The organism is Tetragenococcus solitarius NBRC 100494 (assembly GCF_001544195.1).
Lineage (GTDB): Bacteria > Bacillota > Bacilli > Lactobacillales > Enterococcaceae > Tetragenococcus > Tetragenococcus solitarius.
Map to the genome: position 1 here is coordinate 1 of NZ_BCPY01000011.1, position 56,024 is coordinate 56,024.

The following is a 56,024-nucleotide window of genomic DNA, read 5'->3' on the forward strand; positions in this document are numbered from 1 at the left end:
CATTAAAAGGACAGTGAGCTATTTTCATTGATAGCTCACTGTCCTTTTTGCGCAAATAAGATGCTTCTTGTTAATACTTCACTTCTTTTAAATATAATCCTTCTGGATGAGCAGTAGGACCGGCTGCATTGCGATCACGCGCTGCAATAATTTGTGGTATTGCGTCTTCAGAAATACGTCCATTGCCAATTTTTAACAACGTCCCTACCATAATTCGAACCATATTATATAAAAAACCATCTCCGCAAAAAGTAAACAATAATTCATCTTCAGTATCGCTGACTAACATGTCAGCTTTATAGATGGTCCGTGTTTTATTTTTCACTTCGCTTTTTCCTGAACAAAAAGAAGTAAAATCATGAGTGCCTAAAAAATCAGGGAGTGCTCTTTTGATTTTCTCTAAGTCTAATTCATAAGGATAATAACTCATATAAAAACGGCGAAAGGGACTGCGAGGTTTACCAATATCCACTCGAAATTCATATGTTTTTTCTTTGGCTTGATAGCGAGAATGAAAATCATCAGCAACAAGTTCTACTTGTTTAACTGCAATATCTGCAGGAGTTTGTGTATCTAAAGCAAAACGTAACTTTTCTAAGGGAAGCTTAGTAGGCCAAGCAAAATCAATGACTTGTCCCAAGGCATGTACTCCTGCATCTGTTCGTCCTGATCCGTTAATTTTAACAGTCTGATTCGCAATTTTAGAAAGCGTTTTTTCTATTTCGTCTTGCACTGTACGTCCATTGATTTGACTTTGAAAGCCACTAAAATTTGTTCCATCATAGGCGATGATTGCTTTATATCGAACCATTTTTTCTCCTCTTTCATAAAAAAAGAGACAATAAGCAAAAAACTACTTTTTGTCTCTTACATTTTAATCTCTTAAATAAATTAATGCGAACGTTAAAAACGCATAAACACAAATTGCAATCGTGTCTTTTTGATGCCAATGCAAAACTCGATACTTGGTGCGTCCTTCTCCACCTTGGTAACCGCGAGCTTCCATCGCTGTCGCCAGATCATCTGCACGATTAAAACTTGAGACAAATAAAGGGATGAGCAAAGGAATGACAGCTTTCATTTTCTGAATCAAATTTCCTTCACTAAAGTCAACTCCACGAGCACGTTGTGCATTCATAATTTTTTCAGTTTCATCCATTAATGTTGGGACAAAACGTAAAGCAATAGAAAGCATCAAAGAAATTTCATGTACTGGAAAATGAATAGCATTTAACGGACGTAAAATAAACTCGATGGCATCTGACAGCTCTAACGGAGGAGTTGTTAGCGTTAGTAAGGTCGACATAAATATAATTAACACAAAGCGGCAGAAAATAAAAATTCCATTCTGTACGCCAAATTCCGTAACTTGAAAGACGCCCCACTCCCAATAAACTCGTCCACCAGAAGTAAACAAGATCTGTAAAGCCACCGTAAATAAGATCAACCAAAGCAACGGTCTGACACCGCGTAGAAAAAAGCCAAAGTCAACTTTTGATAAGTACACACAAAACAGTGTAAATACTCCTAAAAGCAAGTAACTTTGCCAATTATTTGCAAAAAAGATAATGCCGATAAAGTAAAAACTTGTCAGCAACTTTGCCCGCGGATCTAAACGATGGATAAGCGAATCTCCGGGGATGTATCGACCTAAAATCAGCTTATTCATCATAACGATTGACCTCCTCTTGCCACTAACGCATCCGCTAACTCGTCGGCCGTAAGTGGCAACTTTTTAAAGGACATTCCTTTTTCTTCTAAACGTTTAGCAAAAGCAGCTGCAGTGGGCACACCTAATTGTTTTTCTTCTAACCAACGAATATCCTGAAAGACTGCTTCCGGAGTTCCATCTTTTACCAGCTTTCCTTTTTCTAGAACATAGACATAATCCGCATAATCTGCAACGTCGTCCATTAAATGAGTAACTAAAACGATGGTCATCTTTCGAACTTGATGTAAATGTTCAAAAATAGCCATCATTTCTTTACGACCTTGAGGATCAAGACCAGCTGTTGGTTCATCTAGTACTAACACTTCTGGTTCCATAGCTAATACTCCAGCAATAGCCACTCTACGCATTTGACCACCAGATAAATCAAAAGGTGAACGTTCAAGATATGATTCATCTAGTCCTACTAATGCCAGGTATTCTTTCGCTAATTCTAAAGCCTCTTCTTCTGAAACTCCAAAATTTTTCGGCCCAAAAGCAATATCCTTACCTACAGTCTCTTCAAAAAGTTGGGATTCAGGGAATTGAAAAACAATGCCTACTTTCTTTCGAATCGGTTTTAAGTTTTTATTGTTGGTTTCAGGAGTAATTGTTCGCTCACCAATTTTTACATGACCAGAAGTTGGTTTTAACAAAGCATTTAAATGTTGCAAAATCGTGGACTTCCCGCTTCCCGTATGACCGACTAATGCATTATAAGAGCCTTCTTTAACCGTCATATTAATATCATATAAAACACGCTGTTCAAAAGGGGAATCAGGTTGATAGGTAAAGTTTACTTGTTCAAAAACGATGTCCATAACCAATCCACCATCCCTTCTTCTGATAAATATTTTTCGGGTACTAAAACGCCACGTTCTTTTAATGCTTGCTTTAATTTTTCCGGAAAGGGTAGATCTAAGCCTTTTTCGACTAACTCAGGACCTTCGGAAAAAATTTGTGCCGGTGTTCCTTCATCTACTAATTTCCCTTCTCTCATAACGAGTACACGATTTGCGTTCGCTGCTTCATCAATATCATGAGTAATAGATAAGACTGTCAAATGATACTTTTCTTTAATTTCCTTAAGTATCGAGATGACTTCTTGCCGTCCTTCAGGATCTAGCATGCTTGTCGCTTCGTCAAGAATAATAATGTCTGGACGCAATGCAAGAACCCCAGCAATCGCTACACGCTGCTTTTGCCCACCAGACAAACGAGCTGGTTCTTTATCCGCAAAATCAGTTAATCTGACTTGTTCTAAAGCTTCCTCAACTCGTGGAATCATCTCTTTTCTAGGAACTCCTTGATTTTCCATGCCAAAAGCCACATCATCTTCAACCGTAGCGCCCACAAATTGGTTATCAGGATTTTGGAAAACCATACCAACCATCTTACGAATTGCCCAAATATTTTCTTCATTTAAGTCAAGCTGTCCTACTGAAATACTTCCAGTCTCCGGTAAAAGTAACCCATTTATTGTCTTAGCTAAGGTAGATTTTCCTGAGCCATTATGACCAATAATAGCTACCCACTCACCTTTATTAACAGTTAACGACAAATCAGACAACGCAGGCCGTGTTTCATCGTCTTGATAGCGAAATGTAATATTTTTTAAATTTATAATCGATTCCATGGTTGCTCCTTTATGTAAAATAAACTAAAAAACATTTAAGCCAATTCTTTTTTTGTTAATACATAAAAAAATGTATTTTGATTCTTATTAACACTACCAAAAAAAGCTTCATATTTCAATTATTCAAGAAAGCGAGAAATGAAGGATTCAGTTCTTTTTTCACTTTCCATTATCTATAATAAATAGGTAATCGAAACTAAAAAAAAACACTTTATGATGAATGCCTGCTTCCTGAAATTTCAGGAAGCAGTGCTGAGCTAGACTCGGAAAAAATATTTCCACCATCATAACACTCTTAAAATCATCGACAAAGTGACGCTAGATATTAGTAAACTACTAATATTACTTCTTTAGATTTTAGACAAGTTCTAGGATAACCATTTTTGCAGCATCTCCGCGTCTTGGTTCAGTCTTCAAGATACGAGTATAACCGCCTTGTCGTTGTTCATAGCGAGGCGCAACGTCATTAAAAAGCTTTTGTAAAGCTGAATCAATAACGATTTCTTCATCTTCTTCACGTACGCTTGCTACTTCATTACGTACAAATGCAGCTGCTTGGCGACGTGCATGTAAATCACCGCGTTTTCCTAGAGTGATCATTTTTTCTGCTGTTGAACGAACTTCTTTTGCACGAGCTTCTGTCGTAACAATTCGTTCGTTAATAATTAAGTCAGTTGTTAAATCACGCAACATCGCTTTACGTTGATTAGATGTGCGTCCTAATTTACGATAACTCACGTGGTTTCCCTCCTTCGTAAAAATTAATCGTCTTTACGCAATCCTAGGCCAAGATCGCTTAATTTTGATTTTACTTCTTCAAGTGATTTGCGTCCTAAATTACGTACTTTGATCATTTCCGGTTCAGATTTATTGGTTAATTCTTGTACAGTATTAATGCCAGCCCGTTTTAGACAATTATAAGAACGAACAGATAAGTCTAATTCTTCGATTGTCATTTCTAACATTTTTTCTTTTTGTGTCTCTTCTTTTTCGACCATGATTTCAGTGTTTTTCGCTTCATCCGTCATGTTCACAAAAATTTCTAAATGTTCAGTAAGGATTTTCGCTGATAGGCTTAACGCGTCAAGCGGTTCAATCGAACCATCTGTCCAAAGTTCCATGGTCAGTTTATCATAATCATCCCGACGGCCAACACGTGTATTTTCTACTTGATAGTTCACTCGGCGAACGGGGGTATAGATCGAATCAACAGGAAGCACACCAATTGGCATATCTTCTTTTTTGTTTTCATCAGCTTGGTCGTACCCGCGGCCAGGTTGTACCGATAGGCGAGCATGAAATCTTGTTCCTTCTGCTACAGTACAGATGTACATATCTTTGTTAAGAATTTCTACATCGCTATCAACGATAATATCGCCAGCCGTTATCGTAGCCGGACCGGTAATATCGATTTCAAGTTTTTTTTCTTCTTCACTGTAAAGTTTTAATGCAAGACCCTTGATATTCAAAATGATTTGCGCAACATCTTCTCTAACGCCTTTGATCGTCGAAAATTCATGTAATACACCATCGATTTGGATATTCGTGATTGCTGCTCCTGGTAAAGAAGATAACAAAATACGACGCAGGGAATTTCCTAATGTAGTTCCATAGCCTCTTTCAAGAGGTTCTACAATGAACTTGCCATAATCTTTCTCTTCATCAATCTTTGCAATTCTTGGTTTTTCGAATTCAATCATTCTTATCTCTTACCCCTTTCAAAACGAAAAGTGTCTTGTTCAATGACATAAATTTTGAAACTCAAAATGAGCAGCACTCATTAAACACGACGGCGTTTTGGAGGGCGGCATCCATTATGAGGAACTGGTGTTACGTCACGAATCGCAGCCACTTCCAATCCTGCTGCTTGTAATGAACGAATTGCTGCTTCACGTCCTGAACCTGGGCCTTTTACAGTTACCTCTACATTTTTCAATCCGTGTTCCATTCCTGCTTTTGCCGCAGTTTCTGCTGCTAGTTGAGCGGCAAATGGTGTTGATTTTCTGCTACCTCTAAATCCTAGTGCACCAGCTGAAGACCATGATAATGCATTCCCATGTTGATCAGTGATCATCACAATTGTATTATTAAATGTTGAATGAATATGTGCAATACCGGATTCAATATTTTTCTTCACACGGCGTTTACGATTCACTTTTTTTTGTGCCATGAAGTTTTAACCTCCTTCATTAGGAATTATTTTTTCTTGCCTGCGATAGTTGTTGCGGGTCCTTTACGAGTGCGGGCATTATTTTTAGTATGTTGTCCACGAACAGGCAAACCACGACGATGACGCATGCCGCGATAAGAACCAATTTCCATCAAACGTTTAACATCTAGATTGATTTCACGACGAAGATCGCCTTCAACTTTTAGTTTGTCTACTTCAGCACGGATCGCATCTGTTTGTTCATTCGTTAGATCACGAACACGAATGTCTTCAGAAACGCCTGCTTTTTCTAAAACGCTTTTGGCAGTCGTATCTCCAATACCAAAAATATAAGTAAGAGAAACAACTACACGTTTTTCACGAGGAATATCTACTCCTGCAATACGAGCCATATCTTGTTACACCTCCAATTATCCTTGACGTTGTTTATGTTTTGGATTTGCTGGGCAAATCACCATAACGCGTCCTTTACGACGAACGATTTTACAATGTTCACACATTGGTTTTACTGATGGTCTTACTTTCATAATACTTACCTCCTGTGGTTATACGTAAGTACAATTATTTAAAACGATACGTAATGCGACCACGACTCAAGTCATAAGGTGAAAGCTCCACAGTCACCTTATCGCCTGGTAATATACGAATATAGTGCATCCGAATTTTACCAGAAACAGTCGCAAGAATTTCATGGCCGTTTTCAAGTTCGACTTTAAACATTGCATTGGGTAAAGTTTCGACGACTGTACCTTCGATTTCAATCATGTCTTCTTTTGCCACGCACAGTACCTCCTTGTACTTGTTTCGCAACTTTACGCGATAAAACGGCGGAAACCTGTGTCGTGTTCCCACCTTAACTTCACTACAATAATTCTTCATTACCTAGAAGTCGGACTGATACATTTTAGCATAGAGACTCACTAATTACAAGAAAAAGTTACTAGAACACGAAAAAGAGCAAGAATTACTTCGCTAGAATTTGTTGTATTTCTGTAAAGACTTCATCGATTTCACGATTCCCATCAATAGAACGTAGTAAACCTTTTTTATCGTAATGAGTTAAAATAGGTTCACTATTTTTTACATTGACTTTGATTCGATTTCTCACTGTTTCTGGCTTGTCATCATCTCGTTGATAAAAATCATGCCCGCCACAACGATCACAAGTTCCTTCAACCTTTGGTGGGTTAAATATCTTATGATAAGTTGCACCGCAATTACGACAAATAAAGCGTCCAGATAAACGATCAACCAGTACTTCTTCTGGTACTTGTATCTCGATGACAGCGTCAAGTTTTTTATCTAAATCTTGCAACATATCATCCAGTGCTTTTGCTTGATCTAAAGTCCGAGGAAATCCGTCCAATAAGAAGCCATCTTTCGTATCAGATTCAGCCAAGCGTTCTTTGACAATTCCGTTTGTTACTTCATCAGGGACAAGTTCCCCTTCATCCATATAAGACTTTGCTTTTAAACCAAGGCTTGTCTTATTTGCAATTGCTTGCCTGAACATATCTCCAGTTGAAATTTGCGGAATATTATATTCAGCAATAATTTTTTCTGCTTGAGTTCCTTTTCCAGCGCCAGGCAATCCCATTAAAACGAGGTTCATTTCTATTCCTCCTAAAAGTTTTTGCCAGTGTTGAGGAAAAAACCTCAACACTACATAAAACTCTAATTTATGAAACCTGTATATTGACGTTTCAACATTAAACCTTCTATTTGTTTGGCAGTTTCAAGTGCTACACTGATTACAATTAACAAACTTGTTCCGCCCAAACCAATCGATTGTGGAAGATCCCACACCATGGATGCGATAATTGGCAGTAATGCTACTGCACCTAAAAAGATCGAACCCACTGTGCTTAAACGCATCAATAATTTTGAGACGAACTCTTCTGTCCCTTTTCCCGGACGCACACTTGGAATATAACTTCCTTGTTTTTGCAAGTTTTCCGACAATTTTTCAGGGTTTACTTGAACAAAAGCATAAAAGAAAGTAAAACCGACGATCAATACCGCATATAAAATAGCGCCAGGCACTGTATTATAATTGAAAAGCGTTTGGATGACATCAAACCAAGTTTCTCCTCTGGCTGATCCAAAAGCTTGAATGATCGCATTAGGTGTTGTGATCAAGGAACTAGCAAAGATAACTGGAATAACACCGGCAGCATTGACTTTTAACGGTAGATAACTACTTGTTGGAGCACCTGCTATTCGTTTTGTATATTGAATAGGAATTTTTCTTTCTGCTTGTTGGAAAAAAGTAACAATTGTTACCACTAACAATGCAGCAATAACCAGAATAACTACGAATAAAACTGATTTCCAAAGATCGTCTTGGTTGATGTTAATAAAATAATCATCCACTATTTCTTTAATTGAAACAGGTAAACGAGAAATAATTCCCGCAAAGATGATCATTGATACACCATTGCCCACTCCTTTTTCAGTAATCAGTTCGCCCAACCAAGTAATAAACATCGTACCTGTTGTTAAAATAATGCCAATAACAGCGTATGTCGTAATGGAAGGATCAGGAACAAAGCCAAATTGCGTGAAAACTTGAAACCCAGCTGTTAGCGCGATAGATTGTAAAAAGCCTAGCACTAAAGTGATATATCGCGTTGCCTGATTTAACTTTTTACGTCCCACTTCACCTTGTTTAGCCCACTCAGTGAATTTAGGAACGATATCCATCTGCATCAATTGAACGATAATCGAAGCAGTAATATAGGGCGAAACGCCCATCGAAAAGACGGAAAAACGCTGCATCGCACTACCGCTGACTAAGTCCAACATGTTCATAAAAGGTAGTTCAGAAATAGTTTGTAATTCTGCCGCATCTACTCCTGGAACCGTAATATGGGTCCCAATACGGAATATAAACAGAATAAACACTGTAAATAAAATCCTTGACCTAATATCCTTGACTTTAAAAGCGTCCTTTAAAAGTTTTAACATCAGATCACCTCAATTGACCCACCAGCGGCTTCAATAGCTTCTTGAGCTGATTTAGAAAACTTCGCTGCTTTAACAGTTAATTTTTTGGTTAATTCACCGTTACCCAACACTTTAACGCCAGCTTTTTGTTTTTTTACAAACCCAGCTTCAGCTAATACAGTGGGAGTAACTTCAGTTCCATCTTCAAAGTTGTTTAAAACGTCAAGATTAATAATCGCATAGTCTTTACGATTAACATTAGTAAAACCACGTTTTGGCAAACGGCGGAATAATTCTGTTTGTCCACCTTCAAAACCAAGACGAGTTCCACCACCTGAACGAGCTTTTTGTCCTTTTTGTCCGCGTCCTGAAGTTTTACCGTTACCAGAAGATGAACCACGACCAACGCGGTTACGTACGCGACGTGAACCTTTTGCAGATTCTAGTTCATGAAGTTTCATGTGTTTGGCACCTCCTTAGTCAAAATCATTCTATCAAATTTTTCTATACTTCTTCTACGTCCACTAAGTGTGCAATAGTTGCAACCATGCCTTTGATCGCCTCATTAGCTGGTCGTACAACAGTGCTGTTCACTTTTTTTAATCCTAACGCTTTTACTGTATCGCGTTGATTTTGAGGACGTCCAATAACACTGCGTTTTAATGTAATCTTTAATTCAGCCATTAGATTTGTCCTCCTAACCAATAATTTCTTCTACAGATTTGCCACGAAGTTTTGCAACTTCTTCAGCGCGTTTTAATTCTTCTAAGCCTTTGATTGTTGCGCGAACGACATTGATCGGCGTATTTGAACCTAAGGATTTAGATGTTACATCGGCTACACCGCTAAGTTCTAACACCGCACGAACTGGTCCACCTGCAGCAACTCCAGCACCTGCTTCAGCCGGTTTCATTAAGATAGTTCCGCCACTAAATGAGCCGATAACTTCATGTGGAATTGTTGAGCCAACCATTGGTACTTCAATCAAATTTTTCTTACCGTCTTCAACAGCTTTACGAATTGCTTCTGGTACTTCTTGTGCTTTACCAGTACCAAAACCTACATGTCCGTTTTTATCGCCGACAACGACTAAAGCTGCAAAGCGTAAACGACGACCGCCTTTTACGACCTTTGTTACTCGGTTGATCGCAACGACACGGTCTTCTATTTCCAAATTACTTGGGTCAATATGAGCCATGAATGGTGTTCCTCCTTTTTTTAAAATTCTAGTCCATTTTCGCGAGCGCCTGTTGCTAAAGCTGCCACGCGGCCATGGTAAAGGTATCCACCACGGTCAAAGACTACTTTTTTAATACCTTTTTCTGATGCACGTTCGGCAACCATTTTGCCGACAGCTTGTGCTTGTTCAGCTTTTGTTCCACCTGAAATATTTTTATCCAAGGTAGAGGCACTTGCTAGCGTCACACCCGCTACGTCATCAATTACTTGCGCGTAGATGTTTTTATTCGAACGAAAAACGTTCAAGCGTGGGCACTCAGCAGTACCAGAGATTTTATTTCTCACACGTTGATGTCTTTTTTGACGTGTTTTATTCTTGTCTGGTTTTGTAATCACAATTGTCACCTCTTTATTTATATTCGTCTATGCCGCGAACCGTTCTAGTTTTTTGCGGACTTGATTATTTCCCTGTTTTACCTTCTTTGCGGCGTACTTGTTCGCCTGCATAACGGATACCCTTACCTTTATAAGGTTCTGGTGAACGAATGCTTCGAATTTTAGCAGCTACTTTACCAACAAGTTCTTTGTTAGAGCCTTTAATTGTAATTTGATTATTGGCTGGAACTTCGATAGTGATTCCTTCTGGAGTTGGTACTTCCACTGGTTGTGAGTAACCAACATTTAAGATAAGTTTTGTACCTTGTAGTTGCGCACGGTAACCAACACCAACAAGTTCTAATGTTTTTTGAAAACCTTCAGATACGCCGACAACCATATTATTGAAGTTTGCACGAGTAGTTCCATGAATAGTTCTCATTTTTTGGCTTTCATTTGGACGGGTGAATGTTACTTCATTGCCATCGATATTAAATTTAATATCTGGTGAAAATGTACGAGTCAATTCACCGTTGGGTCCTTTAACTGTTACATCATTGCCATCAATTTTTACCTCAACGTTTTCAGGCAAAACGACGATTTTATTCCCAATACGACTCACGAAAAGACACCTCCTTGTGTATTTATTAAATTACCATACATAAGCGACAACTTCGCCGCCAACATTTTTTGCTCTAGCTTCTTTATCAGTGATCACACCGTCAGAAGTTGAGACGACTGCAATTCCTAAACCGTTCAAGACTTTTGGTACTTCGTCAGCTTTGACATAAGCACGCAAGCCTGGTCTAGAGATACGTTTCAAGTTGGTGATCACACGTTCACCGTTTTTCCCATATTTAAGGAATACACGAATTACGCCTTGTTTGTCATCTTCGATATATTCAACATTGCGAATAAAGCCTTCATTTTTAAGGATTTCAGCAATATCGTGTTTGATTTTTGAAGCAGGAACTTCTAAAACATCATGCTTTGCCATATTGGCATTGCGGATACGTGTTAGAAAATCTGCAATTGGATCTGTCATGACCATTAGATGATTTACCTCCTTTTTGCGAGTTTACTTTTTTACCAGCTAGCTTTCTTCACGCCGGGAATTTGACCTTTGTAGGCCAGTTCGCGGAAGCAAATACGGCAAAGGTGAAATTTACGATAAACAGAACGTGGACGTCCGCAACGTTCACAGCGAGTATATTCTTGTACTGGATACTTGGCGGTTTGTTTGTTTTTAGCAATTTGTGACTTTTTAGCCAATTTCTTCGCCTCCTTTTATTTTTGGAATGGTACTCCTAATTGTGTAAGCAATTCAAGTGATTCTTCATCAGTATTTGCTGTTGTAACAATAACGATATCCATTCCGCGTACTTTGTCAACTAAATCATAGTCAACTTCAGGGAAGATCAATTGTTCTTTGATACCTAAAGTATAATTTCCACGACCATCGAAAGCTTTTTTACTTACGCCATGGAAGTCACGAACACGTGGTAAGGAAACATTTACTAATTTATCTAAGAAGTCATACATTCTGTCTCCACGTAAAGTAACTTTTGCGCCGATTGGCATTCCTTCACGCAGACGGAAACCTGCAACAGATTTTTTAGCTTTTGTAACTAAAGGTTTTTGTCCTGAAATTAACTGTAATTCTTCGACTGCTTTATCTAAATTTTTAGCATTAGATACTGCATCGCCTACACCCATGTTGATAACAATTTTTTCAACTTTTGGTGTTTGCATAACAGAACTATAGTCAAACTTTTGTACTAATGATGGAACGATATCTTGTGTATATTTTTCTTTAAGGCGGTTCATTCAGTTGCCCCTCCTTCCTTGATTTGATTATTTATCAATAACTTCACCGGTTTTTTTAGAAACACGGACTTTTTTTCCGTCAACTACTTGATAGCCGACGCGAGTTGCTTCTCCACTAGAAGGATCAATCAACATAACGTTAGATACATGGATTGGTGCTTCTTGCTCAACAATCCCGCCTTGCGGTGCAGCTTGAGAAGGTTTTTGATGTTTTTTTACAACATTGACGCCCTCAACAATGACTTTATCGTTTTTAGGTTGAGCTTCTAAAACAACGCCCTCTTTATTTTTATCTTTACCAGTAATAACTTTTACCTTATCGCCTTTTTTAACAAACATTCCGGTTTCGCACCTCCTTTGATATTAAATAACATTATAGTACTTCTGGTGCTAGCGAAACGATCTTCATGAAGTTGTTTTCGCGTAATTCACGAGCAACTGGTCCAAAAATACGAGTTCCACGCGGGCTTTTATCATCACGAATAATCACCGCAGCATTTTCGTCAAATTTAATATAAGAACCGTCAGTGCGATGTGCCCCTGATCTTGTGCGAACGATAACTGCTTTTACAACTTCGCCCTTTTTGACAACCCCACCTGGCGTTGCTTGTTTGACCGTAGCAACAATGACGTCGCCAATATTCGCAGTTTTACGACCCGAGCCACCTAGGACTTTTACCGTTAAGATTTCTCGCGCTCCTGAATTATCAGCAACTTTCAAACGACTTTCTTGTTGGATCACGACGTGTATCCTCCTTTCAAATATAGCAATTTAATCTATATAGGAAAATCTCGTGTAATTAAATAATCACTGCTTTTTCAACGATTTCTACTAAACGAAAACGTTTTGTAGCTGATAATGGACGAGTTTCCATAATTCTCACGATATCACCAGTTTTGGCTTCATTATTTTCATCGTGTACTTTGTATTTTTTTGAATATTTAATCCGTTTGCCGTAGATCGGATGGTTTTTCTTCGTTTCAACGACAACAGAGATTGTTTTATCCATTTTGTCAGATACCACGCGACCTTGATAAACCTTACGGTGATTTCTTTCTTCAGTCATACGATTCATGGCCTCCTTCCATTATTACTTTGCTTGTTCACGCAGCACTGTTTTGATGCGTGCAATCGATTTGCGTACTTCTTTAATACGCGCTGTATTTTCTAGTTGTCCGGTAGCTAATTGGAAACGAAGATTAAACAATTCTTCTTTAAATTGTTTTTCTTGGTCCAGCATTTCGGCAGTGGTTAACTCTCTGATATCTTTAACCTTCATTCGATTCACCACCCATTTCTTCACGTTTTACAATCTTGGTTCTAATTGGCAATTTATGAGAAGCAAGACGTAAAGCTTCTTTAGCAACTTCATCTGAAACTCCGGCGATTTCAAATAGGATTTTACCACGTTTTACAGGAGCAACCCAGCCTTCTGGAGCCCCTTTACCTGAACCCATACGTACGCCGATAGCTTTTGCCGTATAAGATTTGTGAGGGAAAATTTTGATCCATACTTTCCCGCCGCGCTTCATATAACGGTTCATCGCAATACGAGAAGCTTCAATTTGACGGTTTGTAATCCAAGAAGATTCAAGAGCTTGCAAACCATATTCACCAAAAGCAATTTCTTTTCCGCCTTTAGCTTCTCCCCGCATTTTTCCGCGGAACTCACGACGGTGTTTTACACGTTTAGGTACTAACATGTTTATTCCCCTCCCTTCTCAGTGTTTTTTTTAGTTGGAAGAATTTCTCCACGATAGATCCACACTTTAACTCCTAGTTTTCCGTATGTTGTGTCTGCTTCTTCCCATGCATAGTCGATATCAGCGCGAAGTGTGTGCAAAGGAACGGTTCCTTCTGCATAACCTTCTACACGAGCAATATCTGCGCCATTCAAACGACCAGAAACTTGGGTTTTGATTCCTTTGGCTCCTGCACGCATTGTACGTTGGATTGCTTGTTTTTGGGCACGACGGAAAGCAACCCGGTTTTCAAGTTGACGGGCAATTCCTTCGCCGACTAATTTTGCATCTAAATCAGACTTTTTAACTTCCACAATATTAATGTGAACTCGTTTACCCGTTAATTTATTTAATTGTTTTCTCAAGTTTTCAACTTCAGAACCGCCTTTACCGATAACCATGCCTGGTCTTGCTGTATGAATTGAGATATTCACACGTTTTGCAGCTCGTTCGATTTCAACAGTCGATACAGCCGCTTCAGCAAGTTTTTCTTCGATAAATTTGCGGATTCGTAAATCTTCGTGTAATAAATCTGCGTATTCTTTTTCAGCATACCATTTTGCATCCCAGTCACGGATAACGCCAATACGCATTCCAATTGGATTTATTTTTTGACCCACTGATTATCCCTCCTTATTTTTCTGATACAACAACCGTGATATGACTTGTACGTTTGTTGATTGGAGATGCTGAACCTTTTGCCCGAGGACGGAAACGTTTCATGGTTGGTCCTTCGTCTACAAATGCTTCAGCTACAACTAAGTTTTCAACTTCTAAGTCATAATTATTTTCGGCATTACTTACAGCTGACATTAATACTTTTTCAATCGCTTCAGCTGGTTTATTTGACGTAAATTTTAAAGCAGCAATTGCTTCACTAACGCTTTTCCCTCTAATCAAATCAATAACCAAACGTGATTTGCGAGGAGAAACACGAACAGTTTTAGCAGTAGCTTTTGCTGATGTAATTTGTTCTGCCATTTCTCTTTCCTCCTCTCAGATTAGCGAGCTGACGTTCTTCGGTCATCTTTAGCATGTCCGCGAAAGCTTCTTGTTGGTGCAAACTCACCTAATTTGTGTCCTACCATGTCTTCTTGGATATAAACAGGTACGTGTTTACGTCCATCATACACGGCGATGGTATATCCGATAAAACTTGGGAAAATCGTTGAACGACGAGACCAAGTCTTAATTACTTTTTTCTTTTCAACACCTTGTTGTGCTTCGATTTTTTTCATCAAATGGTCATCACAAAAAGGTCCTTTTTTAACACTACGACTCATGGTGAACCTCCTTTTTAAAATGCGTTACACACGGTCTTTAAATTATTTTGTTTTACGACGACGAACAATATGCTTGTTAGATGGTTTGTTTTTCTTGCGTGTTTTCAAACCAACAGCTTTTTGTCCCCATGGTGAAAGTGGTGCGACACGCCCTACTGGCGCTCTTCCTTCCCCACCACCATGCGGGTGATCGTTAGGGTTCATAACACTACCACGAACGGTTGGACGTTTGTGCATCCAACGTGAACGTCCAGCTTTTCCGACGTTAATCAATTCATGTTGTTCATTACCTACTGAACCAACTGTTGCTCGGCAAGTAGCTAAAATCATGCGAACTTCGCCTGAACTCAAGCGAACAAGTGCATATTTACCTTCTTTACCAAGAACTTGTCCGTTAGTTCCTGCAGAACGAACTAATTGTCCGCCTTTTCCTGGTTTTAATTCAACGTTGTGGACAATAGTACCTACTGGAATATCTTTCAAAGGCAAGCTGTTACCATCTTTAATATCAGCATTGCTACCTGAAACAACTGTAGCTCCAACTTTTAAGCCTTTTGGTGCTAAAATATATGATTTTACCCCATCTTCATAATGGATTAACGCAATATTTGCGGAGCGGTTTGGATCATATTCAATCGACTTAACTGTTGCGACAACATCATCTTTGTTGCGCTTGAAATCGACGAAACGGTATTGGCGCTTATGTCCGCCGCCTTGATGACGTACAGTAATGCGTCCGTTGTTATTACGGCCAGCATTATTTTTTAATGGGGCCATTAATGATTTTTCTGGTTTTGTTGAAGTAATTTCAGCGAAATCAGAAGTTGTCATATTACGGCGACCATTTGTAATAGGTTTATACTTTTTAAGTGCCACGTCATTTCCCTCCTATTTTAATTTTTTGAACGGTTCAGCTTATTCAGCTGAGAAAATTTCAATTTCTTTTGAGTCTTCTGTTAAAGCTACGACTGCTTTACGACGTTTTTTGGTATATCCTTGATATTGACCCATACGTTTTGGCTTAGGGTGTACATTGAGGATGTTAACATTTGCAACCTTTACATCAAAAGCTGCTTCAACAGCTTGTTTTACTAACGTTTTGTTTGCCCGAGTATCCACTTCAAAAGTATATTTTTTTTCGTCCATATCTAACATTGATTTTTCAGTGACTATAGGGCGTTTAATGACATCTAGTAAATTCATTATGCAAGCACCTCCTCAATTTGAGTAAGAGCAGTTTGAGTAATCAATACCTTATCACTTTTTACAACATCCAACACTGTGACATTGTCAGAAGTAACTACCTCTACATTTGACAAGTTGCGAGCAGATAATGCTGCAAATTCATTTTCTGATTCTACAACGACCAATACTTTTGAATCGATCGACAAATTATCTAATACAGTTTTGAATTCTTTTGTTTTTGGTGCATCAAAGTTTAATGCATCTACAACAACAAAATTGTTCGAAGCAACTTTTTCTGATAATACAGATTTAATTGCTAAGCGACGAACTTTTTTAGGAAGTTTGTAGCTATAAGAACGCGGAGTTGGTCCAAAGACTGTACCACCACCACGCCATTGTGGTGCGCGAATAGAACCTTGACGTGCACGTCCAGTTCCTTTTTGGCGCCATGGTTTTCTACCGCCGCCTGATACTGCACTACGATTTTTAACAGCATGTGTTCCTTGTCTCAACGAAGCACGTTGCATCGTAACGGCATCAAAAACAACTGATTCATTCGGTTCAATCCCGAAAATTTCTTCATTTAATGTGACTTCACCATTTTGGTTACCATCTTGTTTGAATAATGCTACATTTGGCATTCCTTAGTTCCTCCTTTCTTCCTATCTAATTATTGTGCTTTTACAGCAGATTTAATAGTAATCAATGATTTTTTCGCGCCAGGAATGTTTCCTTTGATTAAAATGACATTACGATCGGCATCTACCCGTACAATTTCCAAATTTTGGATAGTTACTCGGTTGCCGCCCATACGTCCTGGAAGACGTTTGCCTTTTAATACATGGTTTGGATCAATTGGCCCCATCGTACCTGGACGACGATGATAACGAGAACCGTGTCCCATCGGACCACGAGATTGTCCATGGCGCTTGATCGCACCTTGGAACCCTTTACCCTTGCTTGTTCCTGTTACATCAACGATGTCTCCAGCTTCAAATGTATCAACTTTAATTTCTGATCCTACTTCTAAGCCCTCAAGCTCCACATTCTTGAACTCGCGAATGAAGCGCTTAGGAGCCGTGTTTGCTTTTGCAACATGACCTTTAGCAGGTTTGTTACTCAAAATTTCACGTTTGTCTTGGTAGCCAACTTGGACAGCTTCATAGCCGTCATTTTCAACTGTTTTAAGTTGTAAAACAACGTTAGGTTCTGCTTCAATAGCCGTTACCGGAATTAGTTCGCCAGATTCAGTGAAGATTTGAGTCATTCCCACTTTTCTTCCTAAGATTCCTTTAGTCATGATTACACCTCCAATGATTAATTATAATTTAATTTCAATATTTACACCTGATGGTAAGTCTAGCTTCATTAAAGCATCAACTGTTTTAGGTGTTGGATTTACAATGTCGATTAGACGTTTATGTGTGCGCATTTCGAATTGTTCGCGTGAATCTTTAAATTTATGTGGTGAACGAATAACAGTGTATACGCTGCGTTGTGTTGGTAATGGGATTGGACCTGAAATAGTCGCTCCCGTTCTTTGTGCAGTTTCTACGATTTTATCCGCTGATTGGTCTAAAGTGCGATGTTCATACGCTTTTAAACGAATACGAATTTGTTGTTTTGCCATTATTTTCCCTCCTTCGCCTATTTTTAAAAGTAGACATAGCTCCACGAAAATTTTCCGTCACACACGGTCGTGGCAAAGCGCCCGGGCGTGTCGCAACCTCTCGCTTCCTAGCCGATGGATCCCATTTTCAATAAGGGGAAACTTTCCCTCTTTAGAAAAAAGCACCTTTTACATTATATTATGCCAAAGCTTGAATAGCAAGCCTTTTTTATTATAAATTTCATTTTCAGAAAAAGTTTTCGTCCTATTTTCAAAAAAATTCGAAGAACAATATTTGCTCTCCGAATTTTTTTCAAATAATAGGCGAAATAGCCTTTTTTAATGGGAAATATAAAAACGAGACTAAAATTACAGTCAAAATCACATTGATAACAGTGGCTGGTAAAGAAAGAGCTGCGGTCGTAAAAGCAGTTGGAAAGTCCATCCCTAAATAAAGTTGTCGTACTAAATTTTTAATTTGCGTCATCACTAATTTGGCTACACCAGTACCAGAAGCAATAAGAATAATTTGCCAAACATGCTTCGGATTTTTTTTAAAAGCTAAAAACAAACCATAAGCAGCAGCACCTACAATAAAACTTTCTACTATAAAGTAAGGTGCTTCTACTGCAAAACCATTCAAAACATCAAAAATTGCAAATCCTAGTCCTCCTGCTAATGAGCCTTTGACATAACCTAACAATAAAACTGCCAAAAGTAATACCGCATTTCCTAAATGGACAAAGGCTCCGGTTGGTAGAGGTATTTTAATCATAGTACCAATCACCGTTAATGCTGCAAACAGAGCGACCATCACGACATTTCTAGTTGTTATTTGCATGTTTAGGCACCATCCTTTTTTCCGCTTGGTTATAGGCCCCATGCCAAATATGTCCGACATAAGGGTTAATCGATACACCATGCTCAATTCCAGCAGCTACGAATGTCTTAGCGGTTTTACAAGCGTCAAATACCGAATAGCCCTTAGCAATTCCGGCAGCAATAGCTGCCGCAAATGTACAACCTGCCCCATGGTTAAAATCAGTCGAAAATAAACGTCCTTCAAGCACTTGATAATCTTTGCCATCATAAAACAAATCGATTGCTCTATCAGAAGCTAGACGATGCCCTCCTTTAACGATGACATTTTGAGCGCCCATTTGATGAATGATCTCTGCGGCTTTTTTCATATCATTTAAGTTCTCCAAATCACCTAAACCAGATAAAATTCCCGCTTCTTCTAAGTTTGGTGTAGTTATTAACGCTTGTGGTAGTAAATATTTCTTTATTCCTGCAACACTTTTAGGTTGTAAGATTTGGGCCGTTCCCTTACAAGCAATCACCGGATCAATTACGACGTTTTTTAATCCATATTCTTCAATAAATTGACTCGCTACAGCAATATTTTTTTCATTGCCCATCATACCTGTTTTTAAAACATCCACTGGACCTCCAGCAAAGACCGAAACGAGCTGCTTTTGTAACAACTCTTCAGAAATTGAAGTTACGTCGTGGCTCCAACCATTATTCGGATCCATTGTTACAATAGAAGTTAAACTTGAAAAACCGAATACACCATATTCTTCAAAGGTCTTTAAGTCGGCCTGTATCCCTGCTCCTCCAGTTGAATCAGAACCCGCAATCGTTAATACTTTTTCCATAAGCTCACATCCTTATATCAATTTCGCTTAAAATTGAGTATAGCATGTTTTCACTTGACGAAAACAGCCAATTGGACTATTTTTAACTCATCCAATTGAAGAGGTGATTATTATTTGGTCCATTGATAAAACAAAAAAAGAACCTATCTATCAACAACTAATAAGGCAAATCATCACTAGTGTCCAGCATGGCGAGCTAGCTCCAGGAGAACATCTGCCAGCCGAACGAAAATTAGCAGAAGATTTGCAAATTAATCGCTCCACCGTTGTACATGCGTTTGAAGAATTAGCTAGCCTTGGATGGGTAGAACGTAAACAAGGCAGTGGAACTCAAGTAACACAAGCTCAATGGGGTAACCGACAACCCGCGATTTACCAATGGCGTTCATTATTTTCCAGTCCATTATTAAAAGAAGATCCTTATGTGACCCAACTTAAAGAACAAAAAAATACTAAAAATAATTTGGACCTTTATACTGGGGATTTAAGTGAGGACTTAATTCCAGATTTTAATTTTTCTGCTATGACCTGGGAACAAATGATGCATGAGGAAAAATATAATACAGCTACCGGTTATCTTCCATTAAAGGAACAAATTTTTCGCCATTTTTTTCAAAATGTTTCTCATAAAGGTCAAGATATATTAATCACATCTGGTTCTACCCAAGGAATTTCTTTTTTAATCCAAACTTTACTCAGTCCGGGGGATATCATCGCTACAGAAGATCCTTCATTCTTGTTTTCTTTACCCCTATTTGCTGCAAGAGGGGTTCATTTAAAAGGAATTCGACAGGATCAAGCAGGGATTGAATGTCAAGGGCTGGAAGAGTTGATTCAAAAAAATAAAATAAAATTGCTTTATTTAAATCCTAACCATCAAAATCCAACAGGTCAGACAATGTCCCTAACACGTCGCAAAGAAGTCGTTCAAATTTGCCAAAAATACCACTTACCCATTATTGAAGATGATGTTTTCAGCGAATTAAGCTTCGAAAAAGAGCTTCCTTCATTGAAATCTCTTGCACCAGACCAAGTGATTTACTTAGGCTCCTTATCTAAAATTTTCAGTTCCTCTATAAAAATCGGCTGGCTTTTTGCTCCTAAACCACTAATTAACAGTTTAGCAAATGCTAAAAAAACCATGGAAATTGAAACCGACTTGTTGCCACAACTTTTAGCTACCGCCGCTTTATCCCAACAAAATTATCAAAAGCAGCAGCAACAATTAACGACCAAATTAAAAACTAGGAGTCACTCTTTTGCTAAACTTTTAGGCGCCTACAAAAAGGACTGGCAATTTTCTCCTATTGAAGGAGGTCTTTATTATTGGTTAAACTGGCAACACCAAAAACTAACACGCAATGACTGGCAAACTTTCTTACAAGAAGAGTTATTAGTAGCGCCCTCTTTTTTATTCAGTAATGATACCTCTTCTATGAGAATTAACTACACTCGTTTAGATGAAAAGAAGCAGAAAGTCTTCAAGCAAAAGTTAGCAACAGTGACACAACGGCTTAAAAGGTAAAAAATATAAGAACAGCTTATTTAAGCTTGCGTAAAAAAAGCACTTCAAAGAACAAGTAAAAATGTTCCTTGAAGTGCTTAAAAAATTGCTTCATTTATTCTGCTTCTGCTGCTTCTTGCTCCTGTCTTACAAGACGCGCATCATAAGCTTTTACAAACGGATAGTAAATAATAAAAGCGACAACAACACATATAACAGCTACGACTGGCGCTTTCCAGTCTCCACCGCTACCGACAAAAGCCCCAATACCAACAGGAGATGGCCAAGGCATCTGCGCAATGATTGGACGAATTAATTCTAATTTTATTGCAAAATATGCAATAGAAGCTGAAGCCATCGGTGCTAAGAAAAATGGTAAAGCTAGAAACGGATTATACATTAAGGGGACCCCAAAAATTAATGGCTCATTAATATTAAACAAGGATGGAATAATAGCCGCTTTTCCGAGGGCTTTCAATTGCTCTGATTTAGCCATATAGACAAAGTAAAAGCACAGACCTAAAGTTGCACCAGAACCCCCAACTGTTACATAAGCATTATTAAACTCACCTGCTAACGGTATATTCCCACCAGCTACATTTGTTGCTAAATTGCTCAATGTGATTGGTGTAATAAACGAGAAAATAATCGTAGCGCCATGAATTCCCACCAGCCATAATGCATGAACTAAGAAATAAATCACCATTAATCCCAACCAGCTATTCGTCAAATTGGTGACAAAGCTAAATGGAATCTGAATTACTTGGAAAATGTCTGTATCAAATAAAACTAACAAACCGTTAATAATGATTACAGTAAAGGCTACAACAAAAGCAGGAATCAAAGCAGTAAAGGCATTAGCTACGCCGGTTGGCACTTCTTCTGGCATTTTGATTGTCCAGTGTTTAGCTACACATAGCCGATACAGTTGAACAGCTACGATTGCCATAATAATGCCGGTAAAAATTCCTACAGTGCCTAGACGTTCAATCCCGTCGGCGCCTATTTGCCAACCATTAATAGTATCAGCCTCGGGATCTGTTACACGAGTGACTACTCCATTTTCAATCATCAATTGTGGAAGCGTCATAAAAAAAGCAAAAACAGATAATAAAGCACCATTAATAGGAGATAAATCTAAATCTTCTTCATTTGCCAGAATAGAAGTATATTCATATCCTAAGACAATACAAAAGTATAATGCTAAAGCACCCATAGTAGTGCTATTGGCCAACATATACAAATCACTAATTTTAAAAAAAGTACTCTCAAAAAATCCTTCTAAAAAAGGAAATGCTTCAGGAAGTACATTCAATACTAAAAACATTGAACCGACAATAGTAAAAGGAATTGAAGCCATCCCAGCAGCCATAATTGCACGTACGATTTTAAATTGCGCTAATTTACCTAGAGGTCCCATCAATCTTTTTTCTAAAAAGTTAAATATTTTACTATTATTTTGTTCCAAATTTTATCACTCACTTTCAGCTTATTGATCTTTTATATTCTTTGATATATTGATAATGTTTATCCTTCTTTTGTGAGATCGCACGAATACGACGCAGACAAACCCATGATAATCCACTGCCTACTAAGACTATGCCCATAATAAACAACCTTACCTGGAAATAATCATTTAAAAATGGAAACATCCAAGTAAAACCCCAACCCGTTATTGAGACAAGGAAAAGATAGGTATTTACAATTAATTGAAACAAATGGTAAAGTCGATTATAATGCAGCTTAAGTTCAACTTGATTACTTCTGTCACCATATAATTTTACATGTTCACTTACAGCAAACCCGCCAACAACCAATAAAAAAGATGAAATAATAAGTGCAAGATAGCCTTGACTCAAAAATGATGCTAATGCCCAATATAAATTAGTAAAGAAGAAAAATGCCAATAGATAACGCAGTAATAAAAAACGATTATAACGAAAGTTCGTTTCTGCTGTTTCTTTTCTTAGTTGTTCTTGTTTGGCTTTATTGTAATTCATAAGAACCTCCCTTCTATCCTTGTCTTTTATATAGTTCCAACATCTCTAAAGCAACTTCTCGCAGCGTCATCGTTGTCATAAGATGGTCTTGAGCATGGACCATAATTACTTCCATTACCACTGTTTCGCCATTAGCGTAATCTTGTAATAAATCTGTTTGTGCTTTATGGGCTTCTTTCAATGATTCATTCGCTTCATCTAACTTTGCTTTCCCTTCGTCAAATTTCCCAGAACGCATCAACGGGAACGATTCATGAATGAGTGTACGCGCATTTCCACTAGATAAAATAATTTCAAACGCTATTTCTTGTAATTTTTCCGACTCCATATGCATAATCCTCTCTTCTTTAAACTTGATAACAAAATACTTCCATAAATTCTTGATATGTTGTACAAGCACTTAATGCTTGACGAATTTGATCATTTTCAATAATCGGGATAAATAACTTATTCACTTCTTCCATCGGAAACTTAAAAAATCGATCTGGAGAAGAAAGAAAAACTAGTTGAACTTCAGGATGTTCTTGATCCCAAAATATCCCTTTCGGAGCAACTGCTACAGCTACATGTGCTGATTCAGTTACTGCTTCAATTGGATGGGGGACTGCTAAATATTTTGAAAAAGCGACCGAATTATAATGTTCCCGCAATTGTAGTTGTCTTTGCATTTTTTCTTTAATATCTTTCGATTCAACCGCATTGATCTTAGTAATTAATGCTTCAATAACAACTTCTTTTTGCATTGGTTGGTCAAAATACAGAAATAGCTCCGGTTTGAAACACTGTTCAATTAATTGCTGGTTCAGTTGATGTTGAGGACGAGTAAGAATGGGGGCTGACCGACTCAGCAAGATTTCTTTCCCTTTTATTTTTGCTAGCTCATGATTAATTGCTTGAATATCATCCTGATCTAAAAAAACACTAACATGGACAACAGGGATAAGGGGCACACTTTGTGGTAAGGTAATCGACGATACAATCAAATCCGTATTTTTTAACATATCTTCAGAAATTTCATAATAACCAATCACATGATCAATCACTACTTTTGATCCTAATTCATGCTCCAGTCGCATTTTTAACAATTGAGAACTCCCTAGACCTGTCGCGCAGATGACAATAATATGAGCTTTTTGCGCATTAAAATAACGCTCCATGGCTGCTGTCAGATGAATCGTTAGATAAGCCCACTCACTTTCAGCGACTTCATATTGCTGAAAAATAGGCATGCTTCCTAAGTGTTTAATTGTTAACGCAAAAATATCTGGATAGTTTTGCTTGATTTCTGTCAATAATGGGTTTTCAATACTCGTATGATTTTGCAGCCGAGTGAGTAATGGGGTAAAATGCATCAGCAATCCATTAATTAACACTGTATCTTTTTGAAACGAAAATCCTGTTTCTTTGTCTAATTCTTCAAGCGCATGGAGCAATTCTGTTCGGATCTTGGTTTCATCAGAATCTGCTGCATTTAATGCAAAATGTGAAACACTTTTATTGCGTAAATGTAGCGAAATATAAGAAGCTTCTTCTTCGGGAAATTTAACTTGCATATTTTTTTCAATCCGGCGAATCATTCGTTTAGCCGTTTGATATTCAATGGAATCTTTGGCAACATCGAAAGCATTCGTCATTTCAATATTAAATCCCGATTGCAGCCGCTTAATCGCTAAACCGATATGAAGAACAATGTTATAAATAATAAAATCAGAGAGCTTTAACTTCGATTCACGACACTCATCTAATACGATGATAACGATCTCTTCAATTTGAATTCCCATTAGTAGATCTGTATACATCGAAAATGTATATAAATTATCGTGCAGACGGTCCATAAAAAAATAGTTCATAATAAAATGTCTTTTATTTTGTTCACTACCTGCAACAAAAATACCCGATTTTGTTCTACTATTTAACTCAAGATCATACGGAGCAATCATTTTTTTGATCTCGACGATATCATTAGAAATCGTTGAACGAGAAACGAATAGCTCTTCTGCTAAATCATCAACGAATACCCGACTACGCTCAAAAAACAAGCGATTTAAAATAAAGTATTGCCGGTCCTCAGATTCTTGAACCATCGTTACATCTGGTCTAACAGAAGCTTCTTTAACTTCTTTTTGATAAAAAGTGTGAAACTTGTCATCCTCTGTAATCCATAAACGATATCCTTGTCCTTGTTTGGCTTCAATCACTGCACCATGATTTTTAATGAGATCATCTGCTTGATGTAAGTATTTTCGTGTTGTTCGATCAGAAATATATAAAACAACAGCTAATTCTTGACTCGTCATATATGTGTGCTGATTTTCATATAAAGTTTTAATGATCAATCGTTCCTTAGCATTCAACATCTTTATTCCTACTTTTTAAATATTTTCTTCAACGACACCCGCTAATTTTTTTATGCCCATTGGGATAGGAACATAAGCTTGTGGAGGAATATTGACAATCGGTTTGTTCACTTTATCTGCAGCTTTCTTCAAATTATCAAAGTACATTTTAGTTTGAGGACTGACTAAGTAAAGATCGTATTGGTCCTTTTCGATTGTTGCCGCCCCTTGCGTAGCCGAAGTCGCATCTAACTCAATCTCTTTACCTTGTTCCGTAAATAATTCGGTCGTTCTTTTTGCAATAACTGAAGAGGACATACCTCCTGCACAGATGATTAACGCTTTTTTCATTTATTCTCACCTTTTTCCTTTTTTAATATGTAAATAAGAACCATTTTTAGCTATCTTTTTTATAAATAGCTTTCTCAATATACCCTTTTTTTTTAACGAATGTTTAAATAAATTTTTTTCTATCTATTATCACCACCTAAAATGACTTTCTATCTCTAATTCTCATTATAATTAAATCGCTTACAATTTTGAATGGAGATTATTTCCGTAACGTTCCGGAAGTCATTTAAATATTCACTTTATCCCTCTAAAATTAAAAAGAAGAAGACAAAAAACCCCAAGGTGTTTTGACACCTTGGGATTTTTCAAACCGAATTCTAATAGAATACGATTATTTTTCGATTTTAGCAACAACGCCTGAACCAACAGTACGTCCGCCTTCACGAATAGAGAAACGAGTTCCTTCTTCGATAGCGACTGGGTGGATTAATTCAACATCCATTGTTACATTATCACCTGGCATTACCATTTCAGTACCTTCTGGCAATTCAATGACACCAGTGATATCAGTTGTACGGAAGTAGAATTGAGGACGATAGTTTGAGAAGAATGGAGTATGACGTCCGCCTTCTTCTTTAGTCAAAACATAAACTTCAGCAGAGAATCTTGTATGTGGTGTGATTGAACCTGGTTTAGCTAATACTTGACCACGTTCGATATCATCACGAGAAACACCACGTAACAAAGTACCAATGTTATCGCCTGCTTCAGCGTAGTCCAACAATTTACGGAACATTTCTACACCAGTAACTGTTGTCTTTTTAACGTCTTCATGAATACCAATAATGTCAACTTCATCGCCGACTTTGATAGTCCCGCGTTCAACACGTCCTGTAGCAACAGTACCACGGCCTGTAATTGAAAATACATCTTCAATTGGCATCATGAATGGTTTGTCATGGTCACGTTCAGGAGTTGGAATGTAGTCATCAACTGCATCCATTAAGTCCATAATTTTTTGTTCATATTCTTCGTCGCCTTCTAAAGCTTTCAAAGCTGAACCGGAAATAACTGGAGTATCATCTCCTGGGAAGTCGTATTCAGATAATAGATCACGTACTTCCATTTCAACTAACTCAAGTAATTCTTCGTCATCAACCATATCCATTTTGTTCAAGAACACAACGATGTAAGGTACACCTACATTACGTGACAACAAAATATGTTCACGAGTTTGTGGCATTGGGCCATCAGCTGCAGAAACTACCAAGATAGCTCCGTCCATTTGTGCAGCACCGGTGATCATGTTTTTAACATAGTCCGCGTGTCCTGGAGCGTCAATGTGAGCGTAGTGGCGTTTTTCAGTTTCATATTCAACGTGAGAAGTATTAATTGTAATACCACGTTCTTTTTCTTCTGGAGCTCTGTCAATTGTATCATAACTTGAAGCTTCTGAGTTGAAACCTCTTTTAGCCAAAACAGTTGTAATTGCAGCTGTTAATGTAGTTTTACCATGGTCAACGTGTCCGATAGTACCAATGTTAACATGTGGTTTAGAACGGTCATATTTTTCTTTTGCCATTTTTATTTGTTCCTCCTAAATTACATTTTTTATATTAGACAGGCAGGAAAATCCTATAGGGCTTTCTGCCTATCTTGTTGTAACTAATTGTACACGAAATGCATCAAAAAATACAGTGTTTGAAGCATTTCATTCAAGTTTTATTAACTTTATTCAGCGTTACCGCCGTTTTTCTTAATAATCTCTGCTTGGATTGATTTTGGTACATCTTCATAATGGTCAAATGTCATCATGAAAGTACCGCGTCCTTGAGTTGCTGAACGTAATGTTGTCGCATAACCGAACATTTCAGCTAATGGGACAAAGGCATTTACCGTTTGTGCATTCCCATGAGCGTCCATTCCTTCCACACGACCTCTACGTGCAGTAACATGACCCATGATATCTCCTAAATATTCTTCAGGGACAGTGATTGTCACTTTCATCATCGGTTCAAGAATAACTGGATCTGCTTTTTTCGCAGCTTCACGTAAAGACATTGAAGCCGCAATACGGAAAGCTGTTTCGTTGGAATCGACATCATGGTAAGAACCATCATAAAGTGTCGCTTTAATATCAACTAATGGATAGCCAGCCAACACGCCGTTTTCCATTGCATCTTCCAATCCTTTTTGTACAGCAGGAATATATTCACGTGGAACAACCCCGCCGACAATTTTGTTTTCAAACTCGAAACCTGCGCCTTCTTCATTTGGTGTATATTCAATCCATACGTGTCCGTATTGACCTTTACCACCAGACTGACGAATAAATTTCCCTTCAGCTTGCGTCGAAGAACGGAAGGTTTCACGGTAAGAAACTTGTGGAGCACCAATGTTGGCATCCACTTTAAATTCTTGTTTCATCCGATCAATAAGGACATCCAACTGAAGTTCGCCCATCCCAGCAATGACTGTTTCGCCTGTTTCAGCATTTGATTCAACACGGAATGACGGATCTTCTTCAGCAAGTTTTTGTAAAGCAACACCCATTTTATCTTGATCGGCTTTTGATTTAGGCTCAACTGCAACTTCAATTACCGGATCAGGGAAATGAATAGTTTCCAAAATAACCGGATTTTTTTCATCGCAAAGGGTATCCCCTGTTGTTGTGTTTTTCAAACCAACAGCAGCGGCAATGTCACCAGAGTAAACCTTTTGAATTTCAGAACGAGTATTTGCGTGCATTTGCAAAATACGTCCAATCCGTTCACGTGAGTCTTTGGTAGCATTTAATACATAAGAACCTGAATCTAAAGTACCAGCATAAACCCGGAAGAAGGTCAAACGACCTACATAAGGGTCTGTCATAACTTTAAATGCTAAAGATGAGAAAGGTTGATCATCATCTGCAGGGTGTTCAGTTTCTTCGCCCGTTTTTGGATCGATCCCTTTAATTGGGGGAACATCAATTGGAGAAGGCAAGTAGTCAACTACTGCGTCCAACATCATTTGTACCCCTTTGTTTTTAAAAGCAGAACCACACAATACTGGATAAAAGTCAACAGACAATGTTGCTCTACGGATACCAGCTTTTAATTCTTCTGACGTAATTTCTTCGCCTTCCAAATATTTCATCATAATATCTTCATCAACATCGGCTACGGCTTCGATTAATTTGTCGTGCCATTCTTGTGCTGCTTCTTTGTATTCATCTGGAATTTCTGTTTCATCAAAGGTTGTACCTAAGTCATCTTTATAAAATTCAGCTTTCATTTTTACCAAGTCAATGATGCCTTCAAAACTATCTTCAGCACCAATTGGTAATTGGATTGGCTGTGCATTAGCTTGCAAACGATCATGTAATGATTGAACTGAATACAAGTAATCTGCTCCAACTTTATCCATTTTGTTACAGAATACAATACGAGGCACTTGGTATTCTGTTGCTTGACGCCAAACTGTTTCAGTTTGTGGTTCAACGCCTGATTGTGAGTCCAATACTGTGACCGCACCATCTAACACACGCAATGAACGTTGTACTTCAATCGTAAAGTCCACGTGCCCTGGGGTGTCGATGATGTTTACCCGATGGCCCTTCCAATGGGCCGTAGTAGCGGCGGAAGTGATCGTAATCCCACGGTCTTGTTCTTGGCTCATCCAGTCCATTTGAGAAGCACCTTCGTGCGTTTCCCCAAGTTTATGGATACGACCTGTATAATACAAGACACGCTCAGTCGTTGTCGTTTTACCAGCATCAACGTGCGCTACGATACCGATATTACGAGTTTTTTCTAACGAAAATTCTCTTCCCATTTCTAGGTTGTTCTCCTCTCAACTTTTAAATTTGCCATGGTTATATCTTTTACCAATAATAAAGAAGCGAGGGTCTTACCAGCGATAGTGAGCAAAAGCCCGATTTGATTCTGCCATTTTATGTGTATCCTCACGTTTTTTGACAGAGCCGCCAGTATTGTTAGCTGCATCCATAATTTCTTTAGCTAACCGTTCTTCCATATTATGTTCTCCACGCAAGCGCGCATAATTTACCATCCAGCGAAGACCTAAAGTCGTACGACGTTCAGGGCGTACTTCAACCGGAACTTGGTAGTTAGAACCTCCTACACGACGTGCTTTTACTTCTAAAACAGGCATAACATTCTTCATTGCTTGTTCAAAAACTTCCAATGGATCGTTGCCTGTAGATTCTTTAATATTATCAAAAGCATTATAAATAATGTTTGATGCAACCCCACGTTTGCCATCAACCATCACTCGATTGATCAAACGTGTAACCAATTTTGAATTATAGATAGGATCTGGTAAAACCTCACGTTTTGCTGCAGCACCTTTACGAGACATACGTAATTCCTCCTTTCAAACAATTATTCGTTTTTTAATTGTAGTTTAAATTAAGATTTTGGTTTCTTCGTTCCATATTTTGAACGAGATTGTTTACGATCGTTTACGCCAGCAGTATCCAGTGCACCACGCACAATATGATACCGTACCCCTGGCAAGTCTTTTACACGACCCCCACGAATCAATACAACACTGTGTTCTTGTAAGTTATGACCAATACCTGGGATATAGGCGGTTACTTCAATTAAATTTGATAAACGTACACGAGCATATTTACGCAAAGCAGAGTTAGGTTTTTTCGGTGTCATTGTTCCAACACGTACTGCTACCCCACGTTTTTGCGGAGAATATACAGTTGTTTGTTTCTTTTTGAAGCTGTTATATCCTTTATTTAATGCTGGTGAATCAGATTGTTCACTTCTAGTTTTACGAGGTTTACGTACTAATTGATTAATTGTAGGCATTTTGTCTCCTCCTCCCTTAATTTGCTTTATAGTTCCACACATCCAGGTGGTTCTTTTTTTGCGATAAAAAAGAATGCAATCAACTGCACACTTTATCAGATGTACTTATTACAGTCAGCATGTCCCATCAAAAAGACCTGTTTATAAAGCACCTTTGAAAGAATACCATGCATTTTATAGGTTGTCAACAATTTCTGCCGGCTTTTTCCAACTATTTTTATATAACGCTATCATTTTTGATTTTCAAAGGATATAATAGTAAGCAAAGGAATATTTACGAGGAGTGAAAATAGTGAACTTAAAAGAATCCGTTGGCATAAAAGCAGCTAGTTATGTAAAAAATGGGATGACTATTGGGCTTGGCACTGGTTCAACTGCTTATTACATGATTAAAGAGATTGGACGAAAAGTAAAAGAAGAAAAGCTGGATATTATTGGCGTGCCCACTTCTGCAACTTCAAAAAAGCAAGCAGAGGAGATTGGTATTCCTATTAAATCAATCGATGAAGTCGAAAAAGTAGACCTCATTATCGATGGAGCTGACGAAATCAGTGCGGATTTTCAGGGGATTAAAGGCGGCGGAGCTGCTTTACTTTTTGAAAAAATTGTTGCTACTTATACCGATCAAGTCATCTGGATTGTTGATGAGTCAAAAATGGTGGATAAATTAGGAGAATTTCCTTTACCGGTAGAAGTTGTTCCATATGGTCAAGAACAATTATTCCGCTTATTCACTAAAAAAGGCTATCACCCTAGCTTTCGTAAAGAAGAAAATAAACTAAAAGTAACAGATAGCGGACATTCTATTATCGATCTTCACCTGAAGCAAATTGCTGACCCGAAACGTTTAGCCAAGGAATTAGATGAAACCGTCGGTGTAGTCGAACATGGTCTATTCTTAGACATGGTGAATACAGTGATTGTTGGCAAGCAAAATGGTCCTGAGATCATCTCATCGATTCGTTAAAAATAATAACTTTTCTTAGCCAAGAATAAGTCCCCTTTTTTTACCAATGGAAAAAAATAGTAAAAAAGTGTACAATAGTAAAGGAATGAAAATTTCAGTAACTAAATGAAAAAGGAGATTTTTTTATGCCAAAACTAATTTTTGCACGTCACGGAAAAAGCGAATGGAACAAAGAAAATAAATTCACCGGTTGGGTTGACGTCGATTTGGCTCCAGAAGGTGTGGAAGAAGCAAAAGATGCCGGGCGTAAATTAAAAGAAGCTGGCATCGAATTTGATGTTGCTTATACTTCTGTTTTAACTCGTGCGATTAAAACATGCCACTATATCTTAGAAGAAACAGGTCAATTATGGGTGCCAGAAATTAAAACTTGGCGCTTAAACGAACGTCATTACGGCGCTTTGCAAGGCTTAGATAAACAAGATACACGTGATAAATATGGAGATGAACAAGTACACATTTGGCGCCGTTCTTATGATGTATTGCCTCCATTAACAGAACCTAAGTCAGATCGTCGTTATGCCGATTTAGATCCAAGAACAATTCCTGGTGGTGAAAACTTAAAAGTGACCCTAGAACGAGCATTACCATTCTGGGAAGATCAAATCGCTCCTGCTTTGCGCGACGGAAAAACTGTTTTAGTTGCAGCACATGGCAATTCCTTGCGCGCACTAGCTAAACATATCGAAGGCATCTCAGATGATGATATTATGGACCTTGAAATTCCAACAGGAAAACCAAGTGTTTATGAATTAAATGATGACCTAAGTGTAAAAGACAAATACTATTTATAAAAAGCAGCAAAAAACCACGTCGGATTATGTTCCTACGTGGTTTTTTATTTTGTTATCTTTTTTAAATTTTTTTATACAAATGAAGTTTCTGACATACAGGCACGATAAATGGAGACCACATCTTCTTCATGAAGTGGGACAAAACCTTGATTTGAAATGGAACTATGCGCAACAGCGCGTTGACCCATCTCTTCAAAATTTTCTTCTGTTTGAATACCTACTTCCGGCAACGTCATTGGAATACCACATGAAACAAAAAAGTCGTACAATTTTTGAATGCCTATCTCTGCGGTCCTTTTAGCTTCTTCTCCTTTTACATCCCAAATTTCTTCGGCAAAGCGTTGAAATTTAGGAAGAGTATCATCATCTAATATATGGGCCATCCACCTAGGAGTCAGTATAGCCAGCCCTACGCCGTGAGTAATATCATAAAAAGCACTTAACTCATGTTCCATTGCATGACAAGACCAAGAACCACTTTTCCCTTTTCCAACTAAACCATTTAAAGCTAGTGTGCTGGCCCACATCAAGTTGGCTCTAGCCGTATAATTATCAGGTTCTTTTAAAGCAAGTGGTAAATACTTAATAACTGTTTTCATCAGTCCTTCAGCAATCTCATCTTGAACTTCAGTACCCGGTGTTGCGTTAAAATAATTTTCCATCAAATGACTGAGAATATCGGCGGATCCGGCAGCTGTTTGATATGAACTAACACTATAGGTGTTTGTTGGATCAAGAAAGGAAACTTTTGGTAGTAAACTCGTTCCATGTACTCCCAGTTTTATTTGAGCGTCCATATTCGAGATTACACAAGTTCCGTTCATCTCACTACCTGTAGCAGCTAAAGTGAGAACAGTAACTATCGGTAATGCTGGACCGTTATAACTCCGTTTTAATACAAAATTTTCCCATAAATTTCCCGAAACGAACCGACAAGCTGCAACTGCTTTACTACAATCAATAACAGAACCGCCGCCAACAGGTAAAACCACATCAACTGCGTTTTCTTTACACAATTGTGCCCCTTTTTGTACTGTTTCAATTCGAGGATTAGGATCAACGCCTGCCAATTCAACCACATGATTATCATTTTGATTAAACAATTCATATAATTTATCGTATAAACCACTTTTTTTGATACTGCCGCCGCCATAAACTAATAAAACATTCTTACCAAAAGTATTCAAAACCTGAGGTAGTTCATCTAGACGATCATAGCCAAAACGAATATCTGTCGTTACATGAAAGTCAAAATTTTCCATGGAAAGTCCTCCTTTTCTTATATTATCTCTATAATTTTATTTAAAGTCAAAAATTGAAAAATAAATATTTTGTTATCAAATAAAAGTTGCCATGAAGAACTGTGAAGTTCTTCTTTTTTATTTTTTTAAGTGAGCCGATGAATCACCAACATAAGAAAAAGAACTATCCATACCTTTAAAAGGAAATACAGATAGTTCTTTATTATTCTAATGATGAAAAAATAAATGAAGCCTTATTTTGCTAAGCTTCCTAGTTTTGTCAACATTTCTTTTTGTGCATTTTGTATACCAACTGCGAGTGTTTTTACAGCCAATTTGATTTTAGTTCCGTTTGTTGTTACAACAACTTTTTTTATTATAGCTCCGCTAATTTTAATAGCCTCTATACTACTTACAGGGATAGTGTCAATATTTTTTACTTCCATATTCATATTTAGCTGAATAAGTTTTAGTTCATTATCATCCACCAAAACTGCATACATTTTGGGAATAGGTATATTTAACAATTTATGTTCATCAGCATAACCGACAGTACTTTGAGCACTCCCATGTTCTTCTTTTATCCTATCTAAATCCGTTTGTTTTATTACCCATCTCATTATTCATTCCCCCTTTTTATATATAATAGAGGAAAATAATCAGAAAATGAACTAGTTAGCTCAAATATATCCCATTATGTCGACCTTTATTGACTATTAAAAATAACCTATAAAAAAACAACTAAGAAAAATCTTTAACTAGAAAATTTCTCAGCTGTTTGTTTTATAAATTAACTATGTTTTTAACTTAAGGCTGTATCTAGTCCAACCTTGATCATCTCATCAAAAGTCGTCTGTCTTTCTAAAGCAGTGGTTTCTTCGCCAGTAATCATATGATCGCTTACGGTACAAATGGCTAAAGTTTGAATACCAAATTTTGCACCTAAATAATATAAAGCCGCCGCTTCCATTTCAACACCCTTAATTCCTAATTTGGCAAGTTGAAAAGTTTCAGTCATGTCATCTTTGTAAAATGTATCTTCAGACAAAATATTCCCTACGTGTGTGGTAAAGCCTTGTTTTTCGGCAATTTCGTAGGCTGATTTCAATAAATGAAAATCAGCAATCGGCGCAAAATGAAAATCATGGAAATGCTTTTGAACCATTGCCGAGCTCGTTACCGCTCCTTGAGCTAAAATAAGATCTCTAACATGAACATCTTTGGATAGTGCACCGCAAGTTCCTACACGTATTAATCGTTTTACCCCATAAGATTCAATTAATTCTTGCGCATAAATCGTAGCAGAAGGCATGCCCATGCCGGTACCTTGCACCGAAATCCGCTTACCGTTATAAGTCCCTGTGTAGCCGAGCATTCCACGAACTTGGTTATAACAAACTGGATCTTCAAAAAAAGTTTCAGCGATATATTTTGCTCGTAATGGATCTCCCGGAAGTAAAATTTTATCCGCAATATCTCCTGGTTTTGCTTCAATATGCACGCTCATATTGATCCTCCTTTATAATATTTTCAATGTCTCTTTGACTAATGTTTTAAAATCAACTTTGACTCGTTCTGTAGTTTCTACTACTTCTTTGTGATTCAAATTTTTCTGCATACCAGCCGCTAGATTCGTAATACAAGAAATCCCTAATACATTCAGTCCACTGTGGCACGCAACGATTACTTCAGGTACAGTTGACATCCCAACAGCATCTGCACCAGCAGTCCGCGCAAAACGAACCTCGGCAGGTGTTTCATAAGTAGGTCCAGAAAAAGCCATATAATTTCCTTCTTTTAAGGTAATTTCTTGTTTTTTAGCTACTTCTTTGACTTTTTTACGATAATTTAAATGATAAGCTTCACTCATATCTGGAAAACGCGGCCCTAAATCATCCATATTAGGACCAAACAAAGGGTTATCTCCCATAAAATTAATATGATCAGCAATCAGCATCAAATCTCCCGGAGTAAATTCAGGATTGACACCCCCAGCTGCGTTCGTCACTATTAAAGAGTGAGCTTTTAATGCAGCCATTACACGGACGGGATAGGTCACCGTTTGCATCGAATATCCCTCATAATAATGAAAGCGCCCTTGCATGGCTAACACTTTTTTTCCTGCCAGCATTCCATAAACCAGTTGCCCGGCATGTCCAGTAACTGTAGAAACAGGAAAATGCGGAATTTGATTATAACTAATAACTTGCGGATCTTTGATTTCATCAGCTAATTCTCCTAAACCCGAGCCTAGGATTAAACCAAATTCGACATCACTTACTCCCTTTTTTTTGATAAAATCAGTTGTTTCTTTTAACTTTTCTTGTAACGAACTCATTTAAACACTCCTCATTTTATATATTTTTTATCTTAACAATTCAAAGAATATAAAACATCCATCTCATTTATTTTCAAAAAAAGAGCGGTACTGTCGAAATTCCCTAAGCCCGCCCTTTTTCTCATATTATTTATTTAGACTTCACATAATTTTTCCCGCTTGCCTGAGGACCAGAAGAACGTCCCAAGAATAAAACGAGAACGATAATTGTTAATAGGTATGGCGCAATTTGTAAAAGCACTGGCGGAATAGAAGAAATAACGGGAAGCTGTGCACCAATAATACTCAAACTTTGCGCAAAGCCAAAGAATATAGCCGCTCCCATCGCACCTAATGGATTCCATTTGCCAAAGATCATCGCAGCTAATGAGATATACCCTTGACCAACGATTGTACCCGCCGAAAAGTTTCCTGAAATCGATTGTGCAAAAATCGCACCACCCATACCACCTAACAAGCCAGAAAGTAAAACACCCGAATAACGGAAGAAATAAACATTGACACCTAGCGTATCTGCTGCTTGTGGATGTTCTCCCACAGAACACAAGCGTAAACCAAAGCGTGTTTTAGAAATAATATACCAAGAAATAATAGCAATAATAATTGCTAGATAAGCTGGTAAAAAAGTATTTTTAAAGAAAATATCTCCAATAACCGGGATGTCTTTTAACCCAGGGAAAGAAAAATAACCTAAGTTACTATCGATATTATCTGTTTGTCCCTTACCATACCAAACTTTAATTAAAAAGACTCCCAGTGCTGGCGCCATTAAGTTAACCACAGTACCACTGATAATATGATCTGCTCGAAAGCTAACGGTTGCTGCCGCATGTAGCAAGGAAAATAACATCCCTACTAAACCTCCAACAAGGATTCCAAGCCAAGGAGTCCAACCGCCGAATTTCCCTGCATTTTCCAGATTAAACACAATCCCGCTAAAGGCGCCCATAACCATAATACCTTCTAGACCTACGTTTACAATACCACTTCTTTCAGAAAATGTACCTCCTAATGCGGTAAGAATCAAAGGAGTCGAATAAACCAAAGCAGATGTTAAAATTAAAGATATTAAACTCACTGTCGACATTATAGGCCGCCTCCTTTACCGTCTTGATTGCCTGATGTAGATTCAAGATTTTGAACAACCTCTTCTTTTCTTTTATCTGGCATGATTTTGGCAAGCAGTACACGCATAATATAGCTGATTGCTACAAAGAAGATAATCAACGCAATAACAACGTTGACAATTTCAAACGGCACGCCTGCACCCGTTTGCATCCCTAAACCACCAATTTGTAAAATACTGAATAATAAAGCGGCAAGTAAAATGCCGATGGAAGAACCTGCTCCTAATAGCGAGACCGCTAACCCATCGAAACCGATGGAAAGTGATTCTGTCTGAACAAAAAAGTTTTGGTACGTTCCTAGTCCTTCTACCACCCCGCCTAAACCAGCAAATGTGCCAGAAAGAACCATGGATAAAATAATTGTCCTTTTGCTGCTCATTCCAGCATATTCAGATGCATTAGGATTTAATCCGACAGCGCGTATTTCATATCCCAAAGTTGTTTTTTTCATAATAAACCAAACGACCACTAAACCAAACAAAGCTAGAAATAATCCTGCATTTACCCGTGAACCGCCAAAAAATCTTGAAAGGCTGTCCATGCTCAAGCTCGCATTTTCTGTAATCCGATTTGACGAATCCAAACTGGAACGAAAGCTTTCTGGCATTACCCCTTGTAAAATAAAGGTACTTAGGTATAAAACGATATAATTCATCATAATCGTTACAATGACTTCACTCGTACCAAAGTAAGCACGCAAAACACCTGGAACCGCAGCCGCTAAAGCACCTGCTAAAGCTCCGGCAATAATGCAAAGGGGTAATAATATAACTTTAGGTAAATCAGGAAAAACCAGCGCTAACGAAACACTCGCTAGCCAGCCGCATAAGGCCTGGCCTGAAAGACCAATATTGAAAAAGCCCGCCGAATTGGCAATTGAAAAACCTAAAGCAGTAAAAATTAAAGGCGTCGCTTGACGTAATGTTTCACCAATACTTCTCAAGTTACCTAAAGAAGCGTTCAACATAGACTGATAGCCAATAACTGGGTTGAAACCAAAAGCCGCCATAATGATTGCGCCAATGACAAGTCCTAAAATAACCGATAAGACAGGTACTAAAATATTACGAATTTTTGCATTACGATCATTCATCGGCTGTTACCTCCTGTTGAGCAAGTTCTTGTCTCGCTTTTTCCAAAGAAGAACCGGCCATTAATAACCCCAGTTCTTGTTCGGAAGTTTCTTCCGGCTTTACCACGCCCACAATTTTTCCATCATAGATGACTGCAATCCGGTCAGATACGTTTAATATCTCGTCCAGTTCAAAACTAACAAGAAGTACCCCTTTATCGTTGTCTCTTTGATTAATTAAACGTTTATGAATAAATTCAATAGCACCCACATCTAAACCACGAGTCGGATTAGCAACCACTAATAAGTCAGGATCACGGCTGACTTCTCTTGCAATCACGGCTTTTTGCTGGTTACCTCCAGATAAGGAGCGGGCCGGTACTACTTCATTGACTGTTCGTACATCATATTCTTCAATTAATTTTCGTGCATATTCGTGAATCTTACCATAGTTTAATGTGCCATTTTTACTAAAAGGCTCTAAATAATAGTTTTGTAAAACAAAATTTTCGGCAATGGACATATCTAAAATCAAGCCGTATTTATGTCGATCTTCTGGCACATGACCTACACCACTTTCAGTAATTTTTCTAGGACGTAAATTTGTAATGTCTTCTCCCTTCAACTGAACTGTTCCGCTTTCAGCTTTGCGCAAACCTGTTAATGCTTGAACCAATTCAGATTGACCATTACCATCAATCCCAGCAATTCCCACGATCTCTCCCGCATGAACGTCCAAATCAAGCCCTTTAACTGCTTCAACTCCACGATTTTCTTTAACAACTAAATCTTTAATAGATAAAACAGTTTGTTTGGGTTTGGCTTTTTTTTTATCTGTCTTAAATAAAACCGAACGTCCCACCATCATATCCGCTAATTCTTGAGAAGACACATCTTTAACGGTTACTGTGCCGATACCTTTACCTCGCCGAATCACAGTACATTCATCTGCCACTGACTTGATTTCATCTAATTTATGGGTGATTAAAATAATTGATTTGCCTTCTTTGACTAACCCTCGCATAATATCGATGAGTTCATCAATTTCTTGAGGCGTTAATACTGCTGTAGGTTCGTCAAAAATTAATACATCTGCACCACGATATAATGTTTTCAAAATTTCTACACGTTGTTGCATTCCTACGGATATATCCCGTACATAAGCATCCGGGTCAACACGTAATCCATAACGTTTAGAAACTTCCATAATGTCTTGACGCGCCTTTTTCCGATCAATTTTCCCTAAATGGCTCGGCTCGTTGCCTAAGATAATGTTTTCCGTCACTGTAAACGCATCTACTAGCATAAAGTGCTGGTGAACCATGCCGATACCCAGCTGATTCGCTGTATTTGGACCAGCAATTGTTACTTCTTTTCCATTGATGAGGATTTTCCCAGATGTTGGTTCTAATAAACCTGAGAGCATATTCATCAGTGTTGATTTTCCCGCCCCATTTTCCCCTAACAGAGCGTGAATTTCTCCTTTTTTCAGCCGCAAATTCACCCGATCATTTGCCTTAAAGAGCCCGAACTCTTTTGTAATATCGCGCATTTCCACGACAAATTGTTCTTCTGACACCTTTTTTCACATCCTTTAGAAGTAATTCTGAAACAAACAATCGACAAGCCGTTTACTTATTATAATAGAGAGCTTTTTTCTCTCAATAAAAAAAGGAAAAACAGACTTATGCGATTTTCCTCAAGCTTTATTGAAAGAAAAAATCCATTCGCTATCGCCGACACAATGCCGGCGATAAACGAACTTATTACTCTATGGTTTTTCAGGAACTTCTACATCGCCATTGATAACATCATCTTTAGCTTCTTCGACTGCTTTTTTGGCTTCATCAGATAAGTAGCCATCGGTTAAACCAACACCATCTTCGTCTAACCCGTATTCCAAGTGTTCTCCGCCAGGGAATTTGTCATCCGCTGATTTTTGCGCTAAATCTTGTACAACCGTTCCTACACCTTTTAGCGTAGAAGTTAAAGTGAAGTTGTCTTTTTCTCCATCTTTGGTATAATTTCCTTCATCTTCTTGGTCACGGTCAACACCAATTACCCAAACCTTATCGTCATTTGATTCATTGCGTGACTTTGCCTCTTGAAATACACCATTTCCGGTAGCACCGGAAGCATGGTAGATAATATCTGCGTCTTGAGAATACATACCTTGAGCGATTGAGCGACCTTTATCAGGTGCAGAGAAATCACCCGCATACTGGTTCAATACTTTGATATCTTTATCTTGTTTTTCGGCGCCATCTTCTACTCCTTTTGCAAAACCAGCGTCAAAGCGGTCAATAACTTCTCCTTCAACACCCCCTACAAAACCAACTTTATCTGTTTTTGTAGTATAAGCAGCTGCGATCCCAGCTAAGTAAGCAGCTTCCTGGTCTTTAAAGGTTGCTGAAGCGACATTATCACCTTCAACAACATCGTCTACGATAACAAAATTCGTATCTGGATTGTTTTGCGCTTGCTCTTCAATCGCTGGCTGCAATTTATAGCCAATTCCAAATATTGTCTTAAAGCCAGCATTTAAAGCTTGGTCGATATTAGGGATATAGTCGGACTCATTGGACGACTGGAAGTATTGATAGCCGTCATTGCCGCGTTCCAAATCATTCTCTTTTCCCCATGCTTGTAATCCTTCCCAAGCAGATTGGTTAAATGAACGATCATCAACGCCGCCTGTGTCAGTAATCAAAGCCGCTGGCGCGCTGGCACCATCGCCACTGCCTCCGCCATCGCCTGAACCTCCACCATTCCCGCAGGCCCCTAATAGTAAAGCGCTAAGCATTGTTATCGTACCAAACCCAAATAATTTTGCTTTTTTCATTTTAATGTGAATCCTCCTAAAAAATATTTTTTAATTTAAACAGCTTCTAACCGTTTGAATCCTTTATAAATCCTGCCCAGTAAACGAGTATGGCAATAGTTGCTCTACTGTCATTTCTTTTAACACACCGTTTTTGCCAACAAGCGTCACAGGCATATCTTGGCTGAAAAATTCAGCCATCACTTGACGACAAGCACCACATGGTGAAATGGGTTGTAACGTATTGCCAGCAATAACCAAATGCTTAAAGTCTCGTTCCCCTTCAGATACCGCCTTAAATATTGCTGTGCGTTCTGCACAATTGCTTAACCCAAAAGAAGCATTTTCGATATTAATGCCTTGATAAGTTTGTCCTTGTTTTGTGATTAAACAGGCTCCTACCGGAAAGTGCGAATAAGGTACATAAGCCTTTTCTAATGCTTTTTGTGCCCTGAGTATCCATTCTTTTTTTGCTTTTGCCATCTTCCACCTCCTCATGCTAATTTTTGTTATATTCGTTTCAAGAGCAATAATTTTTTTGGTTTTGTATACTTTTAATCACGTTAAAAAGGCCAACAAAGGTAACTATTCTTACTAGTTTTTAACTGCTAGCTTGTGATGATTTCATGGATTAATGTTGGTTTGTCAGCTGATGGACCAATGTGGATGTTTTCATATAATAATTCTTCAACCTGCTCATTTTGTTGACTATTACTATAAATTGTTAATAAAGGCTCCCCTTTTTCAACTTTTTCGCCAACTTTTTTATGTAACTTCAAGCCTACACTATGATCAATTGCTGCTTCTTTTGTCTGGCGCCCTGCACCTAATAGCATCGCCGCAATTCCGATTTCATTAGCAACTAATTTTGTCACAACCCCAGACGTTTTAGCAGGTAGCTCTATTTCAAATTGTGCTGTTAATAATTGCTCAGGATGCTGACAAATCGTTTCATCGCCGTCTTGGTTTTTAATCATCCGCTGAAAGGTTTCAAAAGCCGCTCCCGAAGAAATGGCTTTTTCTAACAAATCACGAGCTTCTTCTAACGTTTCCGCTTTTTGCCCTAATACAACCATTTGACTACCAAGTACATAACACATTTCCAATAAGTCAGCAGGACCTCTTCCTTGCAAGGTTTCAATGGCCTCAATCACTTCTAGGCTGTTTCCAATGGCTTGGCCCAGTGGCTGGCTCATATCAGAAATCACTGCCATTGTCTTGCGTTTTGCTAATTCTCCAATACGAACCATCATATGTGACAAGCGTCTAGCATCTTTCAAATTTTTCATAAAGGCGCCTTCGCCAGTTGTCACATCTAAGACGATCGCATCAGCGCCTGCTGCGATTTTCTTACTCATAATTGAACTAGCAATTAAAGGAATGGAATCAACCGTTGCCGTTACATCTCGCAGAGCATAAAGTTTCTTGTCAGCTGGCGCTAAATCTCCACTTTGGCCAATAACAGCTACTTTATTTTTATTTACCTCTTCAATAAACGCATGATCAGAAAGCTCAATTTTAAAACCCGGAATCGATTCTAATTTATCCAGCGTACCGCCAGTGTAACCTAAACCACGCCCTGACATTTTTGCAACGGGTACGCCAACACTAGCAACTAAGGGCGCTAAAACTAACGTCGTTGTATCTCCAACGCCGCCAGTTGAATGCTTGTCAACTTTAATACCATGAATAGAAGATAAATCAATTTTTTCTCCCGAATTAGCCATTGCTAAGGTCAAAGCAACAATCTCTTCGTCTGTCATATCTTCATAAAAAACTGCCATAAGAAAAGCACTCATTTGGTAATCAGGGATCTTATCTGCTGTATATTCTTGAATGATAAACTCAATTTCTTCCTTGGTTAAAGCTTGCCCATCTCGCTTTTTTTCAATCAAATCGACCATACGCATTAAAACGAACCTCGCTTCCTGATTTTCAGTTATTATACAATACTTTAAGAAAAGGTAAAACGCATAAGTAAACCGTTTTACTAAACAAGTTTAATATTGAAAGCCTTTTCTAAACATAGAATACAAGACGCCTTCTTGATTGTCAATCGTAATTGCAAGCATTTCCAAAAATTAAACTATTTACTTGCTCGGTCCTTCACGCTCTCACGAAAAATTAATTTTGTTTCGAAAATTTTGTTCGGAATTTGCCGTTCCGGAAATTCAATTGAATCAATAATAAATTGGGCTGCGGTGAAACCAATGTCAAATACAGGTTGCTTTATCGTAGTTAATGGAGGTGTCATAAATTTAGAAAAATCCAATCCATCAAACCCAATTACCGAAATATCCTCAGGTATCCGGTAATTTTGTTCGTAAATAGCGCGATAACAACCCATAGCCATAGCATCATTACTGCAGAAAATAGCTGTGAGTTTTTTACTCTTCAATAATTGTTGAGCGCCAGAATATCCCCCTTCAACTGTTAAATCAGCAGTCGCTACGTTTTCTTTTTTAAAGGTTATTCCAGCATCTTTTAAAGCGTGACGATAACCATTATAGCGTTCTTCTAATTGATAATAACTCGTATTTTCCTTAATAAGCCCAATATTATGATGTCCTTTTTTTATTAAATAAGAAACTGCCTGGTAAACTCCTTCATATTCTTTAACAATTAGACGTCCTTTATCTCGCTGGTTGATTCCTCGATCAATCAAGCCTAACGGCATCGTTTTAGCAAATTTACTATCAGTCCCATACTCTGCTGGCAGAACGTTAGGTGTCGCCAAAAGCACACCTTCTACAGAACGATCAGCCAACTGCTGTAACAATTGGATTTCTTTTCCTAAATTATGATGTGAATTACAAAGGACCAGCATATAGCCTAAAGGATTGGCATAACGTTCAGCTCCTTCTACAATCTTGGAAAAGAAAGAATCAGTTACATCCGGAACAATCATGCCAATTGTCTTTGAATGGCGTGTGACTAAATTAGAAGCAAAAAAGTCTGGTTTATATTGATATTTTTCAACAATATCATGGACACGTTGACGAGTAACAGCGCTAAATCGACCACCTTTATGGTTTAATATCTGCGAAACGGTGGTAACTGAAACACCTGCCATTTCGGCTATTTGCCGGATCGTTAACTTCATCTTCTTCCCCTCTTTTCACTTTGAATAATATAATATCCCTTATCTTTTTTAATCACTGCAGCATTGCCAAAGACTTCCTCCATTTTCTTTTGTGCACTAGGTGCTCCTTGCTTTTTTTGTATAACAATAGTTAGCGTTCCTGCTTCTTGCAAATAACAATAACCATCTTCAATAATCTGATGGACCACTTTTTTTCCTGCCCGTATTGGGGGATTACTTAAAATTGCTGCATATTGCTTTTCATGAACGTCGGTATAAATATCAGAAAGGTGAATGTCAACATTTGTAATCTGATTGTTGTATGCATTTTGTTCAGCCAGATAAACCGCGCGTTCATTTACATCCGTCATTTCAACCAGACGTCCACTCGCATAAGCAATCGCTAACCCAATTGGGCCATAGCCACAACCAATCTCTAAAATGCTTCCTTCAGGTAATTGTTCAAAAGAAAAGGCTTGTATAAGTACTCTTGACCCATAATCAACGGTATTTTTGGAAAATACACCACTATCTGTTGTAAATTGAAAATCTTTGTCGAATAACTCAAAAGACCATTTTAAAATCTCATGAGAACTTGTCGGAGTTGTTTGATAATAGTGATTTGTCATAGTTTCCCTCTTTTTTATTGATATTTTACTTTTATCATACCGATTTTTTTGACAAAGTAAATGAAAGTCTTGCTTTTTTTCTACTGTTGCTAGGACCTCTTCCATTTTTATGTTAAAATATCTTTGACTATTTTTAGAAATGATAGCGGTCCAAAGATAAGCAACTTATCTTTTCACCACTTCGTATGAGGAGGACCCATGGAAGAATATATGAATTTCTATCAAATTCCCCGTACTGAATGGCAAGGCTTTTATTCTCCTAAGCATACGCCGTTAACACAAGAGGAATTAGATAGTATAAAAAGTTTGAACGACCGGATTTCAATGCAGGACGTAGAAGATGTTTATATCCCAATGTGCCACATGATTCATTTACATATGAAAGAATACGAATCACTGACTTTAAGCAAAGGTCTTTTCTTACATCGCTATATAAAAGTCCCTCCTTTTATTATTGGCATTGCTGGAAGTGTAGCTGTAGGAAAAAGCACAACAGCGCGACTTTTACAAACACTCTTATCTCGTTTATTTCCTAAACAAGACGTACAATTAATTACGACGGACGGCTTTTTATATCCTAATCGTGTTTTAAAAGAGCGTGGTATTATGGATCGTAAAGGGTTTCCTGAAAGCTATGATATGGAACGGCTGATTGATTTTTTAAATAGTGTAAAGTCGCGTGAAAAAAATTTGAAAATCCCACTTTATTCACATAAAAGCTATGATATTATTGAAGGCGAGTATGAAACCATCTCGCAACCGGATATCTTGATTGTTGAAGGAATTAATGTATTCCAGCTACCTGCAAACCAACAAATCTATATTAGCGACTTTTTTGATTTTTCGATTTATGTCGATGCGGATCCTGCTCTAGTTGAACGTTGGTATTTAGAACGTTTTGAATCTTTGCTGGATACTGCCTTTCAAGATCCATCCAATTATTACTATGAATATGCCATGGGAGATCGTAAAGAAGCGATTGACATGGCCAAATCTGTATGGAAAAATGTGAATTTAAAAAATTTAAGAGAATTTATCTTGCCCACACGCTCTCGAGCAGATATAATTCTTCATAAAACAGATTACCATAAGATTGATCAAATATTGCTACGCAAATTTTGAACGTTTTATTTAAATCTAAGTAGAATAGAGGGAAAACATTTTGAATAACGCTGAGCAATTGGCAGACGTAGAAAAAATTATTGTATTAGACTACGGCAGCCAATATAATCAACTCATTACCCGACGCATACGCGATTGCGGGGTTTTTTCTGAGCTGTTAAGTCATAAAACCACGGCTGCAGAAATAAAGAAAATGAATGTAAAAGGAATTATCTTGTCCGGTGGTCCAAATAGTGTCTATGATACAGATTCATTTGGTATTGATGAAGAAATTTTTGAATTGGGTATTCCTATTTTGGGCATTTGCTATGGCATGCAGTTAGTAACACACCGTCTAGGCGGTACCGTAGAAAGAGCCCAAAATCGCGAATATGGTAAAGCTGGGATTGAGATTACTTCAGAAAAAGCGACACTATTTAGCTCTACCCCTGAAAAACAAACTGTTTGGATGAGTCATGGTGACTTAGTCAAGGACGTTCCTAAGGATTTTGAAGTGGTGGCAACCAGCAAAGATTGCCCGATTGCTTCCATTCAAAATGCAGAACGTAAAATTTATGGGGTACAATTTCACCCAGAAGTTCGCCACACTGAGTACGGCAATGATTTATTAAAAGAATTCGCCTTAGACATCTGTCAATGTAAAGGCGATTGGAGCATGGAAAATTTCATCGATATGCAAACCGCTAATATCCGCGAAAAAGTCGGCGACAAAAAAGTGCTGCTAGCTTTGTCTGGCGGTGTGGATTCCAGTGTTGTTGGCGTGCTTTTACACAAAGCTATCGGCGATCAATTGACTTGTATTTTTGTCGACCATGGTTTATTACGCAAGAACGAAGCTGAACAAGTCATGGAAAGTTTAGGCGGCAAATTTGGTTTAAATATTATTAAGGTAGACGCTCAAAAACGTTTCCTAGATAAACTAGCAGGAGTTTCCGATCCTGAGCAAAAACGTAAAATTATCGGTAACGAATTTATTTATTTGTTTAATGACGAAGCCATTAAATTGGCGGGTAAAGAAGGCATCAGCTTCCTAGCCCAAGGAACTCTTTATACCGACGTTATCGAATCAGGCACGGAAACCGCGCAAACCATTAAATCTCATCATAACGTGGGTGGTCTACCAGAAGAAATGAGCTTCCAACTAATTGAGCCATTGAATACATTGTTTAAAGATGAAGTACGCGCATTAGGAACCGAACTTGGTATGCCCGATGCCATCGTTTGGCGTCAACCATTCCCTGGTCCTGGTCTAGGAATTCGCGTATTAGGTGAGTTAACAGAAGAAAAACTAGAGATTGTCCGTGAATCTGACGCAATCTTACGTGAAGAAATCGCGAACGCTGGCTTAGTCCGTGATATTTGGCAATACTTCACCGTACTACCAGGCATCCGTTCTGTCGGTGTGATGGGCGATGAACGAACTTATGATTACACAGTTGGTATCCGCGCCATCACTTCTATTGACGGTATGACCGCTGACTTTGCGCGCATTCCATGGGATGTATTGCAACAAATCTCCGTACGTATCGTAAACGAAGTCGATCATGTAAATCGCATCGTGTATGATGTGACGAGTAAGCCGCCGGCAACAGTGGAGTGGGAATAGTAGAAATGACCTCCAAATCCTTTTGTATAAAGGATTTGGAGGATTATTTTTTTAAAAAGTAACACTAAAAGTAACAACACAATTTTTTCATTCTTCTTCTAAACCATTTAAATGACATTAATTTCCCTTAATTTTTGTTATTTTATTCATCTTGATATCTTATTTCTTCTTTTCCTCTTGTTTTAAATAAAACTTTCGCCACTGTATTTCAAGTATTGTTCTGGCAACTGCAAGCAATAATAAAAATAAAAGAAATACTAAGATTGGCGAGACTTTGAAAGGAATGAATAAATTAACTATAAATAACGCTAAAAAAAAGCAGCCAAAAAAAATAAATACCGTCCTCTAAATTTATTACTGAATGTAAGATACTCTTGTTTATTTTTTCTAATATAAATAGTGAGATCTCTCCATGATACTTTAGGAGTAAACACGGAAAGACTACCAAAAAAGCATACTAGAGCAGCGCCTCCTAAAACCAAATTCATAATTACAACTCCTTATTAAATCTCTCTAATTTACATCTTTTTCCTTAAAAAAATATATACCCAATAGATAAAAAATTATGCTCTAGGTAACTATTAAGGAAAGAAAAACCAATAATCCCTTGTTCTAACTCTTTTCCTAGTTTTGAACTTGTGAAATAAATAAATACAGTATAAGGAAAAGAACAAACGTAAGTTTTATCAGTATTTTAAATGCAAAAATTTAAACATCCTTACCTTGCTTTTTCTTTTTTGTGTTTACAGAAAGCAAACGTGACCTCTCATCAACTTTAACTACATTTCCAATTACTTTTATCGCATTTTTTGCAATCCAAACTTGTTCTTTATTTTTACTTTTCTTGAGCTTATATGCTACAAGGAGAGCTTTCTCATTACAAGAAAAATCTCGCTTTCCTACTTCCCTTAGTGCCCATACAACTGCTTTTCTTACATGCTCATGTTCAACCTGAGAGTATTCAGAAATTAAACACAAATAATCATCAATGATATCATCAGTTAAATTTCTTACGTGCATTGCGGAAGTAGCTATTAAAGTAAAAGCTGCCCGCTTTTTATAAATTTCAAATGACTTAACCCAACGAGTAATAAATTTATCACAATAGTCTGTTTTAATAATTAAGTTTTTACACATATGGTCACATAAGTCCCACGAGATAACGTTTGACATAAGGTATTCTATATCTTCAGAAGATATTTTGCTTATATCAAATAACAATACCGCTAATAATTTCGCTTCATGATATTTAGTTTCCCATAATTTCCATGCTAATTCATTAGACTTTTTAACCTTTTTAGCCAATTTTCGAATAGTTGCAGTAGAAACACCAATAGTAAACTCTTCAGGGATTCCCATTCGAATTACATTTGCTTTATGCTTTTCAGAAGCATTAGATTGAAGTTCAAAAATAATTTCTTTATCGTTCATTTTTTATCACTATCCTGTAACGCTTTTTCTAAATCTTTCACATAAGCATTTTGCTGTTTCTTTAAATACATCTTAACGAATGGTTTCAAGTAAAATTTCTTTGCTACAACATGTTCTGTAAAGTCTATTTCTGTTTCTCCGTTAATTTGAGAAAACGTTCCTATCCAGTAACCTGTCATATTATCATTTTCCATTTCAAATTCTAATCGTTGATAAGGCTTTATAACAATAATATTAAAAGTAGTAGTATACCCGCCTTTGGTATACTCAATAAAATGCCTTGCATTCAAAATCTCAGTTTTACTTAAATCACTTCGCCATGAAGAATTTTGAAAATTAGTTACAGTACTCCATACCCTCTCTACATTATAAGGAAAATTCGCTTTAATGTTTGCTTTGACCATATTATTCTCCCTCATTTCAACAGGCGACAATACTCAATATTTAGTATTCGTGAATTATCTGGTATAAAACTTACGACACTTAGTAACTTCATCCTAAAAAATATTATTAATCTATGAATTTGAAAATGATGAATCGCTTTCAAAAGCTGTCTTGAAATATTCAGCTGACTCACCCTCACCTTTAGAATTTAAAAACTTTATTGGTACACTTTTTAATTCAATTAATTTTGTCATAAAATCACTATCCATATATTTATATAATTCTACTAAAAAAGTGAGTTCGAGTTCCCCAATCGCTTTTAAAGACACTAATAGCTGTTCGGTAGAAGAAGTTTCAAAGGTTTTGTAAATCTTTTTTCTAACATCTTCAGACAACAATACGATAATCTTATGGTTTTGCTTGCCATAGTTTTTATCGAACCCATGCTCAAATGATAAAAACCATGTAATTAAACGGAACAATTCTTCCCTTGTTAAATTTAAATAAAATTGCGCGAGCAAGAATTCGTTTCTCAAGGTGGCTTTTAGCGTATTATTAAACTGCCACCAGAACTCTTTTACAGAATATTCAATTTCATTTGCTTTGGGTTTTACTTGCCAATAATCACTGTCATTAGGTACAACATCCATTTTTATTCTGGCATCCTTATCTCCAATTATTTTGGTCAAGCTGTCTTCTGTCAGATATTCTTCCAATTTTTTCAGCTGTAAAAATTGCATATCAATTCTTATGCCATTTTCAAATTGAACTAAAAAAATATATCCATCTTTTTCAGGAAAAGTTAGCTTCCCCACATAACCTTCCCCGTCAGGTTCAGTTAAAAGTAAAATTTCGCCAAATATATTTAAGAAAGTTCTATCCTTCTTGTATTTTTCAATGCAATCTGTAAAGAATACTACGTCAAAATCTTTGAATTTATCATCTGGAATATTTTTATCAAGCTTTGAACCATTCATAGCAAAAACTTTCAAGTCATCATTCGTTTCGAAGAAATTTGTTAATCGTTGCATCGTCTTATCCATTATTTTTCTCCTATCGCATTAATAAAAATAGTTTACTTCCTGTTTAAAGTTATATTCATGCCACATGAGAATATTCACCCAAAATTACTTTTAAGCATAAGAGCCGAATAATCGAATAGTGGCATTACGCCCGATTGTAACCCCTTACAAAACTTGGTAACTACGACGCTATTTTTCTACTTATAATAATAACAAAAAACATTGTAAAAAACATCACAATACAATGAATTACATTATAATATTTTCGGAGACTATCTTGCAAGTAGACAACTCCAATTGTTCGATCGGTTAATTTCGTGAATTATTGTGCCTGCATTTGCGGATATAATTATTGTACTAGTTAGTCATCTAGCCAATGATTAAACGATAATCTTTCGCAGTTGCTATCCTATAGCACAAAGAAAACTGTACTACGAAATATAATAACTAGTTTGAAAGTAATATGTTAATATAAAAATAGACAATCATTGGAAAGCTTTCCTAAAAGAGTGGATTTTCTGAAATCACATTTGAATTCGCTCGTTTCATGATTTCTTCAACAACTTCAGTTTTCGCGTCAGCATAATCTTGAACATTTTCCCAAGTATGTTGAGCAAGTTCGCGTTTTGCCTTGGCGTATTTTTCACGGTCCTCACGATTTGCACGTAACCAATCACGGAAGCGCAGTATTTTATCGATCTCTAATGCACCCTTACTGAATACATGCAAATTAATATCTGTATCTGGTCCTTTAAATAAGCGATGTTCATACCATTCTGGTTCTCTTATTCTTAATGTATATCCGGCTGATTCTAAAACAGGAACGTATGAAGACTCACAGGAAGAATCTTCCACCACCAGTAAAATATCAATAATCGGTTTAGCACACAAATCAGGCACCGATGTGGATCCCACATGTTCTAATTGTAAAACTTTATTGCCAAGTATTGATTTAATTCTTCTAGCTTCTCTCTCAAATAGTTTTGCCCAATTTAGATCATAATCAACTAATTCAATCGGCGCATTATGAGGTTTTCGTTTTCCAACAGTGACTTTTTTTAGATACTCATTATCTGTGGATGAGGAATAATTGTTACTTTTATTATCTTTCATTAATTTACTCCTTTTCGACTAGCTTTATATTCCAGCTTCTTATATCAAAAACGTTTTTCCTTTATTATACACATGGATCACATAAATAAATGTAGTCTTACTGATATTTCTTCAAGTCGACATGGGTTACATTTTTCAAAAAACTCCTTCTTGAAAAGCAAAGCAGCTTGTTCATTCCACCCAGGAGCTAGTCTGCCTGTATAATTAACCCCATGGTAATATGGGTATTTTCCATAAAATTCGGCTTTACTAAGAACTTTGCCAACAAGTTTGACATTTTTTCTCTGCTAATTCACTTAGCAATCTACCCATATGTAGCAACACAGCTCTCTAGTATTTCTCCTACAACCAGGAGCAATTCTTCATCTAAAACACGTTTCATAGAATAATCACACTCGCTTTCCTAGTGTAATGAATGTTTTCTTGGTACTCATTGTACAATTTATTACTCGGTTTATCACTAAACAAAATATTTTATGATAAAACAGATTCATATGAAGTGTGCGTTCCATACTTTACTTTTGAATTTCTGCTTAGCAATTTAGGCTATTACAGAAAGCAATCAGTTCGTTCCTTATGTTTGATATAAACACTATAAAAAATTTAAAATTTTATTTTTAATAAAATAATCATTCTCAATAACGTATAAACAAAACTGTAAGCAAACAATTGCATGGAAACATTGAGTAAGATTGAAATTGAAAAATATTCTGATAAAGAAAAATAGTTAGATAATTCTGCAATTGGAGGAACCATCCAAAGAACAAATCTTAATATTGGATAAGTTTCGGCTAGCGGGGCCCTTGCAAAGCATATTATTAAAATGAACATTACTATAATAATTGCAAACTTCCTATCAGTTATTAACCTTGGGTGAATTAAAAGACCTAACGTCATACCACAAAATGAAGTGAAAAAGAATAAAATAAAGGACGAAATAAAATCATTAAAAGTAAATACCCTAAAGAAAAGAGACGAATCATTAACAATGTCCGAAAGCCATGGCACAGTCGCTGAAAATAAACTGATCGATAAGCAAAGTAATAATGATAAAACAATTTGACTAAAATAATACTTAGTAGCACTTCTCACTTTTAGTATTAATATTTGTTGAGATACATCGTCTTCCAAAGTGTTATATGAAAAACCAACTACTATCATAATCATAAAAGTATATGAACAAGACATTAATATACTATCTATTAATTCAACTGGCTTGCTACTATAAACACTCAATTGTAAAAAAAGTAATGCAATGAGAAGTACAAAAAATTTTGCAGATTTAACATAATCTTTCAAATTGTAAACAAGAAGACTATTAAATTTTTTCACAAGCCATCCCCCTTATTAACCAATTATTTTTTAACATTATATTAATAAACTCATCAACTTTATTACTTGGTACTTTAAAAACAAAGTTATCTTCTCTTTTTTCAATACAGAATCTTTTGCAAGCATCCATCAGCATATTATTTTGTTTTTGTGGTATAAATGTCAAAATATACCATAACTTTTCATCAATGCGTTTTGATATAACCTCTCCATCGTTCACTTCCCAAACCGTATCTGATATTGTATCTATCAGATACTTTTCATGACAAGACATAACTATTGCCACTTTTTGTTCTCTAAGCTTATTAATTTCTTTGATAAACACACTCTGTGAATAAGAATCTTGCCCAGACAATGGTTCATCTAAAATTAATATATCAGGAGGGTTTAATAAAGCTTGAATAACATTAATCTTTTGGAGCGTTCCTTTTGATAAAAGCTTTAAAGGAGTATCGAGCATGCCTGAAATTTGAAATTCTTCAAATAATGCTTTTGATCTTTTTTCTAAATTTTTCTCTGAAATTCCATCAACTTCCCCTATTAATTGGATATATTGTTTAATATTAAACTTCTTTTTTGGGAAATGTTCTGGAATATATTGAAAAGAAACTTTCCTTTCTTTTTTTACTGTTCCAGTATTTGGATTAGTTAAACCAGCAATAATTTTTAACAATGTACTTTTCCCAAGACCATTTTTTCCTGTGATTGCGATGGATTGTCCTAGAAAAATTGATAAATTAACATCTTTGAAAAGTAAATTTTTTTTATACTTCTTGCTTACATTATTTAGAGTTATTATTTTTTCCATATTAACCTCCCTAAATAAAAATAGTTAATTAAAATCTTTCTTCGTTTGTATCAGAAAATAAATGTTCCCCGCAAGAAAAGAGATAACATATTTGTACATAGTGAACTGGCTAACTAGATATTCATTTGGCAAAATGATATCCCCTATAAGGATCGTCAACAAAACTACATAGGCCCAATTTTTATATATGACGTCCGTTCGTTCATCGTCTTTCCCGAATTTTTTGGAAAAGTAAAAAATTATAGTAATCATGATAAAAAGCATAAACAAGCCGAATCCAATAAAAATAAACCAATTTGTTCGACTTGATTCTGCCCATTCTTTTAAGGGATAAAATAATGCTGGGATTATATCTGAAAAACTATTAATCTTCATTCTGACCACTTCCTTTCACATAAGTAAAAATCTCATTAACATCTACGTCAAAAAAAGAGGCAATACGAAATGCTAACAATAAAGTCGGTACATAATTCCCTTTTTCCATGACAAAAATCGTTTGCTTAGAGACACCGACTTTTTCTGCTAGTTCTTGTTGAGACATTCTAGCAAGTACGCGATACTCATACACTTTGTTTGATATTGAATCACCAAAATTGTTTTTCACAACTACCACCTCATAACAGATTATAAATTATTATTTTACAAAAGTAAAGTTTACTTATACAAAATAAAAATTTTCATTTACACTCATGATTATCTTAAAAATATCGCTATACATAGAATGCCTTCGATTATCAACATATGCTCCATCATTTAGCTTTATTATTGCTGTTTCAGCAAAGCATATGATAATTTCCTCTAAGTATTGTTCTTTCAATAACCTTACTTTAAGATAGAGAAAAAGCAATAGAAACTTGTAGTAAACGTTCTATTCGATGCTGAAATAAATAGCTTAGCGTGTTAACTTTTATAGGAGGATAGCAAACAAATGATTATTTGGATTAATGGTGCCTTTGGTTCGGGAAAGACTACAATAGCAAAGCTTTTGAACGCGCAGATAGACAACTCTTTTCTTTACGATCCGGAAAATATCGGTGATTTTCTAAGAAATAACTTGCCTCAATCCATCCAAAAAAGAGATTTTCAATACTATCGAGAGTGGCGTGAGTGGAATGTTCATTTGCTGAAAAAAATGTTTAATGAATACAACGGTGATATTATCGCTCCTATGACTTTATATAAAAAAGAAGCTTTTGATGGAATTATTGGAGAGTTAAGACGTTTAGAAGTTCCTATTTGCCATATTCAACTTGAAGTATCCAAAAACACAATTCTTGAACGTTTAGAAGAGCGTAACCCATCATTAAAAGCTTGGGGGACTGAAAGAGTAGATGAAATTTTAGAAAGCTTCAAAAAAATTCCTGCTTCTGAAAAAATAAATAACGACGATGTTGCAAAAGAGGATACTGTAAGTAACATACTAGACCGAATAAAGAGATAAAGGATTGAACTCTCGTAGGCGCTCACATTTCGGCAATTATATCATTATCTTCCTATCTAAATAATAGTAAAAAACATTGTTAAAAGCATCATAGTATAATAAATTACGTTATATTATTTGTGGCAACTTGCCCCAAAAAAGGGTGTTACTTTCAAAAGACTCCTTCTCATTGGTTATTGCTCCACTTTTTGTAGGTCTAATCGTCATGAAAGTGAATCATTAGCTAGATGATTAAGCGATAACCGTTACAGTTGCTATCCTAGCCCCAACACTGAAGTCGCAAACACAATATAGCATACCCTTTCTAAAAAAAGAACAAGGTTTAATTCAACAAGTTGTTTAAAGAAACCGGGCTATATCTACCCATATATAAATTATTGCTAATCCTCCCACTGAAACTTCTTCAAATCGACGTGGTTTTCATCTTTCAAAAAAACGCCTTCCTCACGGAGCAGATCAGCTTGTTCATTCCAACCTGGAGCTAGTCTGCCTGCATGGTTAACCACACGGTGACAAGGGTATTTCCCATAATATTCGGCTCTACTGAGGACTTTGCCAACCAGTCTAGCGTTTTTTTCTCTGCCGATTAATTTGGCAATTTGTCCATATGTAGCAACACAGCCCTCTGGTATTTCTCCAACGACCGAGAGAATCTCATAGGCTAAATCTTCATCTAAAACACGTTTCATAGAATGATCACACTCGCTTTTTTAATGGAATGAACGTCTTCCTGGTACTAATTGCAATTTTTTACTAGCTAATACTATTCATTACGTCTCTTATTTTTTGTTCTATCCAGTAAATAATCTACACTAACGTCAAAATAATCGGCTATTTTAATAAGCGTACTTACTGGCCACTCTATTTTTCCTGTTTCATACTGAGAATAGGTATTTTGAGAAATACTCAGCAGCTCAGCCATTTGTTGCTGGGTTATATCATTATCTTCTCTTATAGAACGTATATTTTTATAACTCATCTTCATCACCTATGTTTATTATAAATATCTGTCATAAAGATATTGCGTTTTATCTTGAATACAGATAAAATAAGCATATATATTATATTAAAGGAGGACAACTATGGAAAGGGAGAAGCTAACCAAAAACAAGCAGCCGATTAAAGCGGTTACACAACAAGACATTCATCATTTAAAAGGGACCTTGGAAAAACTTCAATCTTGGACAAATGCTTTAGAAATGCTTGATAAATTCTTCAAATATGAGAAAGAGCCATTAAATAAAAAGCAAGTTATTTTGGAATATCACGCCAACTCACAAATTTTTGATACTTTTCTCAAAGATTTTCTTACTCAAACTCATCTTTTGGAAGATCAACTGGAAGAACTACGTTCAAGAGAAAAAATAGGAAACTAAAATTACATCTCTGTTCTAAAGGTTGCTCACTATCAAATA

General features: G+C 37.0%; 73 protein-coding genes. 7 read left to right on the top strand and 66 right to left on the bottom strand.

What is annotated here, in order from left to right:
- Positions 1-70: 70 nt before the first annotated feature.
- From truA to thiD, 35 genes are all read right to left on the bottom strand, one after another.
- Positions 71-811, bottom strand: a complete 741-nt coding sequence (truA, locus tag TS1_RS04845) for a tRNA pseudouridine(38-40) synthase TruA (protein ID WP_068708395.1) — start codon at positions 809-811, stop codon at positions 71-73.
- A gap of 63 nt (positions 812-874) precedes the next feature.
- On the bottom strand, positions 875-1,672 hold the full coding sequence (locus tag TS1_RS04850; RefSeq protein WP_068708397.1) for an energy-coupling factor transporter transmembrane component T family protein: 798 nt from the start codon (positions 1,670-1,672) through the stop codon (positions 875-877).
- On the bottom strand, positions 1,669-2,529 hold the full coding sequence (locus TS1_RS04855; RefSeq protein ID WP_068708399.1) for an energy-coupling factor ABC transporter ATP-binding protein: 861 nt from the start codon (positions 2,527-2,529) through the stop codon (positions 1,669-1,671). The genes TS1_RS04850 and TS1_RS04855 overlap by 4 nt, the downstream gene beginning before the upstream one ends.
- On the bottom strand, positions 2,505-3,344 hold the full coding sequence (locus TS1_RS04860) for an energy-coupling factor ABC transporter ATP-binding protein (protein WP_068708401.1): 840 nt from the start codon (positions 3,342-3,344) through the stop codon (positions 2,505-2,507). Before TS1_RS04860 ends, TS1_RS04855 begins: the two co-directional genes overlap by 25 nt.
- Before the next feature lie 357 nt (positions 3,345-3,701).
- The gene (gene rplQ / locus TS1_RS04865) at positions 3,702-4,082 is read right to left on the bottom strand and encodes a 50S ribosomal protein L17 (protein ID WP_068708403.1); all 381 of its coding nucleotides are present in this window, start codon (positions 4,080-4,082) and stop codon (positions 3,702-3,704) included.
- A gap of 23 nt (positions 4,083-4,105) precedes the next feature.
- Entirely contained in the window at positions 4,106-5,044 is a 939-nt protein-coding gene (locus tag TS1_RS04870) for a DNA-directed RNA polymerase subunit alpha (RefSeq protein ID WP_068708405.1), read from the bottom strand.
- 80 nt (positions 5,045-5,124) lie between these two features.
- The gene (gene rpsK / locus TS1_RS04875) at positions 5,125-5,514 is read right to left on the bottom strand and encodes a 30S ribosomal protein S11 (RefSeq protein WP_068708407.1); all 390 of its coding nucleotides are present in this window, start codon (positions 5,512-5,514) and stop codon (positions 5,125-5,127) included.
- Positions 5,515-5,540: 26 nt separating this feature from the next.
- The gene (rpsM, locus tag TS1_RS04880) at positions 5,541-5,906 is read right to left on the bottom strand and encodes a 30S ribosomal protein S13 (RefSeq protein ID WP_068708409.1); all 366 of its coding nucleotides are present in this window, start codon (positions 5,904-5,906) and stop codon (positions 5,541-5,543) included.
- An 18-nt stretch (positions 5,907-5,924) separates the two neighbouring features.
- On the bottom strand, positions 5,925-6,041 hold the full coding sequence (rpmJ, locus tag TS1_RS04885) for a 50S ribosomal protein L36 (RefSeq protein WP_068708411.1): 117 nt from the start codon (positions 6,039-6,041) through the stop codon (positions 5,925-5,927).
- Positions 6,042-6,075: 34 nt separating this feature from the next.
- On the bottom strand, positions 6,076-6,294 hold the full coding sequence (gene infA / locus TS1_RS04890; protein ID WP_014125620.1) for a translation initiation factor IF-1: 219 nt from the start codon (positions 6,292-6,294) through the stop codon (positions 6,076-6,078).
- 184 nt (positions 6,295-6,478) lie between these two features.
- A complete protein-coding gene (locus TS1_RS04895; RefSeq protein WP_068708413.1) occupies positions 6,479-7,126 on the bottom strand; it encodes an adenylate kinase in 648 nt (215 codons plus the stop codon).
- Between the two features lie 62 nt (positions 7,127-7,188).
- Entirely contained in the window at positions 7,189-8,481 is a 1,293-nt protein-coding gene (gene secY / locus TS1_RS04900) for a preprotein translocase subunit SecY (RefSeq protein ID WP_068708415.1), read from the bottom strand.
- Positions 8,481-8,921, bottom strand: a complete 441-nt coding sequence (rplO, locus tag TS1_RS04905; protein WP_068708417.1) for a 50S ribosomal protein L15 — start codon at positions 8,919-8,921, stop codon at positions 8,481-8,483. The genes secY and rplO overlap by 1 nt, the downstream gene beginning before the upstream one ends.
- Positions 8,922-8,964: 43 nt before the next feature.
- The gene (gene rpmD, locus TS1_RS04910; RefSeq protein WP_068708419.1) at positions 8,965-9,144 is read right to left on the bottom strand and encodes a 50S ribosomal protein L30; all 180 of its coding nucleotides are present in this window, start codon (positions 9,142-9,144) and stop codon (positions 8,965-8,967) included.
- Positions 9,145-9,157: 13 nt separating this feature from the next.
- Complete coding sequence (gene rpsE / locus TS1_RS04915) at positions 9,158-9,658, bottom strand: 30S ribosomal protein S5 (protein WP_068708421.1); 501 nt, start codon at positions 9,656-9,658, stop codon at positions 9,158-9,160.
- Positions 9,659-9,678: 20 nt separating this feature from the next.
- Positions 9,679-10,035, bottom strand: coding sequence for a 50S ribosomal protein L18 (gene rplR / locus TS1_RS04920; RefSeq protein WP_068708423.1), 357 nt, complete (start codon positions 10,033-10,035; stop codon positions 9,679-9,681).
- 64 nt (positions 10,036-10,099) lie between these two features.
- A complete protein-coding gene (gene rplF / locus TS1_RS04925) occupies positions 10,100-10,636 on the bottom strand; it encodes a 50S ribosomal protein L6 (RefSeq protein ID WP_068708424.1) in 537 nt (178 codons plus the stop codon).
- 30 nt (positions 10,637-10,666) lie between these two features.
- Positions 10,667-11,065 carry a 30S ribosomal protein S8 gene (gene rpsH, locus TS1_RS04930; protein ID WP_068708426.1) on the bottom strand — a complete coding sequence of 133 codons (399 nt, stop codon included), beginning with the start codon at positions 11,063-11,065 and terminating at the stop codon, positions 10,667-10,669.
- 35 nt (positions 11,066-11,100) lie between these two features.
- Positions 11,101-11,286, bottom strand: coding sequence for a type Z 30S ribosomal protein S14 (locus TS1_RS04935; RefSeq protein ID WP_068708428.1), 186 nt, complete (start codon positions 11,284-11,286; stop codon positions 11,101-11,103).
- Between the two features lie 15 nt (positions 11,287-11,301).
- Positions 11,302-11,841, bottom strand: coding sequence for a 50S ribosomal protein L5 (gene rplE / locus TS1_RS04940; protein ID WP_068708431.1), 540 nt, complete (start codon positions 11,839-11,841; stop codon positions 11,302-11,304).
- 27 nt (positions 11,842-11,868) lie between these two features.
- Positions 11,869-12,180 carry a 50S ribosomal protein L24 gene (gene rplX, locus TS1_RS04945; protein ID WP_068708433.1) on the bottom strand — a complete coding sequence of 104 codons (312 nt, stop codon included), beginning with the start codon at positions 12,178-12,180 and terminating at the stop codon, positions 11,869-11,871.
- A 34-nt stretch (positions 12,181-12,214) separates the two neighbouring features.
- Entirely contained in the window at positions 12,215-12,583 is a 369-nt protein-coding gene (gene rplN, locus TS1_RS04950; protein ID WP_068708435.1) for a 50S ribosomal protein L14, read from the bottom strand.
- A gap of 58 nt (positions 12,584-12,641) precedes the next feature.
- On the bottom strand, positions 12,642-12,908 hold the full coding sequence (rpsQ, locus tag TS1_RS04955; protein ID WP_068708437.1) for a 30S ribosomal protein S17: 267 nt from the start codon (positions 12,906-12,908) through the stop codon (positions 12,642-12,644).
- 24 nt (positions 12,909-12,932) lie between these two features.
- Positions 12,933-13,121, bottom strand: a complete 189-nt coding sequence (gene rpmC / locus TS1_RS04960; protein WP_068708439.1) for a 50S ribosomal protein L29 — start codon at positions 13,119-13,121, stop codon at positions 12,933-12,935.
- A complete protein-coding gene (gene rplP, locus TS1_RS04965) occupies positions 13,111-13,545 on the bottom strand; it encodes a 50S ribosomal protein L16 (RefSeq protein WP_068708447.1) in 435 nt (144 codons plus the stop codon). The genes rpmC and rplP overlap by 11 nt, the downstream gene beginning before the upstream one ends.
- Positions 13,546-13,547: 2 nt before the next feature.
- Entirely contained in the window at positions 13,548-14,204 is a 657-nt protein-coding gene (gene rpsC, locus TS1_RS04970) for a 30S ribosomal protein S3 (protein ID WP_068708448.1), read from the bottom strand.
- Between the two features lie 13 nt (positions 14,205-14,217).
- On the bottom strand, positions 14,218-14,565 hold the full coding sequence (rplV, locus tag TS1_RS04975; protein ID WP_068708450.1) for a 50S ribosomal protein L22: 348 nt from the start codon (positions 14,563-14,565) through the stop codon (positions 14,218-14,220).
- Positions 14,566-14,585: 20 nt separating this feature from the next.
- On the bottom strand, positions 14,586-14,867 hold the full coding sequence (gene rpsS, locus TS1_RS04980) for a 30S ribosomal protein S19 (protein ID WP_028789796.1): 282 nt from the start codon (positions 14,865-14,867) through the stop codon (positions 14,586-14,588).
- Between the two features lie 42 nt (positions 14,868-14,909).
- Complete coding sequence (rplB, locus tag TS1_RS04985) at positions 14,910-15,743, bottom strand: 50S ribosomal protein L2 (protein WP_068708452.1); 834 nt, start codon at positions 15,741-15,743, stop codon at positions 14,910-14,912.
- Between the two features lie 39 nt (positions 15,744-15,782).
- Positions 15,783-16,070 carry a 50S ribosomal protein L23 gene (locus TS1_RS04990; RefSeq protein ID WP_068708454.1) on the bottom strand — a complete coding sequence of 96 codons (288 nt, stop codon included), beginning with the start codon at positions 16,068-16,070 and terminating at the stop codon, positions 15,783-15,785.
- Positions 16,070-16,693 (bottom strand): 50S ribosomal protein L4, encoded by a 624-nt coding sequence (rplD, locus tag TS1_RS04995; protein ID WP_068708456.1) that lies wholly within the window; start codon positions 16,691-16,693, stop codon positions 16,070-16,072. Before rplD ends, TS1_RS04990 begins: the two co-directional genes overlap by 1 nt.
- Positions 16,694-16,722: 29 nt before the next feature.
- Complete coding sequence (gene rplC, locus TS1_RS05000; RefSeq protein WP_068708458.1) at positions 16,723-17,352, bottom strand: 50S ribosomal protein L3; 630 nt, start codon at positions 17,350-17,352, stop codon at positions 16,723-16,725.
- Between the two features lie 21 nt (positions 17,353-17,373).
- Positions 17,374-17,682 carry a 30S ribosomal protein S10 gene (gene rpsJ / locus TS1_RS05005; RefSeq protein WP_068708464.1) on the bottom strand — a complete coding sequence of 103 codons (309 nt, stop codon included), beginning with the start codon at positions 17,680-17,682 and terminating at the stop codon, positions 17,374-17,376.
- Positions 17,683-17,974: 292 nt separating this feature from the next.
- Entirely contained in the window at positions 17,975-18,502 is a 528-nt protein-coding gene (locus TS1_RS05010; RefSeq protein ID WP_068708466.1) for an ECF transporter S component, read from the bottom strand.
- On the bottom strand, positions 18,486-19,322 hold the full coding sequence (gene thiD / locus TS1_RS05015) for a bifunctional hydroxymethylpyrimidine kinase/phosphomethylpyrimidine kinase (protein WP_068708468.1): 837 nt from the start codon (positions 19,320-19,322) through the stop codon (positions 18,486-18,488). The genes TS1_RS05010 and thiD overlap by 17 nt, the downstream gene beginning before the upstream one ends.
- Before the next feature lie 103 nt (positions 19,323-19,425).
- Between thiD and TS1_RS05020 the strand changes: the two genes are divergently transcribed.
- On the top strand, positions 19,426-20,847 hold the full coding sequence (locus tag TS1_RS05020; protein WP_407701886.1) for an aminotransferase-like domain-containing protein: 1,422 nt from the start codon (positions 19,426-19,428) through the stop codon (positions 20,845-20,847).
- Between the two features lie 94 nt (positions 20,848-20,941).
- On the opposite strand, the gene celB is transcribed toward TS1_RS05020, so the two are convergent.
- From celB to rpsL, 9 genes are all read right to left on the bottom strand, one after another.
- Entirely contained in the window at positions 20,942-22,294 is a 1,353-nt protein-coding gene (gene celB, locus TS1_RS05025) for a PTS cellobiose transporter subunit IIC (RefSeq protein WP_068708470.1), read from the bottom strand.
- A 16-nt stretch (positions 22,295-22,310) separates the two neighbouring features.
- Entirely contained in the window at positions 22,311-22,826 is a 516-nt protein-coding gene (locus TS1_RS05030) for a hypothetical protein (protein ID WP_068708477.1), read from the bottom strand.
- A 13-nt stretch (positions 22,827-22,839) separates the two neighbouring features.
- Positions 22,840-23,154: a PTS cellobiose transporter subunit IIA gene (locus TS1_RS05035; protein ID WP_068708553.1), complete on the bottom strand. Its 315-nt coding sequence runs from the start codon at positions 23,152-23,154 to the stop codon at positions 22,840-22,842.
- 19 nt (positions 23,155-23,173) lie between these two features.
- Positions 23,174-25,183 carry a BglG family transcription antiterminator gene (locus TS1_RS05040; RefSeq protein ID WP_068708479.1) on the bottom strand — a complete coding sequence of 670 codons (2,010 nt, stop codon included), beginning with the start codon at positions 25,181-25,183 and terminating at the stop codon, positions 23,174-23,176.
- 15 nt (positions 25,184-25,198) lie between these two features.
- Positions 25,199-25,513: a PTS cellobiose transporter subunit IIB gene (locus tag TS1_RS05045; protein ID WP_068708481.1), complete on the bottom strand. Its 315-nt coding sequence runs from the start codon at positions 25,511-25,513 to the stop codon at positions 25,199-25,201.
- Positions 25,514-25,844: 331 nt separating this feature from the next.
- Positions 25,845-27,035, bottom strand: coding sequence for an elongation factor Tu (gene tuf, locus TS1_RS05050; RefSeq protein ID WP_068708483.1), 1,191 nt, complete (start codon positions 27,033-27,035; stop codon positions 25,845-25,847).
- Positions 27,036-27,184: 149 nt separating this feature from the next.
- Entirely contained in the window at positions 27,185-29,269 is a 2,085-nt protein-coding gene (fusA, locus tag TS1_RS05055; protein ID WP_068708485.1) for an elongation factor G, read from the bottom strand.
- Positions 29,270-29,344: 75 nt separating this feature from the next.
- Positions 29,345-29,815: a 30S ribosomal protein S7 gene (gene rpsG, locus TS1_RS05060; RefSeq protein WP_068708487.1), complete on the bottom strand. Its 471-nt coding sequence runs from the start codon at positions 29,813-29,815 to the stop codon at positions 29,345-29,347.
- A 50-nt stretch (positions 29,816-29,865) separates the two neighbouring features.
- Positions 29,866-30,279, bottom strand: coding sequence for a 30S ribosomal protein S12 (rpsL, locus tag TS1_RS05065; RefSeq protein ID WP_068708489.1), 414 nt, complete (start codon positions 30,277-30,279; stop codon positions 29,866-29,868).
- A gap of 292 nt (positions 30,280-30,571) precedes the next feature.
- Here rpsL and rpiA point away from each other — a divergent pair, with 292 nt between their 5' ends.
- Complete coding sequence (gene rpiA, locus TS1_RS05070; protein WP_068708491.1) at positions 30,572-31,246, top strand: ribose-5-phosphate isomerase RpiA; 675 nt, start codon at positions 30,572-30,574, stop codon at positions 31,244-31,246.
- Between the two features lie 125 nt (positions 31,247-31,371).
- Entirely contained in the window at positions 31,372-32,040 is a 669-nt protein-coding gene (gene gpmA / locus TS1_RS05075; RefSeq protein WP_068708493.1) for a 2,3-diphosphoglycerate-dependent phosphoglycerate mutase, read from the top strand.
- A 71-nt stretch (positions 32,041-32,111) separates the two neighbouring features.
- Here gpmA and TS1_RS05080 read toward each other — a convergent pair whose 3' ends face one another.
- The 12 genes from TS1_RS05080 to TS1_RS05135 all read right to left on the bottom strand — a co-directional run bounded on the left by TS1_RS05080 (position 32,112) and on the right by TS1_RS05135 (position 44,350).
- Positions 32,112-33,302, bottom strand: coding sequence for an iron-containing alcohol dehydrogenase (locus tag TS1_RS05080; protein ID WP_068708496.1), 1,191 nt, complete (start codon positions 33,300-33,302; stop codon positions 32,112-32,114).
- A 233-nt stretch (positions 33,303-33,535) separates the two neighbouring features.
- Positions 33,536-33,901, bottom strand: a complete 366-nt coding sequence (locus TS1_RS05085) for a hypothetical protein (RefSeq protein WP_068708498.1) — start codon at positions 33,899-33,901, stop codon at positions 33,536-33,538.
- A gap of 182 nt (positions 33,902-34,083) precedes the next feature.
- Positions 34,084-34,788 carry a purine-nucleoside phosphorylase gene (deoD, locus tag TS1_RS05090; protein WP_068708500.1) on the bottom strand — a complete coding sequence of 235 codons (705 nt, stop codon included), beginning with the start codon at positions 34,786-34,788 and terminating at the stop codon, positions 34,084-34,086.
- Positions 34,789-34,800: 12 nt separating this feature from the next.
- The gene (locus TS1_RS05095; protein WP_068708502.1) at positions 34,801-35,619 is read right to left on the bottom strand and encodes a purine-nucleoside phosphorylase; all 819 of its coding nucleotides are present in this window, start codon (positions 35,617-35,619) and stop codon (positions 34,801-34,803) included.
- 130 nt (positions 35,620-35,749) lie between these two features.
- Entirely contained in the window at positions 35,750-36,706 is a 957-nt protein-coding gene (locus tag TS1_RS05100; RefSeq protein WP_068708504.1) for an ABC transporter permease, read from the bottom strand.
- The gene (locus TS1_RS05105) at positions 36,706-37,839 is read right to left on the bottom strand and encodes an ABC transporter permease (RefSeq protein ID WP_068708506.1); all 1,134 of its coding nucleotides are present in this window, start codon (positions 37,837-37,839) and stop codon (positions 36,706-36,708) included. Before TS1_RS05105 ends, TS1_RS05100 begins: the two co-directional genes overlap by 1 nt.
- Entirely contained in the window at positions 37,832-39,370 is a 1,539-nt protein-coding gene (locus TS1_RS05110; protein ID WP_407701887.1) for an ABC transporter ATP-binding protein, read from the bottom strand. Before TS1_RS05110 ends, TS1_RS05105 begins: the two co-directional genes overlap by 8 nt.
- A gap of 219 nt (positions 39,371-39,589) precedes the next feature.
- On the bottom strand, positions 39,590-40,660 hold the full coding sequence (locus TS1_RS05115) for a BMP family lipoprotein (RefSeq protein ID WP_068708510.1): 1,071 nt from the start codon (positions 40,658-40,660) through the stop codon (positions 39,590-39,592).
- 63 nt (positions 40,661-40,723) lie between these two features.
- A complete protein-coding gene (gene cdd / locus TS1_RS05120; protein ID WP_068708512.1) occupies positions 40,724-41,122 on the bottom strand; it encodes a cytidine deaminase in 399 nt (132 codons plus the stop codon).
- Between the two features lie 125 nt (positions 41,123-41,247).
- Positions 41,248-42,549, bottom strand: coding sequence for a pyrimidine-nucleoside phosphorylase (locus tag TS1_RS05125; protein ID WP_068708514.1), 1,302 nt, complete (start codon positions 42,547-42,549; stop codon positions 41,248-41,250).
- A gap of 176 nt (positions 42,550-42,725) precedes the next feature.
- Complete coding sequence (locus TS1_RS05130) at positions 42,726-43,742, bottom strand: LacI family DNA-binding transcriptional regulator (RefSeq protein WP_068708516.1); 1,017 nt, start codon at positions 43,740-43,742, stop codon at positions 42,726-42,728.
- Positions 43,739-44,350, bottom strand: a complete 612-nt coding sequence (locus TS1_RS05135; RefSeq protein ID WP_068708518.1) for a class I SAM-dependent methyltransferase — start codon at positions 44,348-44,350, stop codon at positions 43,739-43,741. The genes TS1_RS05130 and TS1_RS05135 overlap by 4 nt, the downstream gene beginning before the upstream one ends.
- 198 nt (positions 44,351-44,548) lie before the next feature.
- On the opposite strand from TS1_RS05135, the gene coaA reads away from it, so the two are divergent.
- Together coaA and guaA are read left to right on the top strand one after the other, a co-directional pair.
- On the top strand, positions 44,549-45,472 hold the full coding sequence (coaA, locus tag TS1_RS05140) for a type I pantothenate kinase (protein WP_068708520.1): 924 nt from the start codon (positions 44,549-44,551) through the stop codon (positions 45,470-45,472).
- 58 nt (positions 45,473-45,530) lie between these two features.
- Complete coding sequence (gene guaA, locus TS1_RS05145; RefSeq protein ID WP_174519323.1) at positions 45,531-47,078, top strand: glutamine-hydrolyzing GMP synthase; 1,548 nt, start codon at positions 45,531-45,533, stop codon at positions 47,076-47,078.
- A gap of 708 nt (positions 47,079-47,786) precedes the next feature.
- On the opposite strand, the gene TS1_RS05155 is transcribed toward guaA, so the two are convergent.
- The 8 genes from TS1_RS05155 to TS1_RS05190 all read right to left on the bottom strand — a co-directional run bounded on the left by TS1_RS05155 (position 47,787) and on the right by TS1_RS05190 (position 53,772).
- The gene (locus TS1_RS05155; protein WP_068708526.1) at positions 47,787-48,509 is read right to left on the bottom strand and encodes a DNA alkylation repair protein; all 723 of its coding nucleotides are present in this window, start codon (positions 48,507-48,509) and stop codon (positions 47,787-47,789) included.
- A complete protein-coding gene (locus TS1_RS05160; protein ID WP_068708528.1) occupies positions 48,506-48,913 on the bottom strand; it encodes an SRPBCC family protein in 408 nt (135 codons plus the stop codon). The genes TS1_RS05155 and TS1_RS05160 overlap by 4 nt, the downstream gene beginning before the upstream one ends.
- 111 nt (positions 48,914-49,024) lie before the next feature.
- Positions 49,025-49,936, bottom strand: coding sequence for an aminoglycoside 6-adenylyltransferase (locus TS1_RS05165; protein WP_068708530.1), 912 nt, complete (start codon positions 49,934-49,936; stop codon positions 49,025-49,027).
- 480 nt (positions 49,937-50,416) lie between these two features.
- Complete coding sequence (locus TS1_RS05170; protein WP_068708532.1) at positions 50,417-51,028, bottom strand: GrpB family protein; 612 nt, start codon at positions 51,026-51,028, stop codon at positions 50,417-50,419.
- 603 nt (positions 51,029-51,631) lie between these two features.
- Positions 51,632-52,360 carry a hypothetical protein gene (locus tag TS1_RS05175; protein WP_068708534.1) on the bottom strand — a complete coding sequence of 243 codons (729 nt, stop codon included), beginning with the start codon at positions 52,358-52,360 and terminating at the stop codon, positions 51,632-51,634.
- A complete protein-coding gene (locus TS1_RS05180; protein ID WP_068708536.1) occupies positions 52,347-53,168 on the bottom strand; it encodes an ATP-binding cassette domain-containing protein in 822 nt (273 codons plus the stop codon). Before TS1_RS05180 ends, TS1_RS05175 begins: the two co-directional genes overlap by 14 nt.
- Before the next feature lie 24 nt (positions 53,169-53,192).
- Positions 53,193-53,543 carry a hypothetical protein gene (locus tag TS1_RS05185; protein WP_068708538.1) on the bottom strand — a complete coding sequence of 117 codons (351 nt, stop codon included), beginning with the start codon at positions 53,541-53,543 and terminating at the stop codon, positions 53,193-53,195.
- Positions 53,533-53,772 (bottom strand): helix-turn-helix transcriptional regulator, encoded by a 240-nt coding sequence (locus TS1_RS05190; protein ID WP_068708540.1) that lies wholly within the window; start codon positions 53,770-53,772, stop codon positions 53,533-53,535. The genes TS1_RS05185 and TS1_RS05190 overlap by 11 nt, the downstream gene beginning before the upstream one ends.
- Positions 53,773-54,096: 324 nt before the next feature.
- Here TS1_RS05190 and TS1_RS05195 point away from each other — a divergent pair, with 324 nt between their 5' ends.
- A complete protein-coding gene (locus TS1_RS05195; protein ID WP_068708542.1) occupies positions 54,097-54,609 on the top strand; it encodes an AAA family ATPase in 513 nt (170 codons plus the stop codon).
- A 380-nt stretch (positions 54,610-54,989) separates the two neighbouring features.
- On the opposite strand, the gene TS1_RS05200 is transcribed toward TS1_RS05195, so the two are convergent.
- Positions 54,990-55,298 carry an MGMT family protein gene (locus tag TS1_RS05200; RefSeq protein WP_068708545.1) on the bottom strand — a complete coding sequence of 103 codons (309 nt, stop codon included), beginning with the start codon at positions 55,296-55,298 and terminating at the stop codon, positions 54,990-54,992.
- 74 nt (positions 55,299-55,372) lie between these two features.
- Complete coding sequence (locus tag TS1_RS05205; RefSeq protein WP_068708547.1) at positions 55,373-55,588, bottom strand: helix-turn-helix domain-containing protein; 216 nt, start codon at positions 55,586-55,588, stop codon at positions 55,373-55,375.
- A gap of 103 nt (positions 55,589-55,691) precedes the next feature.
- Between TS1_RS05205 and TS1_RS05210 the strand changes: the two genes are divergently transcribed.
- Positions 55,692-55,985: a hypothetical protein gene (locus TS1_RS05210; protein ID WP_068708549.1), complete on the top strand. Its 294-nt coding sequence runs from the start codon at positions 55,692-55,694 to the stop codon at positions 55,983-55,985.
- The last annotated feature ends 39 nt before the right edge of the window (positions 55,986-56,024 follow it).

Bases quoted from the DNA above. Each gene is read 5' to 3' on its own strand.
- truA (WP_068708395.1), bottom strand. From the start codon at position 811: ATGGTTCGATATAAAGCAATCATCGCCTATGATGGAACAAATTTTAGT.
- TS1_RS04850 (WP_068708397.1), bottom strand. From the start codon at position 1,672: ATGATGAATAAGCTGATTTTAGGTCGATACATCCCCGGAGATTCGCTT.
- TS1_RS04855 (WP_068708399.1), bottom strand. From the start codon at position 2,529: ATGGACATCGTTTTTGAACAAGTAAACTTTACCTATCAACCTGATTCC.
- TS1_RS04860 (WP_068708401.1), bottom strand. From the start codon at position 3,344: ATGGAATCGATTATAAATTTAAAAAATATTACATTTCGCTATCAAGAC.
- TS1_RS04870 (WP_068708405.1), bottom strand. From the start codon at position 5,044: ATGATTGAATTCGAAAAACCAAGAATTGCAAAGATTGATGAAGAGAAA.
- rpsK (WP_068708407.1), bottom strand. From the start codon at position 5,514: ATGGCACAAAAAAAAGTGAATCGTAAACGCCGTGTGAAGAAAAATATT.
- rpsM (WP_068708409.1), bottom strand. From the start codon at position 5,906: ATGGCTCGTATTGCAGGAGTAGATATTCCTCGTGAAAAACGTGTAGTT.
- rpmJ (WP_068708411.1), bottom strand. From the start codon at position 6,041: ATGAAAGTAAGACCATCAGTAAAACCAATGTGTGAACATTGTAAAATC.
- TS1_RS04895 (WP_068708413.1), bottom strand. From the start codon at position 7,126: ATGAACCTCGTTTTAATGGGATTGCCTGGCGCTGGAAAAGGAACTCAA.
- secY (WP_068708415.1), bottom strand. From the start codon at position 8,481: ATGTTAAAACTTTTAAAGGACGCTTTTAAAGTCAAGGATATTAGGTCA.
- rplO (WP_068708417.1), bottom strand. From the start codon at position 8,921: ATGAAACTTCATGAACTAGAATCTGCAAAAGGTTCACGTCGCGTACGT.
- rpmD (WP_068708419.1), bottom strand. From the start codon at position 9,144: ATGGCTGAATTAAAGATTACATTAAAACGCAGTGTTATTGGACGTCCT.
- rpsE (WP_068708421.1), bottom strand. From the start codon at position 9,658: ATGGCTCATATTGACCCAAGTAATTTGGAAATAGAAGACCGTGTCGTT.
- rpsH (WP_068708426.1), bottom strand. From the start codon at position 11,065: ATGGTCATGACAGATCCAATTGCAGATTTTCTAACACGTATCCGCAAT.
- rplE (WP_068708431.1), bottom strand. From the start codon at position 11,841: ATGAACCGCCTTAAAGAAAAATATACACAAGATATCGTTCCATCATTA.
- rplX (WP_068708433.1), bottom strand. From the start codon at position 12,180: ATGTTTGTTAAAAAAGGCGATAAGGTAAAAGTTATTACTGGTAAAGAT.
- rpsQ (WP_068708437.1), bottom strand. From the start codon at position 12,908: ATGACTGAAGAAAGAAATCACCGTAAGGTTTATCAAGGTCGCGTGGTA.
- rpmC (WP_068708439.1), bottom strand. From the start codon at position 13,121: ATGAAGGTTAAAGATATCAGAGAGTTAACCACTGCCGAAATGCTGGAC.
- rplP (WP_068708447.1), bottom strand. From the start codon at position 13,545: ATGTTAGTACCTAAACGTGTAAAACACCGTCGTGAGTTCCGCGGAAAA.
- rplV (WP_068708450.1), bottom strand. From the start codon at position 14,565: ATGGCAGAACAAATTACATCAGCAAAAGCTACTGCTAAAACTGTTCGT.
- rpsS (WP_028789796.1), bottom strand. From the start codon at position 14,867: ATGAGTCGTAGTGTTAAAAAAGGACCTTTTTGTGATGACCATTTGATG.
- TS1_RS04990 (WP_068708454.1), bottom strand. From the start codon at position 16,070: ATGAATTTACTAGATGTCATTAAACGCCCTATAGTCACTGAAAAATCA.
- rplD (WP_068708456.1), bottom strand. From the start codon at position 16,693: ATGCCAAATGTAGCATTATTCAAACAAGATGGTAACCAAAATGGTGAA.
- rplC (WP_068708458.1), bottom strand. From the start codon at position 17,352: ATGACTAAAGGAATCTTAGGAAGAAAAGTGGGAATGACTCAAATCTTC.
- rpsJ (WP_068708464.1), bottom strand. From the start codon at position 17,682: ATGGCAAAACAACAAATTCGTATTCGTTTAAAAGCGTATGAACATCGC.
- TS1_RS05010 (WP_068708466.1), bottom strand. From the start codon at position 18,502: ATGCAAATAACAACTAGAAATGTCGTGATGGTCGCTCTGTTTGCAGCA.
- thiD (WP_068708468.1), bottom strand. From the start codon at position 19,322: ATGGAAAAAGTATTAACGATTGCGGGTTCTGATTCAACTGGAGGAGCA.
- TS1_RS05030 (WP_068708477.1), bottom strand. From the start codon at position 22,826: ATGAATTACAATAAAGCCAAACAAGAACAACTAAGAAAAGAAACAGCA.
- TS1_RS05035 (WP_068708553.1), bottom strand. From the start codon at position 23,154: ATGGAGTCGGAAAAATTACAAGAAATAGCGTTTGAAATTATTTTATCT.
- TS1_RS05040 (WP_068708479.1), bottom strand. From the start codon at position 25,183: ATGTTGAATGCTAAGGAACGATTGATCATTAAAACTTTATATGAAAAT.
- TS1_RS05045 (WP_068708481.1), bottom strand. From the start codon at position 25,513: ATGAAAAAAGCGTTAATCATCTGTGCAGGAGGTATGTCCTCTTCAGTT.
- tuf (WP_068708483.1), bottom strand. From the start codon at position 27,035: ATGGCAAAAGAAAAATATGACCGTTCTAAACCACATGTTAACATTGGT.
- fusA (WP_068708485.1), bottom strand. From the start codon at position 29,269: ATGGGAAGAGAATTTTCGTTAGAAAAAACTCGTAATATCGGTATCGTA.
- rpsG (WP_068708487.1), bottom strand. From the start codon at position 29,815: ATGTCTCGTAAAGGTGCTGCAGCAAAACGTGAGGTTTTACCAGATCCT.
- rpsL (WP_068708489.1), bottom strand. From the start codon at position 30,279: ATGCCTACAATTAATCAATTAGTACGTAAACCTCGTAAAACTAGAAGT.
- gpmA (WP_068708493.1), top strand. From the start codon at position 31,372: ATGCCAAAACTAATTTTTGCACGTCACGGAAAAAGCGAATGGAACAAA.
- TS1_RS05080 (WP_068708496.1), bottom strand. From the start codon at position 33,302: ATGGAAAATTTTGACTTTCATGTAACGACAGATATTCGTTTTGGCTAT.
- TS1_RS05085 (WP_068708498.1), bottom strand. From the start codon at position 33,901: ATGAGATGGGTAATAAAACAAACGGATTTAGATAGGATAAAAGAAGAA.
- deoD (WP_068708500.1), bottom strand. From the start codon at position 34,788: ATGAGCGTGCATATTGAAGCAAAACCAGGAGATATTGCGGATAAAATT.
- TS1_RS05095 (WP_068708502.1), bottom strand. From the start codon at position 35,619: ATGAGTTCGTTACAAGAAAAGTTAAAAGAAACAACTGATTTTATCAAA.
- TS1_RS05100 (WP_068708504.1), bottom strand. From the start codon at position 36,706: ATGTCGACAGTGAGTTTAATATCTTTAATTTTAACATCTGCTTTGGTT.
- TS1_RS05105 (WP_068708506.1), bottom strand. From the start codon at position 37,839: ATGAATGATCGTAATGCAAAAATTCGTAATATTTTAGTACCTGTCTTA.
- TS1_RS05110 (WP_407701887.1), bottom strand. From the start codon at position 39,370: ATGCGCGATATTACAAAAGAGTTCGGGCTCTTTAAGGCAAATGATCGG.
- TS1_RS05115 (WP_068708510.1), bottom strand. From the start codon at position 40,660: ATGAAAAAAGCAAAATTATTTGGGTTTGGTACGATAACAATGCTTAGC.
- cdd (WP_068708512.1), bottom strand. From the start codon at position 41,122: ATGGCAAAAGCAAAAAAAGAATGGATACTCAGGGCACAAAAAGCATTA.
- TS1_RS05125 (WP_068708514.1), bottom strand. From the start codon at position 42,549: ATGCGTATGGTCGATTTGATTGAAAAAAAGCGAGATGGGCAAGCTTTA.
- TS1_RS05130 (WP_068708516.1), bottom strand. From the start codon at position 43,742: ATGAAGTTAACGATCCGGCAAATAGCCGAAATGGCAGGTGTTTCAGTT.
- TS1_RS05135 (WP_068708518.1), bottom strand. From the start codon at position 44,350: ATGACAAATCACTATTATCAAACAACTCCGACAAGTTCTCATGAGATT.
- coaA (WP_068708520.1), top strand. From the start codon at position 44,549: ATGGAAGAATATATGAATTTCTATCAAATTCCCCGTACTGAATGGCAA.
- TS1_RS05155 (WP_068708526.1), bottom strand. From the start codon at position 48,509: ATGAACGATAAAGAAATTATTTTTGAACTTCAATCTAATGCTTCTGAA.
- TS1_RS05160 (WP_068708528.1), bottom strand. From the start codon at position 48,913: ATGGTCAAAGCAAACATTAAAGCGAATTTTCCTTATAATGTAGAGAGG.
- TS1_RS05165 (WP_068708530.1), bottom strand. From the start codon at position 49,936: ATGGATAAGACGATGCAACGATTAACAAATTTCTTCGAAACGAATGAT.
- TS1_RS05170 (WP_068708532.1), bottom strand. From the start codon at position 51,028: ATGAAAGATAATAAAAGTAACAATTATTCCTCATCCACAGATAATGAG.
- TS1_RS05180 (WP_068708536.1), bottom strand. From the start codon at position 53,168: ATGGAAAAAATAATAACTCTAAATAATGTAAGCAAGAAGTATAAAAAA.
- TS1_RS05185 (WP_068708538.1), bottom strand. From the start codon at position 53,543: ATGAAGATTAATAGTTTTTCAGATATAATCCCAGCATTATTTTATCCC.
- TS1_RS05195 (WP_068708542.1), top strand. From the start codon at position 54,097: ATGATTATTTGGATTAATGGTGCCTTTGGTTCGGGAAAGACTACAATA.
- TS1_RS05200 (WP_068708545.1), bottom strand. From the start codon at position 55,298: ATGAAACGTGTTTTAGATGAAGATTTAGCCTATGAGATTCTCTCGGTC.
- TS1_RS05205 (WP_068708547.1), bottom strand. From the start codon at position 55,588: ATGAGTTATAAAAATATACGTTCTATAAGAGAAGATAATGATATAACC.
- TS1_RS05210 (WP_068708549.1), top strand. From the start codon at position 55,692: ATGGAAAGGGAGAAGCTAACCAAAAACAAGCAGCCGATTAAAGCGGTT.